The following is a 55,977-nucleotide window of genomic DNA, read 5'->3' on the forward strand; positions in this document are numbered from 1 at the left end:
TAATTGTTACATTCCCTCCGTCCCCATACTCAGCTTAAAGAAACTGACCGCGTACTGACATGTGAATACTGCGGCGAGAGTAATTTGACCTATCTGCGAAAATCGTGGAGGCTGAGGAAGCCGTCGGAGTGGCTCAAGCCGGAATAGATGCTTGAGGAGACGCTCTCCGGGGCGATTAAACCGTTTGAACGGTAATGAAATCGGTAGAACGCCGTCCAACGGTTTCCCTGATTTATGTCTCTCACAGCCGTCGCGCCGAATGCAATGTCAGTCTCAAAAACGATGGTGGCGGTGCTGGCAGTATTGCTCGTTGCTGGAAGCGGTGCCGCAGTAACGGGTCTGGCCCAAACGGATAGCGGCGCGTCGTCGGCGTCCGTGTCCGACTTGGAGATGGATGCAACGCTCGATAACGAAACCGTCACGGTGACTGTGACTGACGACGGCACGCCCGTAGAGAACGCCTCGGTCACCGTCGAAGGAGAAGAAGAGGTAACTGTCACAACCGACGCTGACGGGACCGCGACAGTCAATCAGTCAGCGGTCAGTGAAGACGACGAGTCCCTCGAGGAGCTCGAAGTCGAGTACGAATCCGACCACGCGGAGGGCGAACTGGAGTACGTCGTTGCGGATGGCTCGCTGACCCTCGTCGAAGAGAAATACGAGTACGATGTCGATGAAGAAGATGACGAGGCAGATGACGACGAGGCAGATGACGACGAAGCAGATGACGACGAGAGCGAGGAAGACGATGAGGGCGAGGAAGAGGACGAACGTGACGAGTCCGATGACGAGGACGACGATGAGAGCGACGATGAATCCGAGGAAGGAGAGGACGAAGAGGCAGATGACGACGATGACGAGGAAGACGACGAAACTGAAGAAGCGGACTAACCGTTTGTAACGTCTCCCGCTCTACGGACGGCAAGCAGATTTTCTCGCCGACTCACTTCATTTTCCCACCGTTTAAGAAAAGGAGTGTCAAGACTCGGGAGCCAGACAGTAGGCGTGTCCGGGCGTTTCGACGACGGTCTCGGCGTCGTCGTTCCAGTATCCGGAGATATCCGCCCGCTCGGCGTAGTAGATACGGCCGTCGTGCGGCACCGCTTCGCTTGTCACGTGGCCGATGTTCGAGACGGTCCAGCGAACGTCGCCGGTGTCCTTTTCGAGGGCGTACAGATTGGTGTCGTAGGAACCGACGAGGACGGCGTCGGCGGTGACGGTGAGCGAGCCGATGACGTGGCCGCCGACATACGTCGACCATAGTTCCTCGCCCGTTTCGGTGTCCAGCGCGTGGACGTGTTGATTGTCGCTGCCGACGTAGACGACGCCCGAATCGGGGTCGATGCCTGGGTTCGACATGGTGACGGCGCCCGTCTCGAAGGACCACTCTTCGCTGCCGTCTTCGAGGTCGAGCCGATAGAAGTAGCCGTCCCAGGACCCGACGAATGCGCCACCCTCGTAGGTCGGGATGGTGCCCTTGATTTCGGCGTCGGTTTCGAACTCCCACACTGGTTCGAGGGAGGGAAACTCCCAGCAGTAGCAGACGCCGTCGTTAGAGCCGGTGAGCATTCGCTCGGTGGCGGGGTCGATAGCGGTCGAGGGGTGTGGCATCCCCCAGAGCCTGTCGTCGTGCCACAGGGGTCGGCCCGTCTCGGCGTCGAGCGCCCACATCGTACCCGAGGGCTCCTGCCAGGGGTAGTTGTACTCGGCGACGACGTAGAGGACGCCGTCCCAGTAGGCGGGGCTGGAGCCGATGGCGATGGCGCCGTGGAGCCGCCAGTTCGAGGTCTTCCACACTAGCTCGCCGCTCCGGACGTCGAAGGCGTACATCGACCCGTCGTAGCCGCCGATGTAGCCAGTGTCCCCGACGATGGTCGGCGTACCGTGGAAGCCGAGGCTGGTCGAAGCCCCCGTCTCGGTGGTCCACTGGCGTTCGCCGTCGGGTGTCACTGCGTGCAGTTTGCCCGTATCGTCGGGGATAATCAGCCGGTCGCCGGCCGGCGTCGGTCGGGGACTGGATTTCGCGGCCGTATGACCGATTTCGTTCATCGGTATCGACCACTCGACGTCGACCGACTGGGGGACGACCGCGTCGGGGTAATACCCCAACCGTCGGGTTCCGCGGCGGAACATCGTCACGTCGTCTCTGGGTGGGTACGTCTCGTCGTATGGGAGAATTTCGGGGTCGAACGACGACTGGTCGCGGTCGTAGCCGAGTCCCGGAAGGCTCGTACAACCGGCGAGGGCGGCGACCGCGGCGGTACCGGCGCTTCCGAGAAACCGACGCCTCCCGACTCGACCGCGCTCGCTCGAACCGTCTCCGGATTCGGACATCTGCCGGCGGTTCGACCCCACTCGACATAGATGCCCCGATTGGCTTCCGGAGGCGTGTTCAGTACGCTGCGATGCCGGCTTCGATGCGGTCCAGTCCGATTTCGAGGCGGTCTATCGAGTTGGCGAAGGAAAGCCGGAGTCGACCTTCGCCGGCCGTACCGAAGCCACTTCCGGGCGCCAGAACGACGCCGTGTTCCTCGAGGAGGTACTTCGCGAACGTGAGGGAGTCGGCATCGACTGCAGGGTCGAGAAACGCGTAGAAAGCCCCTTCCGGTCGGGGCGCCGACAGACCGTCGATAGCCTCGATTCGGTCGACGACGTAGTCGCGGCGACGCCGGAACGCCTCGTACATCTCCTCGAAGGGCCCCTGTGGGCCGGTGAGTGCCGCGATGGCGGCGTGCTGGGAGACACTCGACGCACAGGCCGTCGTCGATTCTCGCACCTTCAGTACCTCGTCGACGACGCTCCTGTTGCCCGCGAGCCATCCGAGCCTCCAGCCGGTCATCGCGTAGGTCTTCGAACAGGACCCGACCGTGAGGACGTGGTCGGGATGACCGCAGAGCGCCGCGATGCCGCGCGGTTCGCGGTCGTAGGTCAACCCGGCGTACACCTCGTCGGCGATGACGTAGACGCCGCGGTCGGCGGCCGCCTCGACGACCGCCCGAATCGCCTCCGGGTCGTAGACCCGCCCCGTCGGGTTCGAGGGCGTCGTGAGAACGACCGCCGCCGTCGCCGGTCCCATTCGGTCGATGAGTCGGTCGGCGTCGAGGTCGAAGCCGGTTCCGGGCGCCATCGGCACCTCGACAGGTTCGCCGTCGGCGAGAAACGCCTGTGTCGCGTAGTTGGGCCACGCCGGCCCCGGGTACAGCAACTCCTCGTCCGGCCCGACGGTGGCCAGCGTCGCCAGGTGAAGGGCCTCCATTCCGCCGACGGTGACGACGACCTCCTCGGGGTCGTGTTCGACGCCGTAGTCTGTCGCCATCGCGTCGCATATCGCCCGTCGGCACTCCGGGAGACCGGCGTTGGAGGTGTAGTGAGTGGCCCCCTCGCGGGCCGCGGTCGCGGCCGCCTCGACGACGTGTGCCGGCGTGTCGAAGTCCGGTTCGCCGACCTCCAGACGGACGATGTCGCCCTCCGTCCGGGCCGCGAGGTCGTACATCACGCGAATCTGCGAACGCTCTGCTCGCCGGACCCGGTCGGTCGGTTCGTGCATGGCGACTTCTCGAACCGGGCGTAGTAAACTCGCTCGTTCCGTGGGTCGGGAGTCAGTTCGCCTCGTCGAGGATTTCCTTCAGGCGGCTTTTGCCCAGTTCCTCGATGAGGACGGAGAGTTCGAGGATTTTCTCTTCGCCCAACTCCTCGACCAGCGCCGCTATCTCGTCGGGAGTGAACGTTCGTGCGAGACTCGCCATCGTCTCGACGACCTCGGCCGTCCGGTCTGCGACATCCGACGACGGCGCTACCGTCAGGGGACGGTTCACGAACTCCCCGTCCTTGTAGTAACAGAACCGGAGTTGGTTCTCGTCGCTGGACTCCGGGGTGACGATTTGGACGACGCCGTAGCCGTCCTCCCACTCGTCGACTTTCTGCTCCAGCAGTGTCCTGTATCTCATCGTCCCAACGGTTCTACCGTGTGTGATTAAGCGTTTTCGCTTGGAACCATCTTGGATTTGCCCGGTTGAGACTCGATTTGCGCTCCCGGGGGCAAGCATCGAGCAAAGAGCCACGCCCTCTTAGTCGGTCGTCACTACCAAGCATACAATATACTCATTCGCTTATGTACACAACCGATATCGATTGTGAAAGTTCAAATTTTATCCAGGATGGTTTCTCGGGCAGAACTCTCGACCACATAGAGTCGCGTTCCTCGGACGATTCGGATAACAAATTTAACTATGTTATTTCGTGGCGGGGCGAATCGAATCCGAATCGCCGGGGACCGCGGGGATGTGTGGGGTCTTTCAGAACGATTCGATGCGACGGTCCGCCTCGACGTTCGCTGCGTCCTCGGGGAGCAACGCGACGACGAGGTACTCGCTGTACTCCGCGACGTACTCCACGAGCGTCGCGATTCGGTTCGCGTCGATGGCTTCCAGCGAGTCGAGAACCATGAACGGGACGGTCTCGTACACCTCGTGGGCCAGATAGCCGGCGAGCGCGAAAATGAGCCCGGTCACTTCGCGTTCGCTCTCCGAGAGATGGTCGACGGTGTCCTCGTAGGTCGTCCCCGACTCCGTCTGCCGGATGATGTGTAAATCGAAGACGCTCTTGGTGACCTTCCGACGACCCTCCCGTACCTGCTTTTCCGTCCGCTCCAGCCAGATGCGGGCGAGGTTGTCGTACTCGAGGAGGTCCAACACCGTCTCCATGTGCTCGTTGAACGCCTCGATTGCCTGCCCTTCGATGCGTTCGATTTTCGTTCGCAGTTCCTGGATTTCCTCCGAAACCTCTTCCTTTCGCGTTTCGAGGTCGGTTTCCTCCTCGAGTCGCTCTTCTATCGTCTGGATGTTGTCCTCGACGCGTTCGAGGTCGTTTTCGAGGGTTCCGAGGTCGTATTCGAGCTGGTTGGCCTCCTTGTGGAGGTCGAGGACCTCCTCGTAGGAGTCGTCTTCGAGTTCTTCGATTTCCGCTTCGACGCTCTCGATTTCCTCGCGGAGTTCTTCTCGACGCTCGGAGAGCCGTTCGATGCGGGTCTCCGTCTCCTCGATTTCGTCTTCGAGTTCCCGTTCGCGGCGGTCGAGACGTTCACGCCGGCGCTGTTGGTCCTTCCGGTCCCGGCGCTTCCCCTTCAACTCCTCGAGTTCGTCGTCGATGTCGTTGATTTCGCTGACCGTATCTTGGCTCAGGCTTCGCAGTTTTTCGATGGTCGACTCGATTTGAGCGGCGTCGACTTCGCTCCCGCAGGTCCAACAGGTCACGCTGTCGTCGGGGAGGAGTTCGTCGGTCACGCCCGCACCACCGTCACCGTCGCGGAGGGCATCCGACACCTCGTCGCCGGACTCTTCGAGCATCTCCTGATTGAACCCGATGACGCTCTGGAGTTCGTTCAACTCGGATTCCAAGCCCTGTTTTCGGGTCCGCAGCGTGTCGATTCGACTCTCGATTTCCTCTAAATCCCCTGCCGGTGTCTCCGGGAGTTCCTCGTACTCCGCCCCGATATCCTGTTTTTCGGTCCGGAGGGACTGAAGGCTGTCCTCTTCAGTTTCCAGTTCGTACCGAACGTCTTCGAGGTCCGAACGGGTCTCACGCAGTTCCTCCAGTTTCGCCTCGAGTTCGGCCTGCTCCTCGCGGCTCTGTTCGACGTCGGCGTCCTTGGATTCGATTTGCTCTTCGAGCGCTTCGAGTTCCGACGTCGTCTCCTCGATTTGGTTTCGGAGGCGGGTTCGCTTTTCCTCAAGGGACGGCAGTCGGTCCTTCAGGGAGTCCAACTCGTCGATTTCCTCCGAGAGCTCCTGTCGCTTCTCGACGAGTCTGTCGATTTCCGCCTGAATCTCGTCGGTGTCGACGGGACGCATGATGAGGTCACGGAGGTCCGCGTCGGTCACGACGGCCCGACGGGCTTCGTTGGACTCGAGCAGGAACGCAAAGAGGTCGGCAACCGTGGGGTCATCGAGGTACGGGTCGCCGCTGGTCTGTACCGTTCCGTTCCGACGCTGAAGCATTCGCGTGTACGTTTCTCCAGCGATATCCAACTCCACGTGTGCCTCCTCGGCGTCGCCCTTCATCGAGACGTTGTCGCTCCCGAGCGCTGCCATGATGGCCTGCAGCAACGATGTTCTATTCGTCGCATTGCGGCCTGCCAGTACCGTCACCCCCGGCTCGAAGTCGACATCGGCCTCGTCGATGCCTCCGATGTTACGGACCGAAATTCGGCTACCGGGTTCGGTCTGCTTCGTACTCATATGTCCGTTCAATCGATTGAGTCACATATCAAGGTTTGGGACTCGTCAGGAATCGAACGGGACGCCGCCTGTCACTCAGAATCGCAGTTACAGCCACCGCGGTCGAACAGTTCGAGAACGTCGAACTGGGTGTTGCAGTCCTCACAGATGACCTGAATCTCCGCCAGCGTCCGGAACTCACCGAGCGTGAGGTGACCGCCGTCTCGGAGCTGTTCGAGTTTCCCCTCGGTGACCGAAACCATCCGCCCGCGCAGTTTCTGGACGTTCGTCGCTTCCCGCTCCAGAGGGTCAGTCTCGGCGGGCGTGTACTCGGCGCCCCGGTGCTCCTTGAGATACGTCCGAATCGCCTGATAGGTGACGAAATCCCGTTGCAGGGCGTCGACGTCGACGCCGTCGCGTTCGAGCCGCCGTTGAATCCGCGTCGATTCTGCACTGCTCACGTCGTCGTCAGTCAGCAGCCGGTAGGTGTTCTCCAGTTCCCCATCGAGGTGTTGGACGTTCGCCGCTTCGAGGGCCTCTCGGAGGAGTTCCTGATTGAACTGTGCGGCCAACTCCCGGAGGCTGCTCCGGTCCTCGTCGGCGGTCCAGCGCTGTTCGAGTTCCGCGCCGAGACCCTGGAGGTCGTACTCCTCGATGAGCCGGGCGACCTTGCTCCGTCGGCCACGCCCGGACCCCGGTGTGTCGTCGGACTGGTCCATATCCACCTCAACGGGAGTGGGCTGGTTGTACCTTTCGTCTCGTGAACAGAACACCCGTATCGGACCCGATACCAGGCTGAATGCCGGTACTCCTCTGCCGTGCACAACGCATATCGCTTATGTACTTAAGCGTTAAACATTGGTATAATGTTGCGAGTATACTACCTTGGGATGTGGTTCTCACTGCGCTGGAAATACGGAGCGTGCTTTATCCGGTCGCGTTCTACACCGAACACGATGAGTCCCGACGAGGGGAGCCGATACGCGTTCGTCTGCCCGGGGTGTGCGGAGTCCATAGCGGTAGACGAGTCGATGAGAGACGTACTCCTCGAGCGGGGCTGTGTCATCTGTGAGACCTCGGTGACGACGGCAGCGTTCAGGCGAGTCCGGTCGATGGATACGCGAGAGCTGTGACAAAGCCCGGCCCCCGCAAGCGACGACCGAAACGAACGCGGCGTCACCCAGTACGCCGAGCTTACTGTCGGAGGGCGGACGTCGTGGTGGGCTCCCGAACCGTATCGACGCGTCCGAGGGGGTAGCGTCCGCTTTCCCGTCGGTCCCGACCGCATACTGAAGTGACTCCTTTCGAATCGTAGGAGACGTATATGCCGTCAGGGATTCGAGCCACCGTGGAGTTCACAGGTCACGACGTTTGCCCGGTCGTGAACATCTCGGTGGCGGCAGAGACGACGGTTCACTCCCAGACGGCAAACGTCTGTCCCTCGGGTTGTTCGGAGAGCGTGACCGAATTCACGCTGGAAGCCGACCGCGCACCGGACGGAGACCTCACGCCGATTTTTTCGCGGGGCTCGACACACCGGTATCGGCTGCCCCACGACGGCGACGCGAACTGCCCGTGTGAGTGTCTCGGAGAAATCGGTTGTCCGGTGACCCGGTACGTCGCCCGGGAGGGGACCCTTACGGTGGTGTTCCACGCAGCCGACTACGACCAACTGCAGGCGGCAATCGGCGAACTCCGCGAGCGGTTCCCCGAGGTGAACGTCAAACGGTTCGTTCGGTCCCCGGCCGACGGCCAGCCACGGGACACCGTCTCCGTAAACCGAAGCAAACTCACGGCGCGCCAACTCGAAGTGGTGGAGACGGCTTACGAACGGGGCTACTTCGAGCGGCCGCGTCGGGCTAACGCCACCGAAATCGCGGCCGACCTCGGTATCAATCCCTCGACGTTCAGAGAACACCTCACCGCAGCGGAGTCGAAAATCCTCGGCGACGTACTGTGACGGTCGAACGCGACCGACGCGGAGGGTGATAAACGTGCCCGGATACTGTGGGTGTGGGTTCCTGCCGTCGGCCGGTGACAGAATGACGTATGAGCCAGTCATCGAAATCGTTTCCGAGCGACGACACCGACCGGTCGTCCCAGTGGGTTCGTGCAGTCGACGCCGAACCGGCGAAACAGCGGCTGCTCGATGCGCTCGACGACCGCGGCTGTCGTGCGATTCTCGATGCGACGAGCGACGAGGTGTTGTCCGCAAACGAGGTTTCCGAAACCTGTGACCTCCCGCTGTCGACGACCTATCGGAAACTCGATTTGCTCACCGACTCCGGACTGCTCGAAGAGCGGACTCGCATCCGGCAGTCCGGGAAGCACGCGAGCGAATTCTACCGGGCAGTCGAGGACGTTCTCGTCTCCCTCGGCACCCACGGTGGGATTTCACTGCACGTGATACACCGAGAGCATGCCGAGGAGGTCGTCCCGACCGTCCCCCGTTGAGGTCGGCAACGTGTCCAGCCCGCCGTAGTGAGCACCTTACCAGTCATCCGGAGTCGCGAGACTTATACTGCACCCAATCATGAACCCCAACAATGGACTGTACGAATTTTACTGAGGGGAACGTGATTTCACTCGAAGACCGCCTCCCCAGTGAAGCCGTAGTGAACGCGGTCGCCGATGTGGAGGATTCGGACGCGACGGACCTGCCGCCGCTGTACGGCGCCATCGACACCGATGCGTTGGACGCCATCTTCGCCGGGAACGCCGCCGCGAGCGTCACGTTCGAGTACCACGGATACACGGTCACCGTCGAGGATAACGAAGTCGTCTTCGTCCAACAGTAAACGAACGTTCGTCTCAGCACGCCGGACTGATTCTTATTCGATGAGAAACGGGGAGAGGGGTTTCCCCGCGCCGGCCGAAGCGAGACCATGTACGAGAGAATCCTCGTCGGAACCGACGGTAGCGAAGCAGCGAACCGCGCGATAGCCCACGCGCTCGAGCAGGCGGAGCGCCACGACGCCACGCTTCACGGTATCTTCGTCGTGGACACGTCTCGCTACGACGAGCCGGCACTGAGCAGCGAGGAGTTGGTGACCGACGACATCGAGGACGTGGGCCGGGAGTACCTCGAAGCAATCGAACAGCGGGCGCGCGACCTCGACATCGAGTTCGTCCGACGGTCTTGCCACGGGCGGCCACACGAGGAGATTATCAGTTACGCCGACGACATCGACGCCGACCTGATAGTGCTGGGGTATCAGGGCCAATCACACACCCAAACCGACACCATCGGAAGCGTGACCGAGCGCGTGGTTCGAAGCGGCGTTCGCCCCACGTTCGTCGCCTGAAGAAGACCCCTGCTGCCGTTTCGACCGAACGCAACTGCTCGACGGTCCGGAAACGGTGGCGAAGGCAGGGACCTGCCATATCGAGATTTCCTGCCCCCGCCTACGAAACACCCACCAGCAAACGAAAATAGCACTATCGCCGGACATTGCCCGTGTTTTATTTCTGCGGCCGTCCCGTGGTGCTCGCCGGCGACACATTGCGGCGGCCGGGAAAAACGGGCCGACGAAACGTTTTTTCGCCCCCGCTGGGACTCGAATATCGTATGGGGGGCGACTCCGAATCCGACGGAAGCGACGAGGATAGCGAGGTGTCTCGACGGGTCGTCGTCGGAACCGGCCGTGGACTCGACAAGCGCGACCGCTTCGAGACGCGAAAGCACGTCAGCACGGACTGGGACTTACAGAAACTCTCGTTGCTCGGTCCGATTCTGTGGAGCGTCGTTTTGGTGGTGTTCATCGCCGGAACGGTCTGGTACGTCGTCTTCTCCGCCGGCGGCTACCTCGATTTGCTTCTCGGATTGCTCGGTGACCTCGCGTCGTTCCGGCTTCCGGAAATAAACGCCTTCGCTCGGTCTCGAAGCCTCGAAGTCGTCTCCGTACTCGCGGTGACCGCGTGGATCGCACCCCGCGTCGTCGCCGTGGTGCGTGAGGAGGTCGCGAGCATCCGCGACAAGGCGCTGGCCGGACTGTATCAGGTCCGCCACCTCGGCGTCCTGTTGGACATCGACACGTGGTCGAACCACAACTACTGGCACCCGTTCACGTCGCATCTCTCCGACCGCGACCCGCTCGTGATGTTGGCGAACGCCGACCTCGACGCGACGGTCAGCGGCGTCTTCACCGACGTGCCGTACTACCGGAACGTGTTCGTCGACAGCGTGTACGTCACGTTCGATTCGCTGCCGGACCGAGCGACGCGACTGGAGTTGGGCTGGTTCGACTGGCGACTCGCCTACCCACGGCGATACGTCCTCGGAGCGGCCGTCCTGTTGCTCGTCATCACGCGGTTTCCGACGACAATCGGTGTCGTTCCGGCCCTTCCGTCGGTGCCGTGGTCGACGCTGGAGTTGGGCGCGCTCTACGGTCTCTCCGGCTACATCGTCGTGACGGCTTTCACCGACTACGTCGGCTTCCGGCGGCGGTTCTTCGGCAACTCCGCCGGTTTCTCGGAGTACGGTCTCCTCCAGAGCACCGAAAAGTCGACGCTGTTCGAAGACGAGGCGAAGACGGTCGACCGACTCGGCAACTCACTGGCCGGCTACGGACTGTTCTACGTCAGCGAGTTCCTCTGGAGCGTCGTCGGCCGCGACCGTTCCTATCGCGTCGAGAACGCCGTCGAAGCCGACGAGGACAACCGAGAAATCGCCGCCGAGGCGGGAACGGAACTGCTGGAACGTGCGATACCGGCGCCGACCACCGCCGAGACGGGAGACGGCGACAACGACAAACCAATCGAGATGCACCTGGAGGGCGTCGACTACCTCCGACAGGATATCCACCGCCGACGACTGCTCGAACGCGTCCCGGCCGTCGGCAAGCGCTACGGTCGCTCGGTCGGCGAGGGCAACGACCGGGGGTTGGACCACGCCGGCGCGAAACGCGGCGTCAGACTGCCGGTGAAGCGGTTCGTCAGCGTTCCGCACCCGTTCTTCGCCGACTACAACCTCGAAACCGACGACGAATTCCCGTTTTACTTCGACCGGACCTGGGACGAAGACGAGACCCACTACCTGCTGTTGGGCGGTGCCGAACATCAGGAAGCACTCGTGAAGTTCATCCAGTACCTCCGCTCGCCCGACGGGGCCGGCTTCGAGAACGTCGACCTCATCGAGAACGCCTTCACCGACGAGGACGACCTCCAGTTCGTCTCGGAGTACTTCGTCTCCTCCGTGTTGCGCGGCGACGACGACTTCCGCGGGTCCCGCGACGAAGACGGGAAGGTGTTTCTCGTGTTGCGACACCGCATCGACGACGACCGAACCGTCCACGTTGTCTACGGCATGGGCGCCCTCGAGAGCAAGATGGCGTTTCTGTTCTGGCTGGACTCCTTCCCGGAGGCCCCCTACGACGACGACGTACTGTACCGAGTTCGATACCGGGACGACGTCGACGACGTGGGTCGACTGTACGCCGACCCTTCGTGGCTGAACGACCCTGAAAAATCGGTCACCTTCGACTGGCAGACCGACACCGAGACGGCCGTCGTCGAGGGCGGAGAATCGACGCTCGACTGCCGACAGGTAGACGTGGAGGTGCGATTCGAAGATGGCGATGAATGATTACATCCCGTCGGCGTACGACGACCGCGTGTTCTTCTACGCGAACAGAATCGTCCACGACGCGGCTACTGGCGAGTGGGACGTACACGTCGACCCGGAGAACTGTCTCGTCGCTCTGAACGACGCGGCGAACGAGCGGCTCGGGACGGCGTTTCCGACCGTCGAAACCCTCGTCGACGAACCGGTCGAGCGTCGCGTTGCGGGCGACCGCGAAATATACGAAGGGCGACTGCTGTTGGGGGCGGGCGTGATTCCGATGGTCGGCGACGACCTCGTGCTCATCTTCAGGGACGCCGACGCGCCGGCGGACCCGCTCCGGTGGACCGCGGCCGACGGCCGCGTCGACGCCACGCCCACGCGGACGGCCTTCGAGGAGTTCCACGAGGAGTTGCTGGTGTTCCGGGAAGGGACGCCGGTGTACGTCGACGTACCGGGGGCACCGTCGTTGCGCGACACGTACACCGAGGCGCTCCGCGAGAACGGCTACGAGGTTCCGGACCCACTCCCGACCGTCGCGGGGACGGTGCCAGAGCGCTACCGCGAGTCGTTCGAAACCGTCCGGACCCACTTCGGCGAGGAACAGACGAGTGGCTCGTTTTTCGTCGATTGGTACCCCGAGACGGGCACCCTCGGTGCGGCCACAGTCGTCGCAATCGAGGGGTCGGACCTCACCTTCGCCGACGGGGAGTTCGACCGCTGTGTCGAGCGGTTCCCTCTGGAGGTGGCCGCCGACCGCCCAGCGGGGATGTACGTGGGAACCGTCGCGAGGTTTCTCGACTACGCTATCTGACGTCACAGGGCAGAATCGAAACGCTACACCGTCGCCGAATTTATATTAGTCGGGAGAAACTGCCGAATTATGGACGAGAAGCGCGCAGTGGTCGCCCTCTTCGGTGTTGCCGTGGCCGCAGTCATCGCCTACGTCGCCTACCGGTTCATCGCCGCACTGACCGTGGCCGTCTTCCTGTATTACTCGACGCGTGGCTTCTACAAGGCACTCACCCGGCTTCGACTCCCGAAGCGAATTCGTGCCGTCACGGCCATCTCGGTGATTGCGTTGCCGCTCATACTGCTCATCAGCTACACGGTCGTGTTACTCGTGACCGAGCTCCAGACGTTCATCAATCAGTCCGCACTCATCGAGTCGACGGCGAGCAACGTCTCGTGGCTGCAGGGGTTGGAGGACCCGCCGGAACTCACACCGAGTGGGTTGTACGAAGCGTACCAGAACGGCCAATTCGACACTATCATTGACTTTCTCTCCGACAACGCCTCCTTCCTGACCAGCGCCATCTCCGGGTTCTTCCTCAACCTCCTCATCGTCATCATCGTCACCTACTACCTGCTCATCGACGGCTCGAAGATTCACTCGTGGCTGTTGCGCTTCGACGACGACGCCATCGTCCGTGCGTTCCTCGAAGACGCTGACGCGGAGTTGGAGGCCGTCCTCTTCGGGAACTTGCTCAACGTCATCGCCATCTCGATTATCGCCATCGCCTCCTATCTCGCGTACAACGCCGTCGTTCCGGCCGCCGTCGAGGTTCCCTACCCCGCCCTCGCCGGCGCTCTGACCGGTATCGCGAGTCTCATCCCCGTCGTCGGGATGAAAATCGTTTATATCCCGCTGGCTGCGGCGACGGCGCTGCCGACTGTACTCGGCGGCGGTGACATCTCGTTGCTCGTGTACACCGCCGGGTTCCTCGTCGTCGCGCTCGTCGTCGTCGACACCATCCCCGACCTGGTGCTCCGGCCGTTTTTGAGCGGCGAGAAGACCCACGTCGGCCTGCTGATGCTCGCGTACATCCTCGGGCCGGTCGTCTTCGGGTTCTACGGCCTGTTCTTCGCCCCGATACTGCTCGTGTTGGGGCTGACGTTCTCCGACATCGCGCTCCCGCGACTCCTCGGCGCAGAACCACAGGACGACGGCCTCCCGGACGAACAGACCATCCTCGACGAGTTCCGGACCTGAGAGCTGAGTACCGGTCAAAATCTTGTGGATTATAAGTCGGCCTCGCGTGGTGACGAACAACTCTGGACCGACTCGGTTCTCGCGGCGGGTGTCGAATCCCCGCTCGGCCGTGGACGGGTCGGCAGCACTCACAAAGCATGAAACGACAATCTCTCGGTGCGATTGCGGCGGCCGTCTTCCTGACCGTCCCGTGGCTCACCATCTGGCTGTTCACGACGGTTCTCCCGAGGGTCGCCGCGCTGGTGGGTGTCCAATACACCCCGCCAGCCGTCCTGACGAACCTCCCGACGCTCGCGATAGTCGGTATCAGCGGACTGTCAGTACTCGGTGCGGCGTTCCTGTTGGCGTGGGGCGCCGAAACCGCCGAGAAAGACGTTCCGCGTGCCTTCGCAATCGCCGTGTTGGCGGTCCTCGCTGTGGCCCCGGAGTACGCCGTCGACGCGCTGTACGCCTGGAACGCCGGGCAGTTCGCGGGTACACCTCGTGGTATCGAAGCCGGTAACCTCGCCGTCGCGAACATGACCGGCGCGAATCGCATCCTCATCGGCATCGGGTGGGCCGGTATCGTCCTGTTCAGCGTCTATCGGAGCGGGTCGACGGCCGACCCCGCAATCGAGTCACGGCCGGGATTTCTGGCCGACACCGTCCAACTCGACCGTGACCTCAGCCTCGACGTAGTGTTCCTGCTCGCGGCGACGATGTGGGCGTTTCTGGTTCCGGTCAACGGCGGCATCGACATCCTCGATATGGTCGTCCTCGTCGGACTGTACGTCGCCTACATCGCAATCATCATCCGAGGCGACGTCGACCCAGAAGAGGAACACGTCGGCGTCCCACAGTACCTCCAGTCGTATCCGAAACCGAAACGCGTCGCGACCGTCGTCTCGTTGTTCGCCTACTCCGGATTGATGATATTCACGGCCGTCGAGCCGTTCGCCCACGGTCTCGAAGCGCTCGGCACCGAAATCGGCATCCCCTCGTTCTTCATGATTCAGTGGATTGCGCCGCTGGCCTCCGAATCACCCGAACTCATCGTCGTCGCCTACCTCGTGAACAAGGCCCGTTCGACGGCAGGGTTCAACGCACTCATCTCCTCGAAACTCAACCAGTGGACGCTGCTCATCGGAACGCTCGTCGTCGTCTACTCCCTCGGCCTCGGCCAGTACGGCCCCCTAATGTTCGACCAGAAGCAGGCCGGCGAAATCTGGCTGACGGCCGCCCAGTCGTTCTTCGCTATCGCCCTGCTCATCAACTTCGAACTCTCGGTCCGGGAGGCACTGGCGCTTCTGTTCCTGTTCAGTTCGCAGGTGCTTCTGGAGTTCTCACTGATACGCGGGTACGTCGAACTCCCGGTGACCGACTACGAACTCCTCCTCGGGTTCAGCGTCGTGTACATCGTCCTCGGGGTTGGCCTGTTCGTCTATCGAAGGGAGCAGTTCCAGTACCTCCTTCGGCGGACGGCCAGGACGGTCAGCGACGCCATCTCCAGTACCGAGACGCGGCCGAAAAGCGCCGACGACTGACTACTGGATGTAGGAGGGACCCTCGGCGTCGCAGTTGGCCTCGTGTTGCTTCGCGTCGGATTGGTCGTCGAACAGCAAGCCGCACTCCTCACACTCGTACCACGTCGACCCGTCCCGTTGTGTGGTCGCGACCATACCAGACAATGTGCCGTGGTAACGTATAGTCGTTTCTCCGAGCGGGGCCAGCGGAACGATAAAGCCGCCGGCGGCCCCACGTCGGGTATGGACAGGCGGGTGACGCTGACTGTAAAAGGGGCCGAGAAACGGGATGCGGGGCGCGGCGTCGCCCGGCTTCCCGAATCGGCCCGACGAGCCCTCGGCGTTCTCAGCGGCGACACCGTCGTCATCGACGGAGAGCGCCCCACGGTCTCGAAAGTGTGGCCCGCAAGCGGTGACGACGGCGTCGTTCGCATCGACGCCGACACCCGAGCGAACGCCGGCGTGAACATTGGCGAGACCGTGACCGTCCGGCCGGTTTCCGTCGCCGAAGCCAATCGAGTGGTCGTCGAACTTCCCGTCTCCGTCGACGACGAACTGCTCGATGCCGTCGCAACGGACCTCCGTGACCGCCCCCTCCAGACCGGCGAACAGGTCCGCCTCGAACGGCCCGGCGTCCGGGCGACCGTCGTCGAGACGACGCCCGACGGCACAGTAAGGGTCACCGACCGGACGAACGTCCGCGTTCGGGAGGCTCCCGAGAGGGCCGACGTAGACCGAACGCCCACCGCGGACGACGCGGGTGGAACCGACGGCGAACTCGCGCCGACGCCCGAACCGACCTCCGAGGCCACCTACGAGGACATCGGCGGACTCGACGACGAACTCGAGCAGGTTCGGGAGATGATAGAACTCCCCCTCTCGGAACCGGAACTGTTCCGAAAACTCGGCATCGACCCGCCCTCCGGCGTCCTGTTGTACGGCCCGCCCGGCACCGGCAAGACCCTCATCGCCAAAGCGGTCGCCAACGAAGTCGACGCCCACTTCGAGGTCATCGACGGCCCCGAAATCGTCTCGAAGTACAAGGGTGAAAGCGAAGAGAAACTCAGAGAGACGTTCGAACGTGCCGTCGAGAACTCCCCCGCCGTCGTCTTCATCGACGAAATCGACTCCATCGCCGGGACTCGCGACGACGACGCCGACATGGAGAACCGCGTCGTCGCCCAACTGTTGACGCTGATGGACGGCCTCGATTCCCGCGGACAGGTCATCGTCATCGGTGCGACGAACCGCGTCGACGTAATCGACCCCGCGTTGCGCCGGGGCGGCCGCTTCGACCGCGAAATCGAAATCGGCGCCCCCGACGAGACCGGCCGCCGGGAGATACTCGACGTCCACGCCCGGGGGATGCCGCTCGCCGACGACGTCGACCTCGATTATCTGGCCTCCCGCACCCACGGCTTCGTCGGCGCCGACATCCACTCGCTCGTCACCGAGGCCGCGATGCGTGCACTCAGGGACCGCGAGGAGCGCGAGGACCTCCTCGTCACCGCCTCGGACTTCGAGGCCGCCCTCGCCGCCGTCGACCCCTCCGCGATGCGGGAGTACGTCGCAGAGACGCCACACGTAACCTTCGAGGACGTGGGCGGCCTCACGGAGGCCAAACAGGTGCTCACCGAGGCCGTCGAGTGGCCGCTGTCCTACGGTGCGCTGTTCGAGGCGACCAACACCGACCCGCCGTCGGGCGTCCTCCTGTACGGCCCGCCCGGTACCGGCAAGACGCTTCTCGCCCGCGCCCTCGCCGGCGAGAGCGACGTGAACTTCGTCAGCGTCGCCGGTCCCGAACTCATCGACAAGTACGTCGGCGAAAGCGAGAAGGCCGTCCGAGAGGTGTTCGACCGCGCCCGGCAGGCCGCCCCGTCGATAATCTTCTTCGACGAAATCGACGCCGTCGCGGGCGTCCGCGGTGATTCCAGCGACGCCGCCGAACGCGTCGTCTCCCAACTGCTGACGGAGTTGGACGGTCTCACCGACAACCCCAACGTCGTCGTCATCGCGGCGACGAACCGCCGGGAGGCACTCGACCCCGCGCTGTTGCGGCCCGGGCGCCTCGAAGCCCACGTCGAGGTTCCGGACCCCGACGAGGCCGCCCGCCGAGAGATTCTGGCCGTCCACGCCCGCGGGAAGCCGCTCGTCGACGATGTCGACCTCGACGAACTCGCCGCCGACACGGAAGGATTCTCCGGCGCGCAACTGGAGGCACTGCTCCGTGAGGCCTCGATGCGAGCGATTCGGGAATTGGCGACCGACCTCGGACCCGAGGAAGCGACCGAACGGGCCGAGGAAATCGAGATTCGCGAAGAACACGTCGCGGCGGCTCTAGAGTCGATTCGACGTTCCGAACGCGGTGGCTGAGACTGCCGTCTCGACCGACGCCGGTCAGTCCCAGAAGGACTTCGTCTTCGCGTACTGCCGTTCCCGTTCGAGGATGTCCCGGTAGAAATCCGTCTCGTCCTCGCGGTGGTTGTTGATGATGTAGGCGGCGTTCCGCGGGCCGACGCCGCGAGCAGCGAGTGCGACGACGGCCTTCTTGCCGTGGCTCTGGACCAAACTGGCCGCCTTGTAGGCACGTTCGGTCTGTTTCTGCTGTTCGTCGTCCTTCTCCTCGCTTCGGACTGCCTCGAGCACCTCGTCGGCCCATGGGTTCAGTGCGGCGACCCGCGTCGACCCACAGTTCGGACACTCCGGTTGCTCGTCGACGCGGCGCACCTGCTGGCGGCGGTCCCACTCCTGGCAGTGGAGACACGCCAACAGCACGCGGTCGCTCTGGATGCGTTCCTTGACCGTCTCGATGACGGAGGCGTCGGCGTTCTCCGGTGACAGCAACTCCCGGCCAGAGGAGCGCCCGCCGCGACCGATTGGCGTCCGTTCGCCGACCGTTTTGAGGTCGAACTCGCCGGACTGGAGGCGACGCAACGCGTCGGCGGCCCCGTCGGCGTTCAACTGCTCGTGGAGGACGACCCGAACCGCCTCGTCGTAAATCGGCGTGTCCTCCAGTGCCTTCAGCAGGCGGTCCTTGCCGAAGCGGTTCTGACTGGACCCCTTTCCTTTCCAACGCTTCAGCGACCCGAACTTCGCGGCGACCTGTGCGAGCGTGAACTTCAGCGCGTCGCTGTTCTTCAGGCTCAACTCCACGAGCGTTCCGACGTGGTCGGGGTCGGTCGTCTCCAGTATCTCGACTACGTCGCCCATCGTCGTCCCGCCCGGCACCTCCAACTCGATGCGATAGGGGTCGGCCTCCATCGCGACCGACGACCCGGTCCGCTGGCCGATAAGCGCCGACAGCAGGCGGCCGAGCGTCTCGTTTATCGTGTGGCCGAACGCCGCGTTGACGACGACTTCCCGGCCGTACCCCTCGACGACGATGCGGTCGTCGGCGGGGAAGGCGGCGTCGTGCCGTTCGACCGGCTCCAGCGCCCGACTGGCGGTGTACTCGTCCGTCGGGAAACGGTCGGCGAGTCCGCGGGCGACGAGTTCGCGGCTGGCACCGGCGTCGAACCGCGTTCTCGCTTCGGCCCGCGTCCGGCCGACGTGTTGGGCCACGTCGTACGGGACTGGAATCTCCTGGCCGACCCACGACGGCACCTCGCCGGTTGGGTCCTCGATTGGCGTCACCAACACCTCCTCTTCTTCGTCGTCTATCTCGGTGATGCGCCACATCTCCCCGCGCTGGATGAACGTCTCACCCGGTTGGGCGAAGGTGACGACGAACCGCTCGGCGAGGGTGCCGACGGTTCGCCCGGAGGCCATGTCCTTGACCGTGTAGTTGGCCTCGTCGGGAATCATCGAGAGGTTCGCATAGAAGTACTGCCAGGTGCCGCCGGATTTCTCCAGTCGGTCCTCGGCTTCGTCGAGCCACAGAACCCGGTTCTCCGATAACTCCCGAACGACCGCTTTGAAATCCGCTTCGGTGAGGTTTCGGAACGGGTACGCCCGAGTGACGATGTCGTAGGCCCGCGCGGCCGACAACTCGCCGAACCCCATCAACAGGCCCGGTATCTGATTCGCGACCGTATCGAGGCTGGCGTGGTGGATGCCGGCCGCCTCCACCTCCCCGCGTTCGGCGCGGTCGACGATGGCCAGCGCCTCGAAGGTGTCGTCGGGGTGGGTCGTCAGTACCGTCCCAGAGGACGTTTCGTCCCGACGGTGGCCCGCCCGGCCGACTCGCTGGAGCAGTCGGCGAACCTCTCGGGGACTCGAGTACTGCACCACGTGGTCGATGCGGCCGACGTCGATGCCCAACTCCATCGACGAAGTACACAGCAGTGCGTCGATTTCGCCGGCCTTGAACCGGTCTTCGACGTCGATGCGTGCCTCTTTCGACAGCGACCCGTGGTGGATGCCCACGTCGGTGCCGTATGCCTTCAGACGCGACCCGAGTCCCTCCGCGGTCTGTCGCGTGTTGACGAAAATCAGCGTCGAATCGTTTTCCGCGACGAGTTCGTCGATGGCTCGGACGTGGCTCGCGACCGTCGCGTCGGTCAGCAACTCGCCGGCGGCGCTTTCGTCTTCGGATTCGACTTCCGGCTCCCGCACCCGCACGTCGATGTTCGAGCCGGCTTCGACCTCGACGACCCGACAGCCGCGGTCGCCCGTGAGAAAGCGGCCGACCTCATCGGGGTCGCCGACGGTCGCCGAGAGGCCGATACGCTGGAACGCCCCCGCGTGCTCTCGGAGATGTTCGAGGCCGATGGTCAACTGTGCGCCGCGTTTCGAGGCCGCGAGTTCGTGGACCTCGTCGATGACGACGTGTTCGATATCCTCGAGCGCCCGCCGTAGTTTCTCGCCGGTGAACATCGCCTGTAGCGTCTCCGGCGTCGTCACGAGCACGTCCGGTGGGTTCTCCGCTTGCTTGCTCCGCTGGTAATCCGTCGTATCGCCGTGGCGCACGTCTATCGTGATGTCGAGGGTCTCGCCCCACCACTCGAGGCGCTGGCGCATGTCGCGGTTCAGCGCCCGCAGCGGCGTGACGTAGAGCGCCTGAATCCCGTGGCGGTGGTCGCGGTCCTGGATGGCCGACAGCACCGGCAACATCGCCGTCTCAGTCTTCCCCGACCCCGTCGGCGCGACGACTAGGGCATGCTCCCCCGCAGCCAGCGGCGGAATCGCCTTCCGCTGTGGCGCCGTCGGCGTCGAGAACCCACGCTCCGACAGCGCCTCGCGCACGTCGGCGTGAAGTCGCGAGAAGGCGTCCATCCCGGCGGCACGGCCCTCACTCATTGTCGACCGTTGGAGCGCGAGCGGATTAAGCGCCGCGCTCGCGGACGCCGGATATAAAAAGCCGGCTGTGTCCCGCGATGGTGCTTTGTCGCTGTATCGACCACGAACGGATACGGAGAACGGGAGTCCCCGAGCCCTGTTCTCCGCTGTCTCCTGTCTCCGATTACACCGACCGATAGTCACCGAGTCGCGTCCCGTCGAGCAGGTACGCCTCACCTTCGGCCAGCCCCTCGGGCAGAAACGGCGAGAGAAAGTCGTCGCTCTCGTTGACCAGCGTCCCGCCGGAGAGGTCGTTGAACGCCGGACAGACGACGATACGCTCGCCGACGCGGTCGTAGTCGGAAAAGCCCGCCTCGTCGAGGCGGCCACGGAGCCACACTCGCTCTCGACGCGACCCGCCCACGTCGTCTTCCAGTCGGACCATCGGGTGTTCGTGGGCGGTACACAGCGTCGGCGCTGCGACCACCTCCTCGCCGGGCCAGGTGTGACCGTGACAGAAGCCAACGTCGCCGATTCTGACGCCGGGGCCGTCGACGACTTCGACGCCGTCGATTTTCTCTACAACCGACTCGATGCGACCATCGTGGTTCCCCTTCGTCAGCGTTACCGGTACCCGCTCGGTGACAGCGTCGAACAGCGCCGACAACTCCTCGCGTTCGGCGCCGCTCGGTTCGCCGATGGCGTCGCCGGCGTCGCCCAACAGCACCAGTCGGTCCACGTCGGAGTCGGCCAGCAGTCGGAGCAACGACTCGCGGCGCTCGGCCGCGTGGCTTCGAATCTCGACGCCGTCTCGTCTGAGTCCGACCTCCAGACCGGCGTGGTAATCAGCGACGACGAGGGCTCGTTCGACGCCACAGTCGGCGACCGCCGCCGGCCGGCCCGACACCGGTTCGAGCATTCAGATGGACTTCAGGACGCCGTCAGAGGGCTCGTAACACCGACCGCTCATCAGCGCGTCCTGGATGGCATCCTCGACTGCGTCGGCGGCGACGCCGTGCTCTTCGACGAGCGTCGCGACGAGTTCCTCGCGGTCGGCGCCGTCGCCGTCGTCCAGCGCTTCCATCGTCTCCATGACGGCATCTTCGAGGTCTACGTCGTCGGCTCCCGCCGCGTCTTCGGCGTCTTCAGTCGCTTCCGGTTCGGCTTCGGATGCCGGTTCGGGTTCGTCGCTTGCTTCCGCTTCGGCCGTTTCGAGTTCGTCTTCGGGCCCCGGCGTCTCGATGCCCGCTTCCTCGACTTCCCCGGCCGTCGAGAACTCGGTGCCGTACTCCTCTTCGACCTCGCGGCGCTCCTCCTCGTCGAGTTCGAACTCGCCCGGGTCGAAGTCGTCCAACTCCTCTTCGACTTCCTCGCGAACGTCCTCGTCGGCGCCGGCCGCCGGTTCGGTGGCCGTCTCCGTGGGTTCCGTCTCGGCGGCGGTCTCCTCGGCCGGTTCCGAGTCGGCAGTCGTCTCGACCGGCTCGGTGTCCGATTGGGACTCTTCGGGTTCTTCAGGTGTTTCGACCTCGTCGGATTCGTCGGTTGCGAGACCCCCCTCTGACTCTGACTCCGATTCCGTGCTCGTGTCGGTGTCGGAGACTGCCGGTTCGGCCTCCTGTGTCGACTCCGTCTCGGCACTCACTGGTTCAGGTTCCGTCGTCTCGGCCGATTCGCCTGCGTCGTCGGAGTCGTCGGCCTCGGATGCCGATTCAGCCTCACCCACACCTGCCGCAGCGGCGGCTGTCTCCGGCGACGGCGCCCCCGAGAGGTCGAGCGTCGCGAGCGCGCTCGCATCGCCCATTCCCTCGTCGGGGGCTACGTCGAGTCGGCCCACTTCGTCTTTCTCGCCGGCGACGACGCGGAGCGCATCGAGAGCGGTCTCGCGGAGCGCGTCGAGGTACGCCGGCGTGGTGCCGTAGTAATCCAAGGCGAGTGCGACGCCGTCTGCGAGGCGTTCGTCTACGCCCGCCTCCAAGAGCGCGGCCCGTAACTGCTCGCCGGCGAGGCCGGATTCGATGGCCGAGGCCATGATGCCGATTCGTTCGAGCGTTCGCTCGGCGGTCGTGACCACCCAGCGGTCGCGGGTCTCGGCGTCGACTTCGCTGACCGACTCCGGGCGGACCGACGAGTAAATACGGTCGCCGTCGTCGGGTTCGAACGTTCGGGCCTTTCCCGAAAGCGCGAGGAACGTCGGCGGGTCGGCGCGTTCGAGGAACGTGAGCGCGTCGGGTTGATACTGACCGGCGTAGGTGACGAACGCCCCGGTCGGGCCGACGACCCGGCCACGGACCATCTCGGGGTTGACGTCCTCGACTTCGGTGAGGACTCCGACCGCAAAGAGGCGATTGACCCGCGCTCCGGTCGGCGTGACGACGTAGTTCGGTGCCCGTTCCTCGTCGGATTCGCTGTAGTCGAACTCCGAGTCGTCGAACTCCGCCGCGAACAGTCGGTAGGCGACTTCCCGGCGTCCGGGGCCGTCGTCGCTGGAACTCATCGACTCACCTCCGCGAGCATGGCTTCGGCACGTGCAGCGGGGTCGTCACCGCTTTCCTCGAACTCCGTCGCATCGAGGTTCGCGCCGTACTCGTCGACCGACAGCGCCCCGCGGACGCGGTACTCCCGTCCGACGACGCCCGCGGCGATTTCCTCCGAGACGACTTCGCGGTCCATCGCGTCGCGGGCGTGGTCCAACGCTTCCTCCAGCGTGCCGCCGTACACCTCCTCGGTCAACTCTCGGCCGAGGACGACCGTCACCGTGTCGGTCCCGTCGTCGAGGATGGCTTTCACTCGCATGTCGTCTTCGGCCTCGACCTCGCCGTGGCTGCGGCACTGGCCGTTCTGGACGACCCGACCACACTCGGGGCAGCGCTGGATGAGGCCGGACCCGTCCCGGACTTCGATGACGTTGCCGACCAACGCCACGTCGAAGACGCCGCCGGCCTCGACGGCCTCCCGGACGCCCATCTCCGTCGCGGAGTCGCTCACGTCCACGTCGGCGGTCGGTTCGACCGTCGAGAACTCCGTGACGTTGACCGAGGGCACGCCACGGAACTCGCGGATGTAGGCGTCCTCGATGCGGACGGATGCGCCTTCGGCGATGTCGGCGTGTGGGTCCCAGTCGGTAAAGGGCAGTCGGGCGGTTTCGTCGCCGACGACGCCGCTCAGGATGTCGGTTTCCCCGTCGCGGCCGTCGATGGTCTTTTCTTCGACTTCGAGTACCTTCACCTCGACCGTCCGGCCACGGTCGCCCGGCCGGAGGTCGATGAGGTCGCGCTCGCCGCCGACCTCGTAGGGGACCTCGAGGGACTCCTCTTCGAGCGTCACCGTCGTCGACTCCCCGAGGTTGAGTTCGGGGTCGCCCTCCCACTCGCGGACGCCCGCGTTGCCGGCGGTGATAGTGTCGCCCGGCGACAGCGAGAAATCCGTCCACGCTGTGTAGGAGATTTTGCCCGTCTCGTCGGCCAACTCGCCCTCGAAGATGACCTGGTCGTCGCCCTGATACCGGATGGAGCGCTTGCCGACCGTCAGTACGCGCGCGGTAACGCTGACGTTGCCCATATCGGGTTCGATGTCGACGATGTCGGTCGCCGGTGGCTCGCCGCCACCGCCGCCTCCGCCACCGGAATCGCCGTACTTCCGGCGCAGGCTCTGTTTGGCCTCGTCCATCGGCACCGAATACGAGACGAGTTTCTCCAAGTCCTCTTTGACCTCCGCTTTGTCTACGCCGAGGGTGGAGGCGAGCTCCTCGGCCGCGTCGTCGAGACTCATTTCAGTCGGGGGTTCGTCGCCGTGGGTCAAAAGCGTTCGCCGCACGGACGAACCTCCACGCACTCGGCGACGAGGTCGCACAGTCGAGCGTCGTGGGTTTGGGTACGCGTTTCACAGCAGATGTTGACACACTTCGTGTGCCATTTATGTCGCTTCGGCTCCAACTTTAAGTCGTTATGAGAGATGTGAGCCGACGACGATTCGTGCAGGCTACCGGCGCCGCAGTCGCGGCCGGTACACTGGCGGGCTGTACCGGCAACGGCGGCGGAAACGGGAACGGAAACGGGAACGGAAACGGCAATGGCAACGGCGGCGGTGCCGAAGTTCCCCAGGAAATCGACGACTTCCTTTCGGAAGCCAACCTCTACGACGGCACTATCGCCGACATGACCGGCGAGGACGAGGTGACCATCATGGTCGGTGCCGGCGACGGTGGACTGGCGTTCGACCCCGCAGCGGTTCGCATTACCTCCAGTACGACGGTCGTCTGGGAGTGGACCGGCGAGGGCGGCAGCCACAACGTCGCCTCCGTCGAGGACTCCGAATCCGACTTCCAGAGCGAAATCGTCGGCGAGCAGGGCCACACGTTCAACCAGTCCTTCGACAACACCGGCATCCAGCTGTACGTCTGCCAGCCCCACGAAGCACAGGGCATGAAGGGCGCAATCGAAGTCGTCGAAGAGTAAGCCGCGACGAGCCGCGACCGCGTTCTTTTATTCACCGCTCGCCTACCGCCCGGTGTGAAGCGCGTGACGGACCGGGTGTCGAACCCCTTCGGAATGACTGCCCCGGGCGAACCCGCCGTGTACGGCTACGGTGACGCCAACGCCGACTTTCACGTCCTGGGTCTCGACGGCGAGACTCACGGCGGCACCGACAGGGGCGTTCCGTTCACCGGAACGCTCGCCGGCCGACGGATACAGGAAACCCTCCACGCCGTCGGCTTCGCCGCCGAGCCGTACAGCGACGCCCCCGAACTGTCGAACTGCTATCTCTCGTACCTGTGGCTCTCCCCCGGCGACCCCGCGGACCTCGAACGATACGCCGACGCCGAAATCCGTGCGGTGAACGCCCACATTCTCCTCCCGGTCGGCGACGAGGCGCTGTCGTACGTCCTGACGGAGTTCACGACGCAAGCGCAAAAGCTCCCACACGACGCCGCCCGACTCCACGCGACCGAAGTGCGGGGCCGCGGCTTCCTCGTCGTTCCCGTCCGCGAGCCCGCAGAGTGGGAACCGGGCGACAGGCCGGCACTCGTCGACCGACTCGAGGCGCTGCTGGACAGCGACTATCGGCAGACGAAAGGCGTCGCGACGACCGTCGGTTAACTTCGCTCGACGAAAGCGGCTATCTCGTCGGCGATTTCCTCGCCTTTGTCCTCCTGGAGGAAGTGCATCGCACCCTCTATCCACGTATCGGGCTGTTCGCTCGCGGTCGGAATCAACTCCCGGAGCGGGTCACGGGCGTTACGCGTGATGGGGTCGGAATCCGAAAACAGGACGAACGCCGGTTTCTCCCACTCGCTCAACCGCTGTTTGGCGGCTTGCATCGTGTCGGCGCCTTCGTCGTCCGGCGAGTGCGGGATGAGGAAGGGCAGCACCCGAGCGCAGGCCTTCGACTCCTCGGTCGGGAACGGCGCCTCGTAGGCGGCGATGACCTCCTCGGATAGCTCCTCAGCGGTGGCGTTCTGAATCAACATCCCGATGGGCAGTTCCTCGACGTTCTCGACGAAGTCGGCGAACTGGTGCCACGCGTCGGACATCTCCTGTGTGCCGTCGGGAACGCCCGTGTTCATCGCTACGAGGCGGGCGAACCGCTCGGGATTGTGGCCCGCGAGCGCGAGGCCCAGAATGCCGCCCCAGTCCTGACAGACGAGGGTAATCTCCGAGAGGTCCAACTCATCGAACAGCAGCGTCTCGAAGGCGTCGTAGTGGAGGTCGAAACTGTAGGCGTCGGGATCGGTGTACTTATCCGAGCGGCCGAGACCGAGCATGTCCGGAACGATGACGCGGCCGTGCTCGGAGAGTGTGGGTATCATCTTCCGATAGAGGAATCCCCACGTCGGTTCGCCGTGCATGAGCAGGAACGTCTCGTCTCCGTCCCCCTCGACATCGACGTAGGCCATCTCCGCGCCGTCGTCGGTGACGGGAACCTTCTCGTGAGGATACTCGTAGTCGGGTACGTCCTCGAACCGCTCCTCGGGTGTGGTGGTGAGAGTCACGGGCGCAACTCCCGCGGGGCGCCCAAAAGCGTTCGGGTGACGTTTGCGTCACCCGGTATCATCGAGGGCAGAGGGGTCTATTTGAGGCTCGACCGCCTATCGGGGATATGGAACACACCCCGGAACACGAGGTCACCGCGGAGAAACCCGACAGCCCAGTCCACACCATCGGAACCGACCACATGACCGTGATGGGCGGCGACGCCGCGAGCACGCTCGCCTTCTATCGGGATTTGCTGGGGATGCCGCTCGTGCTCGAACAGCCGAACCTCGACGCCCCGGAGTTGACACACCTATTTTTCGACACCGGTGACGGCCGCATTCTCACCTTCTTTGTCGGCGAGAACCGCTCGCCGCGACCGTACCGTGGCGCCGGCAACGTCCACCACCTCGCTTTCTCCATCGCCCCCGAGGAGTTCGACGACACGAAGAACGCACTCCGTGCCGCCGACTACGGCTTCAACGAGTTCGACCGGGGGGGCGTTCCACTCGCTGTACACCCAGGACCCGACGGGCCTCGTCATCGAGTTAGTCGTCGAAAAATACGACTTCCCGGCCGAACGCCGTGGCGAAGTGCTCGCTCTCGCCCACGAGAAACGCGTCGAAGACGGCTCGGGGTTCGTCGACGACGAGCACATGCAGGCGGCCTTAGAGGAGTTGGGGCTGAACCCCGAACCACGGTTCGAAGGCGACGCCCCGACCGGGGCGGGCGTATAATCGACCAGTGAGGAATCGACGGGGTCGAAGCTCCTGACCGACATTGCTGCCGAGGGAAAGCTTTTGCCGGACAGGCGACCACCGTGTGGTATGCAACTCCACTTCGAGTTCTACGCGACGCTTCGCGATGCAGTCGGTGAGAAATCAGTGGTCCGAACCGTTCCAGACGGGGTCACGGTCGCGGATGCCCTTCGAGCCGTCGCCGAGGACTATGACGGCCTGCAGTCGCTGCTGTTCCGCGAGAACGGCGCGCTGCGCTCTCACATCACCGTTGCACGGAACGACCAGCCACTTCTCGAGGACCGGGACGACGTGGTGCTCTCCGAGGGCGACACGCTCGTGTTGTCGCCGGGCGTCTCGGGCGGAACGGCGACGGCGCGACTCGCGGAGGCCTCCCAATGACGGACCCCGCCCTCGATTTCGAACTCGGACTCGTCGCGCTCGGTAACCACGCCTTCGAGGGGAACAACAACTGCTACGTTCTCGGTCTCGAAGACGGTGCGACGACGACGCTCGTCGACACCGGCGTCGCGTCCGATGACACCCGGAGACAACTCCAGGAGGGGTTGGCGAGGTACGACCTCGCGTTCGCCGACATCGAGCGAATCCTACTCACGCATCACCACGCCGACCACACCGGCTTGGCCGGCGAGATACAGGCCGAAAGCGGCTGTCCGGTCAACGTCCACGAGGCCGACGCGCCGCTCGTCGCCCAAGACCCCGACGCCACCGCCGCACAGGAGGACCGACTCCGGAACGCCATCGACGAGTGGGGGATGCCCGAGGAGAAACAGGAGGAACTGCTTGCGTTCCTCGACGGCAGCGCGGGCATGGACGGCGAGGCTCCCGAGGTGACTACCTTCGAGGACGGCGCCACCTTCGACCTCGGCAGCGTCGAACTCGAGGCGGTTCATATGCCGGGGCACGCCGCCGGACTGGCGGGCTTTGCCTTCGAAGGCCGTGATGGCGAGGAGTTGTTCAGCGGCGACGCGCTGTTGCCGTACTACACCCCCAACGTCGGCGGCGCCGACATCCGCGTCGACGGTGCGCTCGAACAGTACCTCGACGCCCTCCTCGACATCATCTCACGACAGTACACCCGGGCGTGGCCAGGCCACCGCGGTCCAATCGTCGACCCGCCGGGACGGGCCGCCGACATCATCTCCCATCACCGCGACCGAACCGAACGCGTCGTGGGCGTGCTAGACGACGGACCCGCGACGCCGTGGGAGGTCAGCGCCGAACTGTTCGGCTCGCTGTCGTTCATCCACATCCTCCACGGACCGGGAGAGGCGTTCGCCCACCTCGAACACCTCCTCGAAGCCGGTGTCGTCGCACGGACCGGTCGCGCGTTCGAACTGCTGGAATCCGAGCCGGACCTCGATTCGCTGTTCCCCGACGTGCCCGCCGCCCTCGACGTCGGCCGTCGTCCCGGTCACTGACGGGTGTGCGCGGTGGCTACCCAACCGACCCGGGATTAAGCGGTATCCGCCCGTCGATAGCAGTATGTCTGATGCCGAATCCGTGGTCAAGGACCTCCCACCGAGCGCGAAACTCGTCTACAAGACGCTCGAGTACGAGGGTCCGATGACCCAATCGCAACTCGCCGAGGAGTCGCTGCTGCCACAGCGGACGGTCCGACACGCCCTCCGGAAACTGGAGGACGCCGATATCGTCGACGAGTCGGTGTATCTCATGGACGCACGAAAGTCGACGTACGCCGTCCAGACGGGTGAGGAACCCGACGCCGCGACGCCAGCCGCGTAAGCTCCCTTTCTTACAGTTCGTCGATTCGTTTGACTCGACCGACCAGTAGGTCACCGTCCGTCCCGCGAAACGCCCGCACGACGCCGTCGCGTTCGCGTTCCTTCAGCCGAACCGTCGCGTGATTCTCGCTTGTCCCATCGTCGAGGCGCAGTCGCAGTTCCGCACCCTCGGCCACGACAGTGCCGACGAGTCGTTGGTCCTCCCGGGGCTTCGGAACCGTGAGTTCGACACGCGAACCGGCGAGTGCCGCGATATCGTCGAGCGTCGGTCGGCTCATACGCCTCCGTAACGCAGGGGTGGGAGTAAACGTCTCGGTAGCGCCGATTAGATTCTACACTGTTTCGAGCGACACACCGAATTCGATACAGGGCGTGACGGGAGTGAGAAAACGCGACGCGTTTTCGAACTACGCCACGCGCGTCGAGTGAGCGAAGCGAACGAGACGGGTGTGACGGGATTCGAACCGGAGAAAGACGGTCGCCTCGCTACGCTCGGCGCTGCGTCTTTCAGGGTTCGAACTCCGTGCCCGTTCGCTCGTCGCGTCCGCTCCTCGCAGAACGGGCGTGGCGGGATTCGAACCCGCGCTCTAGAAGTTAGGAACCTCTCGCCGTAGTCCGCTTGGCCACACGCCCTACCGAAAGTGGGCGCGGGAGGCTGAAAACGATTGCTGTCCGACGGTTCGTCAGTTCGTCTCGGTTTCGTCGTCCGACTCCGCCTCCGCGATTTCGAAGTCCTCGTCGTCTTCGTCTTCCGCGGCGTCGGTCGTCGCGTCGCTGTCAGTTTCGGTCGACGATTCCGTTGTCGATTCCGTTGTGGATTCCGTCGACGAGCTACTCGACGACTGCCCCGTCGCGCCGTCGCGCATGTCCTTCAGCTCTTCTTCGACCTCCTGGCGGCCTTTCTGGAACTCGCCCATCGCTTCGCCGGTCGAGCGGGCGAGTTTGGGAATCTTGTTCGCGCCGAACAGCAGCACGGCGATGAGCAGGATTATCAGCACCTCGGGCCCACCGGGAAGCCCGAACTGCATTGGAAGCAGGTCCATCATTGCTACCCGAGGCTAGCCTAGTGTTGATTATAGGCTTTTTCCTCGGAAAGCGGAATCGAGTCGGCGAAAAACGGAGTTCAGGCGTTCGAGCGCTCGGTGTCGCCGGACGTTTCGGCGTCGGACTCCGCGGAGACTTCCTCGTCTTCGTCCTGTATCTCTTCGAGTTCTTCTTCGACCTCTTGGCGGCCCTTCTTGAACTCGCCGGTCGCCGACCCCATCGACCGTGCGAGTTCCGGGAGCTTGCTCGCCCCGAACAGGAGAATCAGGATGCCGGCGATTAACAGCAGTTCGGGTGGACCCAGCCCACCGATGAACAGTGGCGTCGTCATACCTGTTGCTTCGCGTGCCCACTTGTAGGCTTTTCGCCACTCGTCGCCCGGTCGCCGGAAGCCGGAGATTCAAACGGGCGGGTCACGAGGGGCCACACATGGTCGATGTAGGCGACGACGCACCGACGTTCAGTGCACCGATGACGACACCGAGTGGCGACATCGAGGAGTTCTCGCTGGCCGACGCCACCGATGACGGTCCCGTCGTGTTGGCGTTCTTCCCCGGCGCGTTCACGAGCGTCTGCGCCAGCGAGATGACGACGTTCCGCGACCGACTCGACGACCTCACCGATGCTGGCGCCTCGCTGTACGGGGTCAGCGTCGACTCGCCGTTCGCACTCGAGGAGTTCGCCACACAGAACAACCTCAACTTCCCGCTGGTCAGCGACATCGCCAAAGAGGTCATCGACGCCTACGACGTATCGATGGACTTCGATGCCCTCGGCGTCGAAGGCGTCGCAAAGCGCGCGGTGTTCGTCGTCGACGCAGACGGCACTGTCACCTACGAGTGGGTCTCCGACGACCCCGGAATCGAACCTGATTACGAGGACGTCGAGGCGGCCGTGGGCGACGCCTGACTCGCCGGACGTTTTTTCTCGACACCCACCCTTGTCGCGATATGAGCGACTCCGATACCGCCGACAGAGGGGAACCCGGTCGCGTGTACGACCCGGATGCGGACCACGACTTCCCCGACGAGCGCCTCAACACGGTGCTCGAAACCGTCCAGAGCGACACCGAGATTACCACCTACCTCGAAGCCCAGAACGTCAACCCCGTCGACCGCAAGGGGTACAACGACCACGGCACCAAACACATCGAAATCGTCCGCAATCGGGCGCTGTGTCTGTACGAACTGCTGAAGGCCGGCGATGTCGAGTTCAACGGCGCCGAACAGCAGGGCCTCGAAGAGGCCGACGAGTCGGTCATCATCGCACTGGCCGCGACGCTACACGACATCGGCCACGTCGTCCACCGCGACGACCACCCCTACTATTCGATTCCGCTAGCGGCGGACGTACTCGACCGACTCCTGACGGAGTTCGATTTCTACGACGCCGCCGAGCGCGTCCGAATGAAGGGCGAAGTGCTGCACGCTATCCTCTGTCACCACACCGAGGAGACGCCGCTGACGACCGAAGCCGGCGTCGTCCGCGTCGCGGACGCTCTCGACATGGAGCGAGGCCGCTCCCGAATCCCCTACGAGAAGGGCGGTCGAGGCATCAACACCATCTCCAGTCGGGCGATTCGAAAGGTATCGCTGCAACCCGGCAACGGCATGCCGGTCATGGTCGAAATAGAGATGACCGACGCCGCCGGCGTGTATCAGGTCGACGAACTCCTGAAGCACAAACTCCACGACTCCCGAATCGAGGAGTACGTCCGCATCGTCGCGCTCAACACCCACAGCGACGACGGCGACCTCGTCGAACGAATCGAACTGTAACGGTGCGTCGGCGTCGGAGTCCCTCCTCCGTCGTCGGGAATCACCTCGCTTTTGGGCCCCGATTCGCTACCCCGAGACGTGTCGAGTACCCTCCGTGCCTTCCGCGACCCGGAGTTCCTCTCGCTTTCGGGGACGGCGTTCGCCCGCGCACAGGCGTACTCGACTATCGCTATCGCGTTGGCGCTGTACGCCGACCAGTTCGGGACGACGAGTACCGTCGAAGGACTGTTCGGCACCGTCTTCGCACTCACGCAACTGATTATCGTCCTCCCGCTCGGCCGGTACATCGACACGCACAACGCAAAGCGGGTGTTACTCGTCGGGTTTCTCGTCAACGTCGCCGTCTTCGTCGGGTTCGCCCTCGTCGAAACCGTCTCGCACGTCATTTTGGTCCGGATGGTACAGGGAGTCGGGGCGAGCCTCCTGTGGATTACCGGTTCGACTGTGGTCGGCGACATCGCTCCCGACGGCGAGCGCGGGCTCTGGTTCGGCACCTACAATCAGGTCGGCGCGTTCTCCAGTCTCGCCGGCGACATCGTCGGCGGCGCGCTGCTCGCCGTCTACGGCTTCACCGAAACGTACGCCGTCCTCTCGGCGATTACCCTCGGGGCGTTCCTCGCCGTCGCCGCGGTCCTGCGAACCAACCCCGGCGGGCGCTCGACTGACGACCGCAGCGGCCGGGAGACGTTCCGCGACCTCCTCGGTCGACGGACGCTTCAGGCCCTGACGGCGTTTCGGCTCGGAACCGGCTTCGGAAAGATGGGCGTGCTGTTGTTCCTTCCAATCTACGCCCGGACCGGGTTCGGGATGAACGCACTCGTCGTCGGTATCGTCCTCGCGGGCGGGAAACTCACCAAAGCGCTCACACAGGGATACGTCGGCGAGTTGACCGACAGCATCGGCGGCAAGAGCCGATTTATCGTCACGGGGGCGCTGCTGTACACCGTCGGCACGCTGGCGATTCCCTTCGCGGAGTTCGCAGACGGCCTCATCCCATCGGTCGCCGTCAGTTTGGTCGGACGCTCGCTCACGTTCCCGCCGGCGTTCGCCGTCCTCTTCGGGGCGTTCGCACTCTGCGGCGTCGCCGATAGCATCCGCCTCCCGGCGAGCATGTCGCTGTTCATCGAGGAAGGTGAGGCCGTCGACGCGACGGCAGGAAGCATGTCCCTCCGGTCCGTGTCGTGGAAAATCGGGCAGGTCGTCGGTCCGCTGACGATGGGCATCGTCTGGGATGCCTCCGGCGTGTTCGCCGCCTTCGGGGTTGCAGCCGGTTGCATCCTCGTCTCGACTGCGGCGTTCATCGGCCTCAGTTCTCGCAGTCAGTGACCGCCGAAGGAGACGCTACTGTGAGAACCCGCTTCCGCGCAGCGTGAGTTCCTCGCGGCCGACCGACACCTCGGAGTCGAAGACTGCACGAATCGTGTTGTGCGCCTTGTCGTCGTGCATGCTCGGGTTCATCGTGAACACGCCCAGCATGTCGCCCGAGCGGATGCGAGCGGTGAACACGTGCAGGAATCTGAACATCGTTCGCAGTTCCGCGTACATCAGCGCCGTCGACACCGTCGCGAATCCCACACGAACCGGCTTCGTGTCGTCCTCGTCGAGCAGTTTCGCAAACTCGAGGCTGATGCCCGTCAAATCGCCGGGGGAACTCAACTGCTTGACTGGCACGCCTTCGACATCGCTGTCGTGGTTGGTGCACTCGATGACACCGAGTTGTTCGCGGGTGGCACCGCGGTCGAGCAGTTCTTCGACGACGGTTTCGGCGTCCGTGTTCGTCGTGATGACGATTGCACGCTCGCCGGAGGCGGGTGTGACGGCGTCGAACAGCCGCTCGTTGGTCTCCGGCGACGGCCCGGACACCAACACGCTCGTTCCGGCGTCGAACGTCGCGAGTTCGCCGAACCCGTCGACGCGATAGCTCACCTGTCCTCACCCCCTCCCTCGTCGGATTCGCCCTCGATGTCCCGGACCATCGCCACGAACTCGTCGCTCTCCATCTCCGGCAGCGTCGCATCGAGTTCCGAACGCAGCTCCGAAAGCCGACTTTCGAGGTCCGCGTACTCCTCGCTCTCGGCGAGTTCCTCGTCGGGTTTCGAGGACCGAAGCGCCGCCTGCTTGGCCGACAGCGAGTACAACTCCTGTTCGAGGTCCGCGAAATCCGACCGCGACAGCAGTCGCTGGACGGTCTTCAACAACTCGTCGCGCTCGACGGGCTTGGTGAGATAGTCGTCGAAGCCCATCGTAATCACGTCGAAGTCGGGCTCGACGGCCGTCACCATCGCCACCTTACACTCGGTGGTCCGTTCTCGAAGTTCGGCAAGCACTTCGTCACCGCTCATCCCCGGCATCAACCGGTCCAGAAGCACCACGTCGACCGAATCGTCGAGTTGTTCGAGTGCCGCCTCACCACCTTCCGCCGTCAGAACCTCGTAGTCGTCCTCCAGCCACCGAACGTACAGTTCGATGAGCGCCCGTTCGTCCTCGACCACGAGGACCGTCGGTTTTCCATCTCCCTCGCTCATTAGATATCTCGTCTTTTGGTGGGGGCTACGTATAGTTTGGCGTCTGTCTCTTCAAGAGTCGGTGTAAAAATAGCATTTCGTAGTACTACGGCAGAGCCTCCGTCGTATTATCTGAATTCCCGTTACGATCGTAGACCCGGATATCAACGCTAGTAGGCTCGCCTGCTTCGTCGTGATTGATTTGCGGTGAACGGAAGATGCCTTGGCTTTGAGCTCCTTGAACCCTCTCAGTTGAATTCATTAGGGTGTTACCATTGGAATCCACTACTGCCAGCTCAATGTAGTCAAGTCCAGAACCACCAGTATCAGTCACATCGTAATCTACAATCATCTGCGAAACCGTTGCGGTTGTGAGACAGCTGGTAACAGTGTCACTAATCACAGGTATAGTAACATCATTGAAACTCGTACAGACAGTGAACGCATCTTCAGATAGTGTGGCGTCCTGAATAGTCGGGTCCGTCTGGTCAAGACGGGGGTTGAACGACACGTTGAATCGGATATCCTCCTTATTGTCTGGATTGAAACTGGAGTCGCTCGGTTTTCGCGCGTAACTCGCTTCGACCTCCACAACCCCTGCACCGCTACCTGTGTAGCGGGCACTCGGTTGTCCATCGTCCGTAGTAGTCGTTTCGATGGTTTGGTTCCCGTTTTGGAACTGCCCGGTATCTACGCTAATGTTGATGCTCTCACCGCTCACGGGGTTATTGTATCGGTCTCGTACCTCGATTGGTAGCCGGTTCGCTTCACCAATCTGCAACTGGCGGTTCGAGGCCCGCGTCACGTATGTCGCTTCTGTATCGGGGGTATCACTTCCCACCCCTATCTGTGGCATCCGGAGATTGTACTCTTTGGTCTCATTGAGTTCGATTTCCACGAAGTCACCACCGCCAGCAGAGCGTACGTCTTCGACGTTCTCCTCTTCCGAGAGGAGTTCCTCCCATTGGGAGGCGTCTAGGCGTGAGGGGAGTCGAAGAACCATTGGACCACCCGAAGGCTCGACGGTTACTGTTCGGGCAGGTGCGCTCGTCGGCTCTGCTTCAAGGGACATGGAACCACCGGAAGCACGAGAGAGGTTTCCGGCGAACAGCGTGAGAGAAATATCGTTTCCGCTGACTACCTTACCGGGGTCGTCGATAACCGTTTGATTGTCGAAAGCACGATAAACAGTCCCGTATTCGAGAACATTCGTCGGTGGGTTCCGGTACTCGTTGTAGTTCGCACTGTATTCCAGACGTTTTGCTTCTAAGTTAGTTATTGACCCATCAATATATTCACTAGTCTCGTCGTCAGTGGCTGTGACGTTCTGGATACTAGCCGTTTGGTTTCCGGCTAAGCGAATCTGTCCAGTCGGGTTCTGAGGGTTGAAGAACAGCAAACGCGTCGGATATGATGTCCCCATCTGTACTTTCACCGATTCAGGGTTCCCACTGGAACTAACCCTCGAGGTTGCGCTACTGAACTCAACCAAATCACTCTGGACCTGTTGGCTATGTTTGAATTCTACCTCCTCGTTCGCCGCCGGTATCGCCGTCGTCTGAAAAACGGCCAGTAGCGCGACGAACAGCCCGAACACCAGTATCGCGCCGACGACCTCCGAAACACCTCTGTTGTCTGTGATGAAATTCATTGTTCTATATGAGGACGAACACGCCAAGCGTGAGCACTGCCAGCACGATGCTGAACTTCAGCCCGGCGAGGACGTTGTTCTCCGCGAGTTTCCCTGCGAGTAGCCCGCTGCCGATACCTTGGATGAGCGCCGAGTGGAAGAACACCGTTCGGTAGATGTCGACCGGCACCTCACCCACCGACAGCGGCGTGCCGGCCGCACCGCCGGCTTGGGCGCTCGACGGCGGCGCGGTGTCGGCCAACTGTCCGATTGGCGTCAGATAGCTCGTATCGAGCATGACGATGACCGCGAGGTACACGAGGAAGCCGATGATGACGATGGCGGTGTAGGCGCCCATCTCGCTGCGGCGCTTCCGTTCGATTTGATAGCGGTTACGGGTGTCCTCGGCGGCGATGGAGATGATTTTCGAGAGGTCGCTGGAGGAGTGATTGCCCTTCGCGATGAGCTTCATCGTCCGAGTGACCTGCGGAACCTTCAGGCGGTTGGCGAATTCCAACAGCGCCCGTTCGATGTCGCCGTTCCAGCGGATGTCGTTGCGCACCTTCCGGAGTTCATCGGAGAGGGCGCCCTCGGACCACCGCGAGACGAGGTTCAACGCGTCGACGAGCCGGATACCCATCTGGTTCGCACTCGAGAGGATGTTCAGCGTGTCGGGGAACCGCTCTGCGATTTTCTTCTCGCGGCGACGCTGGCTCTCGTAGAACAGCGTCAGCGGCACCGACGCGATGAGGAACGGCACGACGAACAGTCCGATTGTCGCCCGAATCGGGACTTCGAGGATGCCCTCGATGGACGCCGGGACGGCGCCGGAGATGAAGGCGAAGCCGACTGCCAGCAGTGCAATCGGGACCGTCACGAGCAGCGACAGAAGCGGATTTCGGTCCCGAATCTGGTCGATGGGGTTGTACAGCATCTCGAGGCGTTTGTCGCGTTGTTTCTTCTGTTCGTACGTCTCGTATTGGGGGTCCTCGGTGACGCGGGAACTCCACTCGCGGTCGAACTCGACGTCTTCGATTTCGAGTTCGTCGGTGTGTTCGGCGTAGGGTTTCGAGAGGATGTCGACGGCCGCGAGGAAGCCGAGCATTCCCAGCGGTAGGCCAACGTAGACGAGGAAGTACGTCTGCAGCAGCGCCTGTCCGCCCAGCAAACTGATGACGAGCAGGGTGACGATGAGGAACAGCGGCGCGGCGACGAAGGCGACGACGAAAATCTCGGAGAGAATCGACAGCGTTCCGAGGAAACTGTCCTGTTCGTCGCGAGCCTCGTCCATGTAGGTCTCAGCTTCGTCTTCGAGGAACACCGAGAACTCGCTGCCCGAGTCCAGCACGGAAATCATATCGTCGAGGAACTGTTCGAGGTTCTCCGACGGCGTGAGGTTGCGGGCGTCACGCAGCGCCGTAAAGAGGTCGTTGCCGAACAGTTCCACGTCGCGGACCACCATGTCGAACTCGTTGGACACCTCGCCGTACACCTCGTCGGCTTCGGCGAGTTCCTTGACGACTTCGAAGGTGTTCATCCCGCCGTAGCTCAGCGCGTACATGTAGACGATGGCGTGCGGGAGCAGGATGTTGATGCTCCGTTCGCGCGTGCTCGTCCGCATGCGGGGGTAGTAGTACCCTGTCGCGAACGCGCCGCCGGCGAACAGCACGACGGAGAAGACGACGACCGCGATGCCGAGAAGGGCCTGAAACACCACCTGGTTGACGCCCAGTTGGGAAAACCCGCCGAAGAGCGTCAACTGGACGGAAAGTAAGGCTCCGAGGAACAGCCCGACAGCCGCCGCGATGAAGGTGTAGCCCGTGATGCGGGTGAGGTAGATGTCGTAGGTGTAGCCCATCCGCGCCTGATTGAGCCACCGCTGGAGGTCACGGAACCGTTCGGGATGGGTGAGAAACCACGTCCGCAGGTAGCCGTGCTGGTCGCGGAGTCGCTCCTTGTCGGCCTCCGAGAGGTCGTGACGTTCCGGGAAGTACTGTTCGAGTTCGTAGTCCGGAATCGGCGTCGCGTCGTCGATGTTTCCCTGGCTCATTCTGTGTCTTCGAGGTCGCCGGGCTCTAAGGTGCCCTCGTTGACCATCTTCAGCAGTTTCTCCTTGTTGCTCCCGAACATGTGAATCGCGCTCGTGACCTCGTTGTAGCCCGAGATGTCGTTGTCGACGAGGTACTGAAGGAACTCACGGCGCTGGCGGAGTTCCTCGGCCAACTCCCGACCGCTCCAGCCTCGGTCGTCGGCGATTTCCTGCAGCACCTGGGAGTTGTTCACTCGCTGAATGGTGTCGGAATCGGCGTCACGTGCGAAGATGTCGATAGCGCGAATGGACTCCTCGGCGTCGCTGCCGGGGAGGATTTCGGTGACGCCGTCGTTGCGCCGAACACGGTCGCCGTCCTTGAACGTCTGTTTCTGGACGGAGATGATGTCCAACTCCAAGACCATCTGTGCCGGCACGTTGAGCGGCTTGTTCTCCAGTCGGTTCAACACGCCTTCGACGCTTTCGGCGTGAATGGTCGTGTAAGCGGTGTGGCCCGTCCCGATGGCCTGGAAGAACGTGAACGCGACGTTCTGCTCGGTTCGAATCTCACCGACCAGCAGGTACTCGGGGCGCTGTCGGAGTGCGGCCTGTAGCAACTCGTACATCGACACCTCGCCGCGGCCCTCCGAGGTGATGGACTCCCGCGTGAGGCTCTGGACCCAGTTGTCGTGCGGGAGCGTGATTTCGCGGGTGTCCTCGATGGAGACGACTTTCGCGTCCTCGGGGACGAACATCGAGACGGCGTTCATCGAGGTGGTCTTCCCCGAACCCGTACCGCCGGAGAAGATGAGCGAGCGGTTGTTCTCGATAGCGAGCCAGAAGTACGCCATCTGCTCGACGGAGAACGTCCCGCGTTCGACGAGGTCGACGGGTGTGAAGGGGATGTTGGCGAACTTCCGGATAGTGAAGTTCGACCCACGGGTCGCAACGTCCGACCCGAAGGTCAACTGCACGCGGGAGCCGTCCGGGAGCGTCCCGTCCATCAGCGGTTCGGAGACGGACACCTGTTCGCCCGCTCGCTGTGCAAGCCGCAGTGCGAACGAAGAGAGGCGCTGTTTGCCGAACGTGATGTTCGTCGGCATGTCGCGGTGTTCGGCGTGGTAGACGTAGACGGGGATGTCGATACCGTCACAGGAGATGTCTTCGATGTTGGGGTCTCGCATCAGCGGGTCGATGCGCCCCAGGTGGACGAAGTCCCGCAGGAGGTAGTATTTGAGCTTCAGAAGCGAGCCGTCCTCGATGGTTGCGGCGGCGTGGTCGGAGATGATTTCTTTCGCCTTCTCCTCGAAGATTGCCTCGCGGTCGTCGTCGGCCTCCAGGTCCTGATACATCAGGCTGTTTCGGAGAATCTTCACGAGGTCCTCGCGGACGTACTCCTCGAACTCCGTCAGTTCTGGCTCGTGGACGTGGTATCGGAGCCGTTCTTCGTCGTCACGCCGCAGGATGGAGACGTACGCGTAGGGCTTGTTCACCCACAGCCGCTCGATTTCTTCGTGGTTGTCGAGATACGAGAAGTCGAAGAACTGACCCTTGATGAACTCAACGTCCGGCCGCTCGGCGAACGATTCGTCGATGTCCGCCGTCTCGAAGTACTCGTGGACCTCCCGAAGAATCTCGCCCTTTATCGGGTGGTCGGAGACGATTTGTCTGTCTTCCTCGCGCGGACGGCGGGCCTCGGCGACTGCCGGAGAGTCCTCCTCGGTGTCTGACTCGACTGACGACGCTTCGCCCTCCTCGGCCGTCGCGTCGGCCGCCCCCTCCTCGGAAGCCGACTCTTCGGGTCGTTCTGTCGTTTCGTCGTTCCACTCGAACTCCTCGACCTCACCGTCCGAGGAGTCGCTATCACTGCTCACAGTTCCTCCGTCTGTCACCGGTGTGTCGGCCGGCGAACCGTCGTTTTCGTCCCCCATTTGGCTCGAACCTACGTGTGCCGTTTTTGTGTATCATCATTAGTGTTATACCGGGTTTGTACGGGGCTACTTATGTGGCTGGTCCTTGGGACCACGTCTCAGTGTCTCACGGGGAGTGTCATCGGGACGCGACAGAGACGTGTGTTAACTCAGGCCTAAAAGCGAACGGTGTTATTACTGACGCACGAAACGAACAGTGAATCTACCGAAAGTTTTCATCAGAGAGCGGCCACGGTTCGACGGATACCGGGAGTCGATACCGCGAGAATCACGCGTCGAGGCCGACGGTCATCACGGGGACGGGTGACTGCTCGACGACTCGCTGGGAAACGCTGCCGACGATGTTCCGCTCGTAGCTCCCACCGCTGGTTCCCATCACCACGAGGTCGATATCGGCCTCGTCGATGTAATCGAGAATGGCCTCTGAGGGGTTGCCGACGTCGACATCCGACGCCGTTTCGATTTCGTGTCCGTCCGCCGTGGTGACGGCCTCGTCGACAGCGGCAAGCGCCTCTTCTTCCAGTTCATGGCGAACAGTTTCGACGCGGTCGTCGTCGAGGGTCAGAAACGCACGGTCGTCGACGACGGATAGCACGTGAAGCGTTGCGTCCCGCGTCTCGGCGATATCGAGTGCGTACTGCAGTACCTTTTGGGAGTGGTCGGTGCCGTCCGTTGGAAAGAGAATCCGGTCGAACATCAACAGTAATACCGAAACGTTTCGGATACATAAGTCCGCCGTGAACCCGCCGATACAGACGTGCTAGCGTGGTTCTCGGTGACACAGACGACCTGCTGTCGAGCACAAAGAGTGGTTTGTGAGTCGCTCGTCTCGTGGTTCACTTCGTTCACCGCTCGACTGTACGAGGCGTGACCAAAGGGAGCGCCTCGCTATCGCTCCCCGTTCATATTTTCGAGGCCTCACTACGTTCGGCCTCGTAATGCGCCGGCCGGGAGAGAAAAAACGTGAGGCGTTTTCGAACTACGGCCGGCGCACGACCACAGGGAGTGCGCCGGCCGGGATTTGAACCCGGGCCATGAGCTTGGAAGGCTCAGGTCCTGCCACTAGACCACCGGCGCTCACTTCGTTCGCGCCGAGACTCGCGGTTCCGACGGAACCGCTCACCACCGGCGCACTCGATACCCCACAACGGGGCGTATCTGGACCTATATCCGCCACCCCCTAAGGAGTTTTCCGTTCCAACCGACCACCAATACCGGTTGGGGACGGCAAACATGTTGTCCGTATGATTGTCCTGGTCACTGTCACGCTGGCGTGACGACGGCGTAGCAGTTCCCACTCGAGATTCGCGAGTCGACGACTTCGAGTTCGCTCGCCGCAATGTCGGCGTCGAATTCGGCCGGCGCGTAGATGTGATAGAACCGCGGGACGGTCTCCCCGCCGGGGAGCGTCCAATCGACGTCCGTATCGAACCCCTCCGTGGCGTCGGCGGAGGCATCGAAGGCGTCGTGGGCGGTACTCCACGCGCTCACGAGCGCCTCACCGTCCGGAGTGAGGACGCGCGCCACCTCGTCGAGGCTCCGCCGGCGCAACTCCCGGGTGGGAAGGTGATGCAGCGTCGCAACGTACACCGCCAACTCGGCGCAGTCGTCGGTCAGGGGAAGTGCCGAGGCGTCGCCGGCGAGAAACGACCCCCCTGGCGCTCGCTCCCGTGCGAGGCCGAGCAGTCGACGGCTCACGTCGACGCCGACCACCGTCTCCGCGTGGTCGGCCAAAAGCGCCGTGTGCCGGCCGTTGCCACAGCCGATGTCGACCGCTCTGTCGGCGTGGCGACCCGCACAGAACGATTCGACCTCCGGCCAGGGGTACTCCCGGGTCGCCGCGAAGTGGTCGGCGATTCGTTCGTACGTCGCCCGAACCGCCGCCCGGTCGTCGTCCATACCGCGCGTTCGACGAGGACACACAAGAGCGCGACGGTGGACGGCGTCTCATCCCAACAGCGCGGAAGGGCGACTCAGCCCAGAAGCGTCAACACGAGATACGTCACGGTGAGCATTATCGTCGAATGTTTGACGCCGTCTTTTACCGACCCACCGCCCATCATGCCACCGACCAGTCCCGAGAGCGTCGACTGTATCAACGCGGTGTGGAAGAACACCAACCGATAGGCGTCCTCGTCACCGCCCGTGAACCCTCCGAGGACGCTCGGTGCGTTCTGTGCGAGGTCGCCCTCGACGGCCCCACTATCCGGAAGGTTCGGGATGAGGACGAAGTCGAGGGCGACGATGACGATGAGGAAGACGACGAAGGAGACGTAGATGACGACGAGGTAGGTGAACATCTCCTGTCGCCGCTGGCGGCGGAGTCGCTTGTCAGCACGGGCCTGTTCGGCGGCGATGCGGAGCACCGGCCCGATTTCGTTCGAGGCTCGCATCGCGTTCGTGATGAGCGTGACGACCCGGGTGACCGAGGGCGTCCGAACGCGCGTCTCGAAGCGGTCCAGCGCCTGTGCGACGGTCGCCCCCCACTGGATGTCCCGCCAGATGCGGTCGACCTCCTCGTCGAGGGCGCCGATATCGCTGCGTCGAACCCGGTCGAACGAGGAGACGACGGCGATACCCGCCTCGTTGAGACTCGCCAACCGTTCCAGCAGGTCTGGGACGGCCTCTTCGAGGCGTCGAAGCCGCCGTTGCTTGATTTCGTAGACGACCGCGAACGTCCCCATGAGGAAGATGGCCGCTTGCACCAGTAAATCGTCCAACAGTCCTACCTCGATGGCGCCGTCGACGACTACCGAGGGCGCCCGGTATGCAGTCACCAGCACCGCAATCGGAACGGTGACGACGAAGACCAGTGTCGGTCGCTGGATGACCGACTGCAGTGGGGCAGTAATCGTCTCGCGAATCGACCGGAGGCGGTCGTAGGCACGCAGACGCTGGTGGTTGGTTTCGGAGTTCGGATAGTTGTAGCCGCCGTCGGATTCGATGCCGACGTGTTCGACAGTCACGTTCGACTCCGCCTGGAGGATTCGGCTGCTGCTCCCGGTCGTCTGTAGCGGTTGCAGCACCTCGATGAGGTACGCGAGAAACAGGAGGTTCCCCGCCGGGAGGACGACGTACGCGATTGCGCGCATGAGAAACAGCGTATCGCCGGCGGTCAACCCGATGATGAGGAGGATAGTCACCAAAAACAGCATCCCGGCGACGACGGTGGTGACGTACACTTCCGCGGTCGTCGCGAGCAAATCGAGGATTTCCTCCTGCTGTTCTTCGGCCTCCTCGCGGTACCGTTCGTACTGCTCTCTGAGGAACTCCGAGATGTTCCGTCCGCTCTGGAGGACACTGGAGAGGTTCTCCGCGAACTGCTCGAACTGCTCGGAGGGCGTCCGCTGGGAGAGGTCCCCGATTGCCGACACGAGGTCGACGTTGAACAAATCGATGTTGCGGACGGCGACGCCGACCTCGGCGGCCCCTTCACCGAAGACGCCCTCGTTTCGCGACAGCGCTCGCATCACGTCCGGAAACGCCATCCCGCCGCGGGTCAGGGCGTACACGAACGCGACCATTCGCGGCATCCCGGCGTCTATCTGCCGTCGCCGGGTGTCCGCCCGGAGCGACGGAATCCGCCAGCGAACGGCGTAGGCACCGCCCGCTGCGAGTAATCCGACGAGACTGCTCGTCGCCAGCAACACGACGAACACGAAGCCGTCGAACACCTCGATGCCGAACGTCGCCCCCGGGAGTTCCGAGAGAACCGGTACGTCGGCGATGCCGTCGAAGAGCCCCAGCGAGGGCACCGTAATCGTCGTCGAAATCCCCACCTCCCGAAGCACGGCCAACAGGCCGACGCCGACGTACACGCCGAGGATACCGCCGGCCATCGCCGAACCGAAGACGTACAGGTACGTCTTGGCGGTGTACTCCCGGTACGGCGTTCCGATGGCGGCGCTGCGGAGCAACCGCTCGCGTCTGACGCTCGGTTCGATGCTCTTGCCGTCGAACAGCCTGAAACTGGTTCGTGACAACAGCGACGAGAGCCCCTCGCTGTACGGCGTCGCGAGGAACACCCCCACGAGTGCGAGCGCTCCGAGCAGCGGGAGAAACTCCAGCATCTATTGGCTCGGCGTCTCGACGGCGTCGGCATCCATTTGGGTCGCCTCGATTCGGTCGATGACCTCCTCGGGGGTCGCGTAGTAGCGGTTCACCATCGCCGTGAACTCCTGGTACTGGTTTACTCCCTGCTCCCAGAGGTACTTCAGGAACGTCCGGCGGCGCTGCATCTCCCGGAGCAGTTCGGATTGGGACCACCCTCGCTCCTCGCGTATCTCGTCGAGTAGCTGCTTGTTCCCCTCCCGGAAGGAGTCGTTGGCGGAGTTCCACTCGTAGGCACCGGTGTAGTCGAGTTCACCCGTCCGCTGGTCGATGCCCTCGATTTCGGCGATGGCGTCCGCCCGGCGAACCCGCTCGCCGCCGAAGCGAGCGAGCGTCTGGACACACAGCACGTCCAGCGACTGAACCATCGGCCGCGGAACGTTGATGGGTTCGTTCTCCAGTCGGTTGATGACCGTCTGTACCGAGTCCGCGTGCATCGTCGACAGCGTCGTGTGGCCGGTGTTCATCGCCTGAAACAGCGTAATCGCCTCCTCGCCACGCACCTCCCCGACGATGATGTACTCCGGGCGGTGCCGGAGGGCACTGCGGAGCAGGTCGTACATCGTCACGTTCGAGGCCTCGTCGAGGCGTTCGCGGGTGACACACGACAGCCAGTTGTCGTGATACAACGCGAGTTCGCGGGTGTCCTCGATGGTGATGAGTTTCGAACGGGGCGGAACGAACATCGAGATGGCGTTCATCGAAGTCGTCTTCCCCGATGCCGTCCCGCCGGCGAAGATGATGTTCTTGTTGTGTTCGATTGCCATCCACAGGTACGCCATCTGATGCAGCGAGTACGTGCCGAACTCCAGGAGGTCGATGGGCGTGAACGGTTCCTCGCTGTACTTCCGGATGGTGAACGCCGACCCGCGTGGTGTCACTTCTTCCCCGAGTGCTAACTCCGCCCGCGAACCGTCCTGGAGGGTCGTCTCGACGACGGGGTTGCCGACGGAGATGTGTCGGCCCGCCTGCTGGGCCATCCGGACGATGTAGTTGTCGAGTTCCTCCTCGGCGAAGGAGATGTTCGTCTCGATGTCCTGATACCCGTCGTGGTAGGCGTACAGCGGGATGTCGTAGCCGTCACAGGAGATGTCCTCAATCGAGGGGTCGTGCATCAGCGGGTCGAGACGGCCGAATCCCTGAAACCGACGGTACAGGTAGTAGTACAGCCGATAGAACCCTGCAACGTCGATTTCCATGCCGTACTTCTCGAGGCGGTTCCGGAGTTCCTCGGCCAACACCTCCTCCGGCGTGCCGTCCCGGGAACTGTACAACAGCGGCGTTCGGACGTCGTCGTACAGCGTCGAGAGGAGTTCGCCCTCGAACCGGTCGAGTTCCGGTTCGATGACGCGGTAGAGGTGTTTGTCGTCGGTGTCGCTGTAGGTCACGACCGCGTAGGCAAACGGCGCGTTCAGCCAGTAGCGCTCGATTTCCCGGTCGTCGAACTGGCGGTCACCGACGACGTTGCCGTGATGACCGGGCTGGTACTGCGTCGCCGGAAGCTGAGAGCCGCTGAACGTCTCCGCCGTCCGACGAATGCTGTTGCGGATGGCTTCGAGCGGACCACCGGCTTGATTGCCTGACATTTGTTAGTACCCTCCTAACGGCAGTTATAACTCCGTTATCGCCGGGTCGGCATAAAACCACGCCGCAACTCGCGGTGTGTCCCGCCGTCGGGCGGCCACGAAACGTCGAGCGTCAGGTTCGTTCGACGACGAGCAACAGCCCGCCCAGCAGGTACATGAAGAGAATCCCGACGGGAACCGTGATGCCGGCGAACCCGGTGAACAGGAAGTACGTCGACGCGGTCAACGGGACTGCCGAGAGAAGCAGCAGCGCACCCATCAGCCGAACGGGGTCGACCGGCGACTCGGCTTCCAGCCGTTCGTCGTAGACGTAGTAGACGGCGCTCAGTGCCAACGCGACGGTGAAGACGGCGGCGGCGAGTATCCACAACTGGTAGCCGAAGGCGACGCCAGCGTTGTCGGGAAACCCCGGCGCGCGATAGACGAGTAGATACGGGGTATCGTACTGTCCGAAGTCGACGCCGGGAATGAACTGGAAGAACAGATAGAGGAAGTGGATGCGGTACAGTCGCAGACCACCTTGGCTCGCATACGAGACGCTCCACGGCAGCAGCGCACACAGCCACGCGGACAGCACCGCGAGTTCACCGGCGTACTCCGAGCGGACCCACATACCACCTCACCCACGCGGGGGCAAATAAAAGATACCGCATGACGGTCGCCGAACGATTCGTTTCGATGAGTGTGTACTGAACGTCTGACGCTGGCGTTACGTTCATCACTACGGCGACCCTACGTCGTAGTAGCAAAGGGATGCGGCGTGACTACTTCACTCTGACCGTCGACGGGATGGACGCGGACGACCCACAGCGGCCGGTCGTCACGATTACCTACGAGGGACCGGTCGGTCAGCTCGAATCGAGGCTGACCAAAGCCGACAGCGTACTCGAAAGCGACGAAATCGACGTCGCCTTCCGGCTCAAAGAGCCGCTGGACTCCGATGAGGCCAACGGCGTCGTCGCCATCGCCGACCGCGTCACCGGCGAGTACGTCTTCGAACTCAACGCCACGGCCGGCGACGTGTTCTCCTTCGTCGAAGCCGCCCGCGAGTTCGGCCAGCGAAGCGACTCCGAAAGCCGATACCGAATCGTCCTCGAAACCGAAGACGAACACCTCGCGACCTACGACAAGTCCACACTGCTCGTCTACGACGCCGACGGCGACCTCCTCCGCGGGCAGAGTCTGATTCCCAGCGGCGTCGAACTGTAAGAGCCGTTTTTACCCGGCGAGAAAGCGACCGAAGAGATTACTGGACGAGGCCGGCGACGACCCGTGATTCGGCCTTCCGGAGGTGCTCGTCGACCGTCGACGGCGCACAGCCGAGGTTGTCGGCGATGTCCTTGTGGGTGGCTTTGCGCGGAACGTCGTAGTACCCCTCCTCGATGGCCGTCTCGAACACTTCGAGCTGTCGGTCGGTCAGCGGCGACAGCAGGTCCTCCGAGCCCGGGACGTACGTGCCGGCGTCACCGACCGAGAACTCGAGGGCGTCCGGTATCGCTCCGAGTGCCCCACGGAGGTTTTCGTGTGTTCCGACGAGCGTCGCTCGCAGTCCCTCGTCGGTGAACTCCAGCGGCGTGTCGATGATGAGCGCGTACTCGTGGGCGATGTCCAACAACGCGTTGCCGTGGGTCGTCGAGTCCGCCTGGATGAACGCGTGGTACCCCTCGCCGACGATGTCGACGACCTCGTGGTCGTGGACCGACGGCTGGTCGTCGAGGGCGTCTCCGAAGGCGTCGCCGTCGCCGACGACGCGGTACAGCAGTACGGTCGTCCCGTCGGCGCGGGAGTCGACGTGTAAAAGCGACTCCCGGGAGACGGCGTCGTGGCCGGCCACGAACTCGTCGATGGGGTGAATCGCCCGTTCCGTGGGTGAGATATCGAGCTTGAGGTATTTCATGGGGTCTCCGCTCTACCGAGTTCGGGGCCGTGTTGGGGATTTAAGCTTCTGACAAAACCATCCAAACGAAGCCGGCGTCGGGAAACCCAGAGCGGAAACGCTTTTGGGACGGGTCACCGAGTGGCCCGTATGGACTGGCCCCACGACCCCGACGGCGAGGAAGGCTCCGAGGGGATGCGCAAGTACGGGCAGGCGATACTCGCGAAGAAACTGGACGAAGAGGAGGGATTCCCCCTCTCGAAAGCCGACTTCGTCGAGGAACACGGCGACGAGCCGATTCGACTGAACCATCAACGCGTCGTCAGCGTCGACGACATCTTCGAACACGTCGAGGAAGACGAATTCGAGGACATCGTCGCGTTCCACAAAGCCGTCGGGCGCGCGATGCGCTCGGCGGGGATGTGGGAAGTCGAACTCTCGAAGGGCGCCTGAGGTCCGCAACCCACGGTTTTCTCCGCGGCATGCCACGTCTCTAGCACTGCCGTCGTGGATGGTAAGGCAAATACCGGCGCGTCGAGAATCGTCTGGCGTGACGAACACGCAGGTAACGCTCATCCAGATAGACAACTACGGACCGTGGACTGTCACGCCGGAGCCACGCCGCGAAGTCGACCTCCAGACGCTGCAGTCACGACTGTACGCCGACCTCTCACAGCTGTTCGGCAACCGGGAGGGGTACGTCTTCTTCACCCGCTTCGACAACATGGTCGCAGTGACGAACGGCCTCGACGCCGACGCCCACGCCCTGATTCAGGAGTCCGTCGGCAACCGCTATCCGGTGTCGATTAGCTTGAGCATCGCCGTCGACGCTGCGCCCGCGGAGGCCCTCGGGGTCGCAACGGACCAACTGCAGGACGCCGGCAGCGCACAGGACCGCGGCCGAACCGAGGTGCTCCGTGGTGAGCCACTCGCCGACGACGAACGCACCGACGACGACGTCCAAATCGCTCACTTCGACGTCAACGACGCGACGGGGAAGTACACCGACCAGCTCAACGAGTTCGACTCCTTCATCAACATCGAACAGGGGTACGCCGAGTTGATGCGCTACATGCGGAAGGCACACGACTCGCTGTCCTTCTTCGTCGGTGGCGACAACATCATCGCCGTCTGCGATGCCGTCGACCGCGAGGGGTACGCCGATGCCATCGAACACGTCCACGAGACCGTCGGTGTCGACCTGAAGGTCGGCGTCGGGACCGCCAAGACCGCCCAATCCGCTGGCATGGCCGCTAAACACGCCCTCGAGACGTGCCGCGAAGAGAACACCGACGTGGAGTTCGGTCACTGAGTACGGCTGTATTGCTGACGATACGCCATGATTCGCCCTGGGAATCGCGCCCAAGGGGCGCATCTTTATAACGTATCAGTTTATATAGGAACCCGGTATGCAACGCAACGTACAACGACGTGACGTGCTGAAGGGTGTTGGTGCAGCAGGCGCCACCATCACTCTCGCTGGCTGTATCGGTGGAAACGGTAACGGAAACGGCAACGGCAATGGGAACGGCAACGGGAACGGAAACGGTGGCCGAGCGCTCAAGCAGGGCGTCCTCCTGCCGCTGACCGGCGACCTCAGTAACCTCGGGCAGCCGATTCGCGACGGAGCCATTCTTCCCGCCGCCGAACTCGAAGGGGCGACCAGCTACACCATCGACATCCAAGAGGAGGACACGGAGACGAACCCGCAGGCGGGTATCTCCGGTGCCGACGCGCTCGTCGACGCCGGCTATCCGGCCGTCACGGGACCGGCGTCCTCGGGTGTGAACATGCAGGTGACCCAACAGTCGCTCATTCCGAACTCGACGGTCGGTGTCTCGCCGTCCTCGACGTCGCCGGCGGTCACGGACCTCGACGACGACGACTACATCTACCGAACCTGTCCCTCCGACGCCCTGCAGGGGCCGGTCATCGCTCAGGTCGGCGCCGAGACACTCGGCCAGAGTGACGCCGCGACGTTGTACACCAACAACGACTACGGCCAGGCGCTATCGAACGCGTTCACCGCTGCCTTCGAAGACGAATACGATGGCGAAGTGAAACAGCAAGTCTCCTTCGAGCAACAGCAGAATTCGTACTCCTCGCAGTTGGAGTCCGCGCTCAACGACAGCCCCGGACTGCTCGTCGTCATCGGCTATCCCGAATCCGGCAACCAGCTGTTCCGCGACTACTACAGCGACTTCGATTCGGGCGAGGACATCGTCGTCACCGACGGTCTCATCGACAACGAACTTCCCGACAACGTCGACAACGACATGGGCAACGTCACGGGGACGGCACCGAAGTCCAGCGGTCCCGGACTGGAGAACTTCACGGAACTCTACGAAGAGGAGTACGACCGCGCACCCGGCGTGTTCAACGCTCACGCCTACGACGCGACGGCCGTCTGTCTGCTCGCCAACGTCTACGCGGGCGAAAACGACGGGACGGCGATTCGCGACAACATGCGAGCAGCCGCCAACCCCGAGGGTGAGGAGTTCGGTCCCGGCGAACTCGCGGAGGCCATCGAGGCCGCCGACGCCGGCGACGAGATTAACTACCAGGGTGCGTCCTCGTCGGTCGACTTCGACGAAAACGGCGACATGAAGGCCGTTTCCTACGGTATCTACGAGGTCGAAGACCGCGACTTCGTCGAGGTCGACAGCGTCAATCTCGGCGGGTAATCCCGGAGCGCAAAAATCGATTTTTTAGCGGCGACGACCCAATCGCGATCTACCCGCCGAGGAACTCCTGTCGGACCTGCTGGTCGTTCAGGAGTGCATCGCCGGAGTCCATGAACCGGTTTTGGCCCTGTACGAGCACGTAGCCACGGTCACAGCGCCGCAACGCCTCCTTGGCGTTCTGTTCGACCATGAGGACGGCTGTGCCCGCCTCGTTGATGCGGTCGATGCGGTCGAACATGTCTTCGACGAGGTCGGGCGCCAACCCCGCCGAGGGCTCGTCGAGCATGAGCAAATCGGGGTCCAACATGAGCGCCCGCCCCATCGCGAGCATCTGCTGTTGGCCGCCCGACATCGTGCCGGCCTTCTGTCCCTTGCGCTCTTCGAGGATGGGGAACCGCTCGAACACCTCGTCGAGGCGCTCCTGTGGGACCTCGTCGAGGATGTACGCTCCCATCTCGAGGTTCTCCAGCACCGACAGCGACGAGAAGATATTGTCGGACTGAGGAACGTACCCCAACCCGAGGTGGATGATGTCCTCCGGCATCCGACCGGTGATGTCGCTGCCGTCGAACTCGACGGTACCGCCCATGACGTTCGTGAGTCCGAATATCGACTTCATCACCGTCGACTTCCCGGCACCGTTCGGGCCGACGATGGTGACGTATTCGCCGTCCTCGACGTTCATGTCGACCTCCTCGAGGATTTTGAGGTCACCGTAGCCGGCATCGAGGTCGCCGACCTGCAGGAGGCTGTCCTCGGACGTGGTGAAGTTCGTCGCGTTGACGTCCGCGTCGGTCACGTCGCGTTGGTCGCCGGTGCCCGAACTCATACGTCCTCACCTAGGTATGCCTCGATGACCTGTTCGTTGTTCTTGATGTCCTCGGGCGACCCCTCCGCGAGGAGTTTGCCCTGGTGCATGACGATGACGCGTTCGCAGTTCTCCATGATGAGGTCCATGTCGTGTTCGACGAGCAGGAACGTGTATCCCTGCTCGCGTAAGTCGTGTATTCTGTCGAGTAGTTTCTCCTCCAGCGAGGGGTTGACGCCGGCGAACGGTTCGTCCAACAGCAGCATATCGGGGTCGACCATCAGCGCACGCGCGAGTTCGAGCAGCTTTCGCTGGCCGCCCGAGAGGTTGCCCGCGTACTCCTCGGCGAGGTGGTCGATTTCGAAGAACTCCAGGGTTTCCCAGACCTCCTCACGGAGGTCGGTCTCCTGGGCGACCACGTCGTCGCGGAGACCGGGCGTGACCGCGTTGACCAGTTTCTCGCCACGCTGGCCGCGAGGTGAGAGCATCATGTTTTCGAGAACGGTCATCTCTTCGAGTTCGCGGGCGATTTGGAACGTCCGAACGAGACCGCGGTTGGCGATTTCGTACGGCTTCAGGCCGGTGATGTCCTCGCCTTGGAACAACACCGCGCCCCCGTCGGCGTCGTGGACGCCCGTGATGCAGTTGAAGGTCGTCGACTTGCCGGCGCCGTTGGGGCCGATAAGCCCCGTCAGCGACCCCTCCTCGACTTCGAAGGAGACGCCGTCGACGGCGGTGATACCGCCGAAGCGCTTTTCGAGCCCCTGAACCCGCAGCGGGAGTCCCCGCGGCGTCTCTTGGGCAGCTTTCTCGATGTCGCTGTCTTCGACCTCGGGTAGTTCGTCGGGGTCTTTACCCTGCGGGGCCGGCGTGTCGGTGGCGTCACTCATCGGACTCACCTCCGTCTGCCGCCGCCGACTCCCGCTTCCGCGGCGTGCGGTCGCTGAGGTCGATGCTCGCGGCGATTTCCTTCCGGTGGCCCAAGAGGCCATCCGAGCGGTTCTGCATCAGATACACCAACACCGCCCCGAGGAAGACGAACTTCAGCGTCGAGACGTTGTCGATGGTGTAGCCGAGCCACGCCAGGGGGTTCAGCGACACCACCGCGGCGTAGAACGTGGTCGGCGACGGGAGCGACCCGAAGACCGACGTGACGAGCACTTCGACGATTCGGGCGAGTTGCCGCGGCCCCTCGAAGAGGAACGCGGCGAAGACCGCCCCACCGATGACGCTGCCGGTGTTCGAGCCGGCGCCGCCGACGATGAGCGCCGTGAATATGTAGAACGTCACAATCGGTCGGAACGTGTTGGGGTTGACGAAGCCGAAAGAGCCTTGCCAGAGGATGCCGCCGAGGCCCATCAGCGCACAACCGACCATGAACACCTTGACCTTGAACCAGCGGGTGTCTTTCCCGAGCGATTGGGCGACGAGTTCGTCCTCTCGGATTGCCTTCAGCACGCGACCGAACGGCGAATTGCCGATACGGACCAACAGCACGTAGTACAGGGTTACGACGACGAGCAACAGGAAGAACGAGTACGTAGCGCCGTTGACGACGCTGGAGTTGACGCCGACGGATTCGGCAGCAGCGTAGACGGCCGACCCCAACGCGTTGGGGTCACCGCTCGGACCGTACAGGAGGTCACCAAGCGAGGTCGTCGAGTAGAGGAAATCCGCAGGCGAGGACGTCGGCGTGTTGATGCCTTGTCCCCCACCGGTACCGAACTGGATACCGAAGATATCGACGACGTTGTAGCCGCTCGCTTCGGGGTCCTGTACCGTCCCGGCGAAGTAACTCGCGTTGAGGACGAGGCGGATGATTTCGGAGAACCCGACGGTGACGATTGCGAGGTAGTCAGCATCGAGTTGCAGCGCTGGAAGCGCCGCGATCCCGCCGACGAGGGCGGTGATGGCGACGGCACCGACGACGGCGACCGGAATCGGGAGTCCGAGGCCGGGCGGGGAGCCGGTCGCCGGGGCCGCGAGAATCGACATCGAGTAGACGCCGACGGCCATGAACCCCGCGATACCGATGTTGAACAGACCGGTGTACCCCCAATGGAGGTTCAGCGCCAGGGCCATGATGGCGTAAACCGCGATAAGGAACGTGATGTTCTGGAGGCTGTTCGCGACTGCTGGCAGTATCGCTGCGTTGTTCGCGATTGCGAGGAACGTCTGTGCGAGAATGTAGAGGAGGTAGGTGAAAAGCAGGACTCCGGCGATGAGTTGTCTGTCGCTCTCCTTGACGGAGTCGGGAACCGCTCCCCACGCGCGTTGTGCGACACTCATGCTGTTTTCACCCCGCCGAAGAGACCCTCGGGTCGGTACAGCAACACGAGAATCATCACGGAGAACGCCGCCACGCGAGCGAAGTCGGAGGGAATCCACACGAGCGAGACTCGGGAGGCGATGCCGATGACGATGCCGCCGGCCATCGCGCCGTAGACACTCCCAATACCGCCCAAGATGACGCCGGCGAAGATGAGAAGCAGGAGCCGCCAACCGATGTTGAAGCTGAGCGTCCCGCGTTCGAGGACGATGAGAAAGCCTGCGATGCCAGCGAGGGCGCCGCCGATAATCCACGTCGCGCGGATGACGCGTTCCGTGGGGATGCCAGTGACCTGTGCGAGGTCCTTGTTGTCGGCCATCGCACGCATCGCTTTGCCGAGTTTGGTCCGCTGGAGCAGGAAGTGGATGCCGAACATCAACACGACGGCCGCGACGATGAGCGTCCCCTCGTGAAGGTTCATCGGAATCGTTCCGTCGCCAGTCGGAATCGCCACCTCCGGAATCGAGCCGGTGGCGGTCACGCCACGGGACCCGGTTCCGAAAATGAATACGATGGCGTAGCGGAGCGCGAGTGCGACCCCGATGGATGCGATGAGAAGCGGGATACCACCTTTATCGCGCATCGGTCGGTACACGATGCGGTCGAGAAACAGTGCGGTGAGTACGGCGCCGAGTCCCGCGAGGATAATGCCAACGACGATTGCCAGCGGCGAACTGAACGCCGAGACGAGCGACGGTGCCTGAATCATCAGGAGTCGACCGATGGGTTCCTCGACACCCAACGTGAAGGCGCCGACGAGGTACGCCGCAATCCAGCCGCTGAACGCACCGGTGGTGACGTAGTCCCCGTGTGCGAAGTTCGCGAAGTTGAGAATGCTGTACGTCATCGAAAGCCCGACGCCGGCGAGGCCGACGACGAGGCCGACGATTAATCCGTCGAGAAGGAACCGACCGAACGTCGAAACGGCGAGTGTGCCACCGATGACCTCGACGCCCATGAGTTCGACCGGAACGTTTGCGAGTCGTAACATGAGGTCGACGAACAGATACAGAAGTGCGACCCCGAGTAGGCCGACCGCCGGTCGCTCGACGAGGAGCCGTCTACCGTCCGAATATGTCTCAGCTACGTCCATGGCTCTTTTTCACGCAGTACCTTCGGAATTCGGAGCACTAAATAAACCGGCGGTACCGACCAACGCGGTTGTAATGAACCCTCGGAGATGCACGGCAGTCGACGGTACTCGACGGCAACAGACGACGCCGACCGCGAGTGGGGTTGGGGGAGAACAAAACGCCTATGCGGGCGCCGTGGGCACGGGGAGATATGATACGGACGCTCGACGACCTCGACGCCGAGGGTAAGGCGCTCGGGGTTCGCGTCGACATCAACAGTCCGATTGACGGGGACGGACTCGCCGACGACGCCCGGATTCGCGCCCACGTAGACACCATCGAAGAACTGTGTCGCCGCGGGGGTCGCGTCGCCTTGCTCGCCCATCAGGGTCGGCCCGGCGGCGACGACTTCTCTGACCTCTCGACCCACGCCGAACGGTTGGACGAACTCCTCGAGGCGCCGGTCGGCTACTGTGACGCCACCTTCACTGCGGCCGCACGCGAACGCGTGGCCGACCTCGACGACGGCGAGGTCGTTCTTCTGGAGAACACCCGTTTTTACTCCGAGGAGTACATGTCCTTCGACCCCGCCGAAGCCGCCGAGACGTATCTCGTCGAGAAACTCGTCCCCGCACTCGATGCCTACGTCAACGACGCCTTCGCGGCCTCTCACCGTCGACAGCCCTCTATCGTCGGCTTTCCGAAAGTGCTCCCCTCCTACGCCGGCCGCGTCATGGAACGCGAACTGGACGTGCTCGGCAACATCTCAGAGAGCCCGGAACCGCGCGTGTACGTCCTCGGCGGCGCGAAGGTGGACGACTCCATCGAGGTCGCTCGGTCGGTACTCGAACGCGGCCTCGCCGACTCGGTGCTTACCGCCGGCATCGTCGGCAACGCCTTCTTACTCGCCGACGGCGTCTCTCTCGGGGCAGCCTCGGCGGCCGTCGTCAACGAGCGGAGCCACGACGCCGTGAAGGGCGCCGGCGACCTCCTCGACGACTTCAGCCACCGCATCTACATGCCACGGGACGTGGCCATCGAGCGGAACGGCGAACGCGTCGAACTCGACCTCGAGGACCTCCCCGCCGAGAACCCCGCGATGGACATCGGTGCTCGGACGCTGGCCGCCTACGCCGACATCCTCGAAGACGCGGGAACGGCCATCCTCAACGGCCCCGCGGGCGTCTACGAAGACGACCGCTTCGAGCTGGGTACCCGAGAGCTGTACACCGCGGCCACGCGCTCGGAGATGAGCATCGTCGGCGGCGGCGACACGGCCGCTGCGCTGCGACGCCTCGGCGTCGGCGGGTTCGACCACGTCTCCACCGGCGGCGGCGCCGCACTCAACATGTTGACCGGCGGGTCGCTCATCGGCGTCGACGTGTTGAACGACCAGTCGTGACCGCGACGTGTCCGTCGGACGTGACCATCGGGGGTGCCGAAAGCGACGACGCCGCCCGACTGGCCGACATCTGGGTCGACCTCGCGACGGACCAGCGGGCACACGGTTCGAACCTCCTTCCAGCGGAGAACCGCAACCGGGTCCGTGAGGCGATGCTCCAGCATATCGTCACGGATACCGTTCTCGTGGCTCGACGCGAGGGCACAATCGTCGGCTTCGTCACGTTCGGCAGAG

General features: G+C 63.3%; 54 protein-coding genes, 2 tRNA genes and 1 pseudogene (1 of these 57 only partly in view). 26 read left to right on the plus strand and 31 right to left on the minus strand.

Annotation, left to right across the window (positions count from 1 at the left end):
* The first annotated feature begins 264 nt into the window (after positions 1–264).
* Entirely contained in the window at positions 265–891 is a 627-nt protein-coding gene (locus tag GJ631_RS09065; protein ID WP_156708848.1) for a hypothetical protein, read from the plus strand.
* A gap of 87 nt (positions 892–978) precedes the next feature.
* Here the strand turns inward: GJ631_RS09065 and GJ631_RS09070 are convergent, their stop codons facing one another.
* The 5 genes from GJ631_RS09070 to rdfA all read right to left on the minus strand — a co-directional run bounded on the left by GJ631_RS09070 (position 979) and on the right by rdfA (position 6,934).
* Positions 979–2,334, minus strand: coding sequence for a PQQ-binding-like beta-propeller repeat protein (locus GJ631_RS09070; protein ID WP_156708849.1), 1,356 nt, complete (start codon positions 2,332–2,334; stop codon positions 979–981).
* A gap of 58 nt (positions 2,335–2,392) precedes the next feature.
* Positions 2,393–3,547 carry a pyridoxal phosphate-dependent aminotransferase gene (locus GJ631_RS09075; RefSeq protein ID WP_156708850.1) on the minus strand — a complete coding sequence of 385 codons (1,155 nt, stop codon included), beginning with the start codon at positions 3,545–3,547 and terminating at the stop codon, positions 2,393–2,395.
* Positions 3,548–3,599: 52 nt separating this feature from the next.
* On the minus strand, positions 3,600–3,947 hold the full coding sequence (locus tag GJ631_RS09080; protein ID WP_156708851.1) for a hypothetical protein: 348 nt from the start codon (positions 3,945–3,947) through the stop codon (positions 3,600–3,602).
* Between the two features lie 348 nt (positions 3,948–4,295).
* The gene (locus GJ631_RS09085; RefSeq protein ID WP_156708852.1) at positions 4,296–6,236 is read right to left on the minus strand and encodes an archaea-specific SMC-related protein; all 1,941 of its coding nucleotides are present in this window, start codon (positions 6,234–6,236) and stop codon (positions 4,296–4,298) included.
* Between the two features lie 71 nt (positions 6,237–6,307).
* Positions 6,308–6,934, minus strand: a complete 627-nt coding sequence (gene rdfA / locus GJ631_RS09090; protein WP_156708853.1) for a rod-determining factor RdfA — start codon at positions 6,932–6,934, stop codon at positions 6,308–6,310.
* Between the two features lie 237 nt (positions 6,935–7,171).
* Between rdfA and GJ631_RS18550 the strand changes: the two genes are divergently transcribed.
* From GJ631_RS18550 to GJ631_RS09130, 9 genes are all read left to right on the plus strand, one after another.
* Positions 7,172–7,348 (plus strand): hypothetical protein, encoded by a 177-nt coding sequence (locus tag GJ631_RS18550; protein ID WP_197424938.1) that lies wholly within the window; start codon positions 7,172–7,174, stop codon positions 7,346–7,348.
* Between the two features lie 191 nt (positions 7,349–7,539).
* Positions 7,540–8,175 (plus strand): helix-turn-helix domain-containing protein, encoded by a 636-nt coding sequence (locus GJ631_RS09095; RefSeq protein WP_156708854.1) that lies wholly within the window; start codon positions 7,540–7,542, stop codon positions 8,173–8,175.
* An 89-nt stretch (positions 8,176–8,264) separates the two neighbouring features.
* Positions 8,265–8,669 carry a helix-turn-helix domain-containing protein gene (locus GJ631_RS09100; RefSeq protein WP_156708855.1) on the plus strand — a complete coding sequence of 135 codons (405 nt, stop codon included), beginning with the start codon at positions 8,265–8,267 and terminating at the stop codon, positions 8,667–8,669.
* A gap of 92 nt (positions 8,670–8,761) precedes the next feature.
* Positions 8,762–9,013: a HalOD1 output domain-containing protein gene (locus GJ631_RS09105; RefSeq protein WP_156708856.1), complete on the plus strand. Its 252-nt coding sequence runs from the start codon at positions 8,762–8,764 to the stop codon at positions 9,011–9,013.
* A gap of 87 nt (positions 9,014–9,100) precedes the next feature.
* A complete protein-coding gene (locus GJ631_RS09110) occupies positions 9,101–9,520 on the plus strand; it encodes a universal stress protein (RefSeq protein WP_156708857.1) in 420 nt (139 codons plus the stop codon).
* 263 nt (positions 9,521–9,783) lie between these two features.
* Positions 9,784–11,799: a hypothetical protein gene (locus GJ631_RS09115; RefSeq protein ID WP_156708858.1), complete on the plus strand. Its 2,016-nt coding sequence runs from the start codon at positions 9,784–9,786 to the stop codon at positions 11,797–11,799.
* Positions 11,792–12,589, plus strand: a complete 798-nt coding sequence (locus GJ631_RS09120) for a hypothetical protein (RefSeq protein WP_156708859.1) — start codon at positions 11,792–11,794, stop codon at positions 12,587–12,589. Before GJ631_RS09115 ends, GJ631_RS09120 begins: the two co-directional genes overlap by 8 nt.
* Positions 12,590–12,658: 69 nt before the next feature.
* Entirely contained in the window at positions 12,659–13,768 is a 1,110-nt protein-coding gene (locus GJ631_RS09125; RefSeq protein ID WP_156708860.1) for an AI-2E family transporter, read from the plus strand.
* A gap of 137 nt (positions 13,769–13,905) precedes the next feature.
* The gene (locus tag GJ631_RS09130) at positions 13,906–15,291 is read left to right on the plus strand and encodes a sodium:calcium antiporter (protein WP_156708861.1); all 1,386 of its coding nucleotides are present in this window, start codon (positions 13,906–13,908) and stop codon (positions 15,289–15,291) included.
* On the opposite strand, the gene GJ631_RS19230 is transcribed toward GJ631_RS09130, so the two are convergent.
* Complete coding sequence (locus tag GJ631_RS19230) at positions 15,292–15,426, minus strand: hypothetical protein (protein WP_255453933.1); 135 nt, start codon at positions 15,424–15,426, stop codon at positions 15,292–15,294. It abuts the gene before it with no gap.
* An 87-nt stretch (positions 15,427–15,513) separates the two neighbouring features.
* Between GJ631_RS19230 and GJ631_RS09135 the strand changes: the two genes are divergently transcribed.
* Positions 15,514–17,643, plus strand: a complete 2,130-nt coding sequence (locus GJ631_RS09135) for a CDC48 family AAA ATPase (protein WP_156708862.1) — start codon at positions 15,514–15,516, stop codon at positions 17,641–17,643.
* 24 nt (positions 17,644–17,667) lie between these two features.
* Here GJ631_RS09135 and GJ631_RS09140 read toward each other — a convergent pair whose 3' ends face one another.
* From GJ631_RS09140 to GJ631_RS09155, 4 genes are all read right to left on the minus strand, one after another.
* Entirely contained in the window at positions 17,668–20,508 is a 2,841-nt protein-coding gene (locus GJ631_RS09140) for a DEAD/DEAH box helicase (protein ID WP_156708863.1), read from the minus strand.
* Between the two features lie 163 nt (positions 20,509–20,671).
* Positions 20,672–21,406: a metallophosphoesterase gene (locus GJ631_RS09145; RefSeq protein WP_156708864.1), complete on the minus strand. Its 735-nt coding sequence runs from the start codon at positions 21,404–21,406 to the stop codon at positions 20,672–20,674.
* Positions 21,407–22,981: an RPA family protein gene (locus tag GJ631_RS09150; protein WP_156708865.1), complete on the minus strand. Its 1,575-nt coding sequence runs from the start codon at positions 22,979–22,981 to the stop codon at positions 21,407–21,409.
* Positions 22,978–24,255 carry a Single-stranded DNA binding protein gene (locus GJ631_RS09155; RefSeq protein ID WP_156708866.1) on the minus strand — a complete coding sequence of 426 codons (1,278 nt, stop codon included), beginning with the start codon at positions 24,253–24,255 and terminating at the stop codon, positions 22,978–22,980. Before GJ631_RS09155 ends, GJ631_RS09150 begins: the two co-directional genes overlap by 4 nt.
* Positions 24,256–24,431: 176 nt before the next feature.
* On the opposite strand from GJ631_RS09155, the gene GJ631_RS09160 reads away from it, so the two are divergent.
* Together GJ631_RS09160 and GJ631_RS09165 are read left to right on the plus strand one after the other, a co-directional pair.
* Positions 24,432–24,941, plus strand: a complete 510-nt coding sequence (locus GJ631_RS09160) for a halocyanin domain-containing protein (RefSeq protein WP_156708867.1) — start codon at positions 24,432–24,434, stop codon at positions 24,939–24,941.
* Between the two features lie 54 nt (positions 24,942–24,995).
* On the plus strand, positions 24,996–25,583 hold the full coding sequence (locus GJ631_RS09165; protein ID WP_370518615.1) for a uracil-DNA glycosylase: 588 nt from the start codon (positions 24,996–24,998) through the stop codon (positions 25,581–25,583).
* Here GJ631_RS09165 and GJ631_RS09170 read toward each other — a convergent pair.
* The gene (locus GJ631_RS09170) at positions 25,580–26,476 is read right to left on the minus strand and encodes a haloalkane dehalogenase (protein WP_370518616.1); all 897 of its coding nucleotides are present in this window, start codon (positions 26,474–26,476) and stop codon (positions 25,580–25,582) included. The genes GJ631_RS09165 and GJ631_RS09170 overlap by 4 nt on opposite strands.
* A 107-nt stretch (positions 26,477–26,583) precedes the next feature.
* Here GJ631_RS09170 and GJ631_RS09175 point away from each other — a divergent pair.
* The 4 genes and pseudogenes from GJ631_RS09175 to GJ631_RS09190 all read left to right on the plus strand — a co-directional run bounded on the left by GJ631_RS09175 (position 26,584) and on the right by GJ631_RS09190 (position 28,960).
* Positions 26,584–27,193 (plus strand): annotated as a pseudogene (locus tag GJ631_RS09175) (VOC family protein).
* 90 nt (positions 27,194–27,283) lie between these two features.
* Positions 27,284–27,595, plus strand: a complete 312-nt coding sequence (locus GJ631_RS09180) for a ubiquitin-like small modifier protein 1 (protein WP_156708868.1) — start codon at positions 27,284–27,286, stop codon at positions 27,593–27,595.
* Complete coding sequence (locus tag GJ631_RS09185) at positions 27,592–28,635, plus strand: MBL fold metallo-hydrolase (RefSeq protein ID WP_156708869.1); 1,044 nt, start codon at positions 27,592–27,594, stop codon at positions 28,633–28,635. Before GJ631_RS09180 ends, GJ631_RS09185 begins: the two co-directional genes overlap by 4 nt.
* 64 nt (positions 28,636–28,699) lie before the next feature.
* A complete protein-coding gene (locus tag GJ631_RS09190; protein WP_156708870.1) occupies positions 28,700–28,960 on the plus strand; it encodes a helix-turn-helix domain-containing protein in 261 nt (86 codons plus the stop codon).
* A gap of 10 nt (positions 28,961–28,970) precedes the next feature.
* On the opposite strand, the gene GJ631_RS09195 is transcribed toward GJ631_RS09190, so the two are convergent.
* The 4 genes from GJ631_RS09195 to GJ631_RS09210 all read right to left on the minus strand — a co-directional run bounded on the left by GJ631_RS09195 (position 28,971) and on the right by GJ631_RS09210 (position 30,334).
* The gene (locus tag GJ631_RS09195; protein ID WP_156708871.1) at positions 28,971–29,237 is read right to left on the minus strand and encodes a hypothetical protein; all 267 of its coding nucleotides are present in this window, start codon (positions 29,235–29,237) and stop codon (positions 28,971–28,973) included.
* Between the two features lie 281 nt (positions 29,238–29,518).
* Positions 29,519–29,592: transfer RNA gene (locus GJ631_RS09200), tRNA-Arg, on the minus strand.
* A gap of 50 nt (positions 29,593–29,642) precedes the next feature.
* Entirely contained in the window at positions 29,643–30,005 is a 363-nt protein-coding gene (tatA, locus tag GJ631_RS09205; protein ID WP_156708872.1) for a twin-arginine translocase TatA/TatE family subunit, read from the minus strand.
* Positions 30,006–30,082: 77 nt separating this feature from the next.
* Entirely contained in the window at positions 30,083–30,334 is a 252-nt protein-coding gene (locus GJ631_RS09210) for a twin-arginine translocase TatA/TatE family subunit (protein ID WP_156708873.1), read from the minus strand.
* Positions 30,335–30,432: 98 nt separating this feature from the next.
* Here GJ631_RS09210 and GJ631_RS09215 point away from each other — a divergent pair, with 98 nt between their 5' ends.
* From GJ631_RS09215 to GJ631_RS09225, 3 genes are all read left to right on the plus strand, one after another.
* Complete coding sequence (locus GJ631_RS09215; RefSeq protein WP_156708874.1) at positions 30,433–30,912, plus strand: redoxin domain-containing protein; 480 nt, start codon at positions 30,433–30,435, stop codon at positions 30,910–30,912.
* Positions 30,913–30,953: 41 nt separating this feature from the next.
* Entirely contained in the window at positions 30,954–31,781 is an 828-nt protein-coding gene (locus GJ631_RS09220; RefSeq protein ID WP_156708875.1) for an HD domain-containing protein, read from the plus strand.
* 78 nt (positions 31,782–31,859) lie between these two features.
* Entirely contained in the window at positions 31,860–33,107 is a 1,248-nt protein-coding gene (locus GJ631_RS09225; protein WP_370518617.1) for an MFS transporter, read from the plus strand.
* Positions 33,108–33,122: 15 nt separating this feature from the next.
* Here GJ631_RS09225 and GJ631_RS09230 read toward each other — a convergent pair whose 3' ends face one another.
* From GJ631_RS09230 to GJ631_RS09280, 11 genes are all read right to left on the minus strand, one after another.
* Positions 33,123–33,707: a hypothetical protein gene (locus GJ631_RS09230; RefSeq protein ID WP_156708877.1), complete on the minus strand. Its 585-nt coding sequence runs from the start codon at positions 33,705–33,707 to the stop codon at positions 33,123–33,125.
* Entirely contained in the window at positions 33,704–34,306 is a 603-nt protein-coding gene (locus GJ631_RS09235; RefSeq protein WP_156708878.1) for a response regulator, read from the minus strand. The genes GJ631_RS09230 and GJ631_RS09235 overlap by 4 nt, the downstream gene beginning before the upstream one ends.
* A gap of 85 nt (positions 34,307–34,391) precedes the next feature.
* On the minus strand, positions 34,392–35,936 hold the full coding sequence (locus tag GJ631_RS09240) for a hypothetical protein (RefSeq protein ID WP_156708879.1): 1,545 nt from the start codon (positions 35,934–35,936) through the stop codon (positions 34,392–34,394).
* A gap of 4 nt (positions 35,937–35,940) precedes the next feature.
* Positions 35,941–37,965 (minus strand): type II secretion system F family protein, encoded by a 2,025-nt coding sequence (locus GJ631_RS09245; protein WP_156708880.1) that lies wholly within the window; start codon positions 37,963–37,965, stop codon positions 35,941–35,943.
* On the minus strand, positions 37,962–39,818 hold the full coding sequence (locus GJ631_RS19470; protein ID WP_197424948.1) for an ATPase, T2SS/T4P/T4SS family: 1,857 nt from the start codon (positions 39,816–39,818) through the stop codon (positions 37,962–37,964). Before GJ631_RS19470 ends, GJ631_RS09245 begins: the two co-directional genes overlap by 4 nt.
* A gap of 325 nt (positions 39,819–40,143) precedes the next feature.
* The gene (locus GJ631_RS09255; protein ID WP_156708882.1) at positions 40,144–40,572 is read right to left on the minus strand and encodes a universal stress protein; all 429 of its coding nucleotides are present in this window, start codon (positions 40,570–40,572) and stop codon (positions 40,144–40,146) included.
* Positions 40,573–40,881: 309 nt separating this feature from the next.
* A tRNA-Gly gene (locus GJ631_RS09260) sits at positions 40,882–40,952 on the minus strand.
* Positions 40,953–41,138: 186 nt separating this feature from the next.
* Positions 41,139–41,774, minus strand: coding sequence for a class I SAM-dependent methyltransferase (locus tag GJ631_RS09265; RefSeq protein ID WP_156708883.1), 636 nt, complete (start codon positions 41,772–41,774; stop codon positions 41,139–41,141).
* Positions 41,775–41,848: 74 nt separating this feature from the next.
* On the minus strand, positions 41,849–43,945 hold the full coding sequence (locus GJ631_RS09270; protein WP_156708884.1) for a type II secretion system F family protein: 2,097 nt from the start codon (positions 43,943–43,945) through the stop codon (positions 41,849–41,851).
* Entirely contained in the window at positions 43,946–45,571 is a 1,626-nt protein-coding gene (locus GJ631_RS09275; protein WP_156708885.1) for a type II/IV secretion system ATPase subunit, read from the minus strand. It lies immediately after the preceding gene.
* A gap of 112 nt (positions 45,572–45,683) precedes the next feature.
* Positions 45,684–46,184, minus strand: coding sequence for a hypothetical protein (locus GJ631_RS09280; protein WP_156708886.1), 501 nt, complete (start codon positions 46,182–46,184; stop codon positions 45,684–45,686).
* 140 nt (positions 46,185–46,324) lie between these two features.
* Between GJ631_RS09280 and GJ631_RS09285 the strand changes: the two genes are divergently transcribed.
* Entirely contained in the window at positions 46,325–46,780 is a 456-nt protein-coding gene (locus tag GJ631_RS09285) for a DUF5793 family protein (protein WP_156708887.1), read from the plus strand.
* A gap of 37 nt (positions 46,781–46,817) precedes the next feature.
* On the opposite strand, the gene GJ631_RS09290 is transcribed toward GJ631_RS09285, so the two are convergent.
* Positions 46,818–47,468, minus strand: a complete 651-nt coding sequence (locus tag GJ631_RS09290) for a helix-turn-helix domain-containing protein (protein ID WP_156708888.1) — start codon at positions 47,466–47,468, stop codon at positions 46,818–46,820.
* Between the two features lie 129 nt (positions 47,469–47,597).
* On the opposite strand from GJ631_RS09290, the gene GJ631_RS09295 reads away from it, so the two are divergent.
* The 3 genes from GJ631_RS09295 (at position 47,598) to GJ631_RS09305 (ending at position 50,131) form a co-directional block, all read left to right on the plus strand.
* Positions 47,598–47,900 (plus strand): DUF5785 family protein, encoded by a 303-nt coding sequence (locus GJ631_RS09295; RefSeq protein ID WP_156708889.1) that lies wholly within the window; start codon positions 47,598–47,600, stop codon positions 47,898–47,900.
* A gap of 97 nt (positions 47,901–47,997) precedes the next feature.
* Entirely contained in the window at positions 47,998–48,759 is a 762-nt protein-coding gene (locus tag GJ631_RS09300) for a GTP cyclohydrolase III (RefSeq protein WP_370518618.1), read from the plus strand.
* Between the two features lie 97 nt (positions 48,760–48,856).
* Complete coding sequence (locus GJ631_RS09305) at positions 48,857–50,131, plus strand: ABC transporter substrate-binding protein (RefSeq protein WP_156708891.1); 1,275 nt, start codon at positions 48,857–48,859, stop codon at positions 50,129–50,131.
* A gap of 49 nt (positions 50,132–50,180) precedes the next feature.
* Here GJ631_RS09305 and GJ631_RS09310 read toward each other — a convergent pair whose 3' ends face one another.
* From GJ631_RS09310 to GJ631_RS09325, 4 genes are read right to left on the minus strand one after another with little or no spacing between them, the layout of a single operon-like run.
* Complete coding sequence (locus GJ631_RS09310) at positions 50,181–50,960, minus strand: ABC transporter ATP-binding protein (protein ID WP_156708892.1); 780 nt, start codon at positions 50,958–50,960, stop codon at positions 50,181–50,183.
* On the minus strand, positions 50,957–51,829 hold the full coding sequence (locus GJ631_RS09315; protein ID WP_156708893.1) for an ABC transporter ATP-binding protein: 873 nt from the start codon (positions 51,827–51,829) through the stop codon (positions 50,957–50,959). The genes GJ631_RS09310 and GJ631_RS09315 overlap by 4 nt, the downstream gene beginning before the upstream one ends.
* Positions 51,822–53,228: a branched-chain amino acid ABC transporter permease gene (locus GJ631_RS09320; RefSeq protein ID WP_156708894.1), complete on the minus strand. Its 1,407-nt coding sequence runs from the start codon at positions 53,226–53,228 to the stop codon at positions 51,822–51,824. The genes GJ631_RS09315 and GJ631_RS09320 overlap by 8 nt, the downstream gene beginning before the upstream one ends.
* On the minus strand, positions 53,225–54,361 hold the full coding sequence (locus GJ631_RS09325; protein WP_156708895.1) for a branched-chain amino acid ABC transporter permease: 1,137 nt from the start codon (positions 54,359–54,361) through the stop codon (positions 53,225–53,227). Before GJ631_RS09325 ends, GJ631_RS09320 begins: the two co-directional genes overlap by 4 nt.
* Positions 54,362–54,552: 191 nt before the next feature.
* On the opposite strand from GJ631_RS09325, the gene GJ631_RS09330 reads away from it, so the two are divergent.
* The gene (locus GJ631_RS09330) at positions 54,553–55,743 is read left to right on the plus strand and encodes a phosphoglycerate kinase (RefSeq protein ID WP_156708896.1); all 1,191 of its coding nucleotides are present in this window, start codon (positions 54,553–54,555) and stop codon (positions 55,741–55,743) included.
* Positions 55,740–55,977 carry the start of an N-acetyltransferase family protein gene (locus tag GJ631_RS09335; RefSeq protein WP_370518619.1) on the plus strand. It continues 269 nt past the right edge of the window, so 238 of the gene's 507 nt are visible here — the first part of the coding sequence; the start codon lies at positions 55,740–55,742; the stop codon falls past the right edge of the window. The genes GJ631_RS09330 and GJ631_RS09335 overlap by 4 nt, the downstream gene beginning before the upstream one ends.

Origin of the sequence: Natronomonas sp. CBA1123 (genome assembly GCF_009741925.1) — an archaeon.
Classification (GTDB): Archaea; Halobacteriota; Halobacteria; order Halobacteriales; family Haloarculaceae; genus Natronomonas.

What these genes read in the sequence shown, in the direction of transcription:
- GJ631_RS09065 (WP_156708848.1), top strand. Translation starts at nt 265, where the DNA reads ATGTCAGTCTCAAAAACGATGGTGGCGGTGCTGGCAGTATTGCTCGTT.
- GJ631_RS09070 (WP_156708849.1), bottom strand. Translation starts at nt 2,334, where the DNA reads ATGTCCGAATCCGGAGACGGTTCGAGCGAGCGCGGTCGAGTCGGGAGG.
- GJ631_RS09075 (WP_156708850.1), bottom strand. Translation starts at nt 3,547, where the DNA reads ATGCACGAACCGACCGACCGGGTCCGGCGAGCAGAGCGTTCGCAGATT.
- GJ631_RS09080 (WP_156708851.1), bottom strand. Translation starts at nt 3,947, where the DNA reads ATGAGATACAGGACACTGCTGGAGCAGAAAGTCGACGAGTGGGAGGAC.
- GJ631_RS09085 (WP_156708852.1), bottom strand. Translation starts at nt 6,236, where the DNA reads ATGAGTACGAAGCAGACCGAACCCGGTAGCCGAATTTCGGTCCGTAAC.
- rdfA (WP_156708853.1), bottom strand. Translation starts at nt 6,934, where the DNA reads ATGGACCAGTCCGACGACACACCGGGGTCCGGGCGTGGCCGACGGAGC.
- GJ631_RS18550 (WP_197424938.1), top strand. Translation starts at nt 7,172, where the DNA reads ATGAGTCCCGACGAGGGGAGCCGATACGCGTTCGTCTGCCCGGGGTGT.
- GJ631_RS09095 (WP_156708854.1), top strand. Translation starts at nt 7,540, where the DNA reads ATGCCGTCAGGGATTCGAGCCACCGTGGAGTTCACAGGTCACGACGTT.
- GJ631_RS09100 (WP_156708855.1), top strand. Translation starts at nt 8,265, where the DNA reads ATGAGCCAGTCATCGAAATCGTTTCCGAGCGACGACACCGACCGGTCG.
- GJ631_RS09105 (WP_156708856.1), top strand. Translation starts at nt 8,762, where the DNA reads ATGGACTGTACGAATTTTACTGAGGGGAACGTGATTTCACTCGAAGAC.
- GJ631_RS09110 (WP_156708857.1), top strand. Translation starts at nt 9,101, where the DNA reads ATGTACGAGAGAATCCTCGTCGGAACCGACGGTAGCGAAGCAGCGAAC.
- GJ631_RS09115 (WP_156708858.1), top strand. Translation starts at nt 9,784, where the DNA reads ATGGGGGGCGACTCCGAATCCGACGGAAGCGACGAGGATAGCGAGGTG.
- GJ631_RS09120 (WP_156708859.1), top strand. Translation starts at nt 11,792, where the DNA reads ATGAATGATTACATCCCGTCGGCGTACGACGACCGCGTGTTCTTCTAC.
- GJ631_RS09125 (WP_156708860.1), top strand. Translation starts at nt 12,659, where the DNA reads ATGGACGAGAAGCGCGCAGTGGTCGCCCTCTTCGGTGTTGCCGTGGCC.
- GJ631_RS09130 (WP_156708861.1), top strand. Translation starts at nt 13,906, where the DNA reads ATGAAACGACAATCTCTCGGTGCGATTGCGGCGGCCGTCTTCCTGACC.
- GJ631_RS19230 (WP_255453933.1), bottom strand. Translation starts at nt 15,426, where the DNA reads ATGGTCGCGACCACACAACGGGACGGGTCGACGTGGTACGAGTGTGAG.
- GJ631_RS09135 (WP_156708862.1), top strand. Translation starts at nt 15,514, where the DNA reads ATGGACAGGCGGGTGACGCTGACTGTAAAAGGGGCCGAGAAACGGGAT.
- GJ631_RS09140 (WP_156708863.1), bottom strand. Translation starts at nt 20,508, where the DNA reads ATGAGTGAGGGCCGTGCCGCCGGGATGGACGCCTTCTCGCGACTTCAC.
- GJ631_RS09145 (WP_156708864.1), bottom strand. Translation starts at nt 21,406, where the DNA reads ATGCTCGAACCGGTGTCGGGCCGGCCGGCGGCGGTCGCCGACTGTGGC.
- GJ631_RS09150 (WP_156708865.1), bottom strand. Translation starts at nt 22,981, where the DNA reads ATGAGTTCCAGCGACGACGGCCCCGGACGCCGGGAAGTCGCCTACCGA.
- GJ631_RS09155 (WP_156708866.1), bottom strand. Translation starts at nt 24,255, where the DNA reads ATGAGTCTCGACGACGCGGCCGAGGAGCTCGCCTCCACCCTCGGCGTA.
- GJ631_RS09160 (WP_156708867.1), top strand. Translation starts at nt 24,432, where the DNA reads ATGAGAGATGTGAGCCGACGACGATTCGTGCAGGCTACCGGCGCCGCA.
- GJ631_RS09180 (WP_156708868.1), top strand. Translation starts at nt 27,284, where the DNA reads ATGCAACTCCACTTCGAGTTCTACGCGACGCTTCGCGATGCAGTCGGT.
- GJ631_RS09185 (WP_156708869.1), top strand. Translation starts at nt 27,592, where the DNA reads ATGACGGACCCCGCCCTCGATTTCGAACTCGGACTCGTCGCGCTCGGT.
- GJ631_RS09190 (WP_156708870.1), top strand. Translation starts at nt 28,700, where the DNA reads ATGTCTGATGCCGAATCCGTGGTCAAGGACCTCCCACCGAGCGCGAAA.
- GJ631_RS09195 (WP_156708871.1), bottom strand. Translation starts at nt 29,237, where the DNA reads ATGAGCCGACCGACGCTCGACGATATCGCGGCACTCGCCGGTTCGCGT.
- tatA (WP_156708872.1), bottom strand. Translation starts at nt 30,005, where the DNA reads ATGATGGACCTGCTTCCAATGCAGTTCGGGCTTCCCGGTGGGCCCGAG.
- GJ631_RS09210 (WP_156708873.1), bottom strand. Translation starts at nt 30,334, where the DNA reads ATGACGACGCCACTGTTCATCGGTGGGCTGGGTCCACCCGAACTGCTG.
- GJ631_RS09215 (WP_156708874.1), top strand. Translation starts at nt 30,433, where the DNA reads ATGGTCGATGTAGGCGACGACGCACCGACGTTCAGTGCACCGATGACG.
- GJ631_RS09220 (WP_156708875.1), top strand. Translation starts at nt 30,954, where the DNA reads ATGAGCGACTCCGATACCGCCGACAGAGGGGAACCCGGTCGCGTGTAC.
- GJ631_RS09235 (WP_156708878.1), bottom strand. Translation starts at nt 34,306, where the DNA reads ATGAGCGAGGGAGATGGAAAACCGACGGTCCTCGTGGTCGAGGACGAA.
- GJ631_RS09240 (WP_156708879.1), bottom strand. Translation starts at nt 35,936, where the DNA reads ATGAATTTCATCACAGACAACAGAGGTGTTTCGGAGGTCGTCGGCGCG.
- GJ631_RS09245 (WP_156708880.1), bottom strand. Translation starts at nt 37,965, where the DNA reads ATGAGCCAGGGAAACATCGACGACGCGACGCCGATTCCGGACTACGAA.
- GJ631_RS09255 (WP_156708882.1), bottom strand. Translation starts at nt 40,572, where the DNA reads ATGTTCGACCGGATTCTCTTTCCAACGGACGGCACCGACCACTCCCAA.
- GJ631_RS09265 (WP_156708883.1), bottom strand. Translation starts at nt 41,774, where the DNA reads ATGGACGACGACCGGGCGGCGGTTCGGGCGACGTACGAACGAATCGCC.
- GJ631_RS09270 (WP_156708884.1), bottom strand. Translation starts at nt 43,945, where the DNA reads ATGCTGGAGTTTCTCCCGCTGCTCGGAGCGCTCGCACTCGTGGGGGTG.
- GJ631_RS09275 (WP_156708885.1), bottom strand. Translation starts at nt 45,571, where the DNA reads ATGTCAGGCAATCAAGCCGGTGGTCCGCTCGAAGCCATCCGCAACAGC.
- GJ631_RS09280 (WP_156708886.1), bottom strand. Translation starts at nt 46,184, where the DNA reads ATGTGGGTCCGCTCGGAGTACGCCGGTGAACTCGCGGTGCTGTCCGCG.
- GJ631_RS09285 (WP_156708887.1), top strand. Translation starts at nt 46,325, where the DNA reads ATGCGGCGTGACTACTTCACTCTGACCGTCGACGGGATGGACGCGGAC.
- GJ631_RS09290 (WP_156708888.1), bottom strand. Translation starts at nt 47,468, where the DNA reads ATGAAATACCTCAAGCTCGATATCTCACCCACGGAACGGGCGATTCAC.
- GJ631_RS09295 (WP_156708889.1), top strand. Translation starts at nt 47,598, where the DNA reads ATGGACTGGCCCCACGACCCCGACGGCGAGGAAGGCTCCGAGGGGATG.
- GJ631_RS09305 (WP_156708891.1), top strand. Translation starts at nt 48,857, where the DNA reads ATGCAACGCAACGTACAACGACGTGACGTGCTGAAGGGTGTTGGTGCA.
- GJ631_RS09310 (WP_156708892.1), bottom strand. Translation starts at nt 50,960, where the DNA reads ATGAGTTCGGGCACCGGCGACCAACGCGACGTGACCGACGCGGACGTC.
- GJ631_RS09315 (WP_156708893.1), bottom strand. Translation starts at nt 51,829, where the DNA reads ATGAGTGACGCCACCGACACGCCGGCCCCGCAGGGTAAAGACCCCGAC.
- GJ631_RS09320 (WP_156708894.1), bottom strand. Translation starts at nt 53,228, where the DNA reads ATGAGTGTCGCACAACGCGCGTGGGGAGCGGTTCCCGACTCCGTCAAG.
- GJ631_RS09325 (WP_156708895.1), bottom strand. Translation starts at nt 54,361, where the DNA reads ATGGACGTAGCTGAGACATATTCGGACGGTAGACGGCTCCTCGTCGAG.
- GJ631_RS09330 (WP_156708896.1), top strand. Translation starts at nt 54,553, where the DNA reads ATGATACGGACGCTCGACGACCTCGACGCCGAGGGTAAGGCGCTCGGG.